42 protein-coding genes and 1 tRNA gene (1 of these 43 running past the window's edge) are annotated in these 57,671 nt (G+C 60.6%); 25 read left to right on the top strand and 18 right to left on the bottom strand.

Annotated elements, in window-relative coordinates; genetic code table 11:
- Nucleotides 1-1,219, top strand: partial view of a DUF2130 domain-containing protein gene (locus tag ACTNA2_RS02300; RefSeq protein ID WP_441048494.1) — the 3' portion only. It extends 539 nt beyond the left edge of the window; only the last 1,219 of its 1,758 coding nucleotides appear in the window; its start codon lies beyond the left edge, outside the window; it ends in the stop codon at nucleotides 1,217-1,219.
- Between the two features lie 79 nt (nucleotides 1,220-1,298).
- Here the strand turns inward: ACTNA2_RS02300 and ACTNA2_RS02295 are convergent, their stop codons facing one another.
- The 3 genes from ACTNA2_RS02295 to ACTNA2_RS02285 all read right to left on the bottom strand — a co-directional run bounded on the left by ACTNA2_RS02295 (nucleotide 1,299) and on the right by ACTNA2_RS02285 (nucleotide 6,120).
- Entirely contained in the window at nucleotides 1,299-3,980 is a 2,682-nt protein-coding gene (locus tag ACTNA2_RS02295; RefSeq protein WP_441048493.1) for a DEAD/DEAH box helicase, read from the bottom strand.
- 267 nt (nucleotides 3,981-4,247) lie between these two features.
- Nucleotides 4,248-5,129 carry a tRNA (guanine(46)-N(7))-methyltransferase TrmB gene (trmB, locus tag ACTNA2_RS02290; RefSeq protein ID WP_441048492.1) on the bottom strand — a complete coding sequence of 294 codons (882 nt, stop codon included), beginning with the start codon at nucleotides 5,127-5,129 and terminating at the stop codon, nucleotides 4,248-4,250.
- Between the two features lie 118 nt (nucleotides 5,130-5,247).
- Entirely contained in the window at nucleotides 5,248-6,120 is an 873-nt protein-coding gene (locus ACTNA2_RS02285; protein ID WP_441048491.1) for a class I SAM-dependent methyltransferase, read from the bottom strand.
- 267 nt (nucleotides 6,121-6,387) lie between these two features.
- On the opposite strand from ACTNA2_RS02285, the gene ACTNA2_RS02280 reads away from it, so the two are divergent.
- The 4 genes from ACTNA2_RS02280 to ACTNA2_RS02265 all read left to right on the top strand — a co-directional run bounded on the left by ACTNA2_RS02280 (nucleotide 6,388) and on the right by ACTNA2_RS02265 (nucleotide 10,881).
- Nucleotides 6,388-7,104 carry a helix-turn-helix domain-containing protein gene (locus ACTNA2_RS02280; RefSeq protein ID WP_441048490.1) on the top strand — a complete coding sequence of 239 codons (717 nt, stop codon included), beginning with the start codon at nucleotides 6,388-6,390 and terminating at the stop codon, nucleotides 7,102-7,104.
- A complete protein-coding gene (locus ACTNA2_RS02275; RefSeq protein ID WP_441048489.1) occupies nucleotides 7,104-8,000 on the top strand; it encodes a DUF4097 family beta strand repeat-containing protein in 897 nt (298 codons plus the stop codon). The genes ACTNA2_RS02280 and ACTNA2_RS02275 overlap by 1 nt, the downstream gene beginning before the upstream one ends.
- 97 nt (nucleotides 8,001-8,097) lie before the next feature.
- A complete protein-coding gene (locus tag ACTNA2_RS02270) occupies nucleotides 8,098-10,005 on the top strand; it encodes an elongator complex protein 3 (RefSeq protein ID WP_441048488.1) in 1,908 nt (635 codons plus the stop codon).
- Nucleotides 10,006-10,881 carry a spermidine synthase gene (locus ACTNA2_RS02265; protein ID WP_441048487.1) on the top strand — a complete coding sequence of 292 codons (876 nt, stop codon included), beginning with the start codon at nucleotides 10,006-10,008 and terminating at the stop codon, nucleotides 10,879-10,881. It begins immediately after the preceding gene.
- A gap of 203 nt (nucleotides 10,882-11,084) precedes the next feature.
- Here ACTNA2_RS02265 and ACTNA2_RS02260 read toward each other — a convergent pair whose 3' ends face one another.
- The 8 genes from ACTNA2_RS02260 to ACTNA2_RS02225 all read right to left on the bottom strand — a co-directional run bounded on the left by ACTNA2_RS02260 (nucleotide 11,085) and on the right by ACTNA2_RS02225 (nucleotide 20,754).
- Nucleotides 11,085-13,529: a DEAD/DEAH box helicase gene (locus ACTNA2_RS02260; RefSeq protein ID WP_441048486.1), complete on the bottom strand. Its 2,445-nt coding sequence runs from the start codon at nucleotides 13,527-13,529 to the stop codon at nucleotides 11,085-11,087.
- Nucleotides 13,530-13,645: 116 nt separating this feature from the next.
- A complete protein-coding gene (locus ACTNA2_RS02255) occupies nucleotides 13,646-14,944 on the bottom strand; it encodes an ATP-binding protein (protein ID WP_441048485.1) in 1,299 nt (432 codons plus the stop codon).
- Nucleotides 14,937-16,697 (bottom strand): TerB N-terminal domain-containing protein, encoded by a 1,761-nt coding sequence (locus ACTNA2_RS02250; RefSeq protein WP_441048484.1) that lies wholly within the window; start codon nucleotides 16,695-16,697, stop codon nucleotides 14,937-14,939. The genes ACTNA2_RS02255 and ACTNA2_RS02250 overlap by 8 nt, the downstream gene beginning before the upstream one ends.
- Before the next feature lie 88 nt (nucleotides 16,698-16,785).
- Nucleotides 16,786-17,502 (bottom strand): DUF554 domain-containing protein, encoded by a 717-nt coding sequence (locus tag ACTNA2_RS02245; protein ID WP_154517132.1) that lies wholly within the window; start codon nucleotides 17,500-17,502, stop codon nucleotides 16,786-16,788.
- 87 nt (nucleotides 17,503-17,589) lie between these two features.
- A complete protein-coding gene (locus ACTNA2_RS02240; protein ID WP_441048483.1) occupies nucleotides 17,590-18,981 on the bottom strand; it encodes a hypothetical protein in 1,392 nt (463 codons plus the stop codon).
- 280 nt (nucleotides 18,982-19,261) lie between these two features.
- Nucleotides 19,262-19,864 carry a hypothetical protein gene (locus ACTNA2_RS02235; protein WP_441048482.1) on the bottom strand — a complete coding sequence of 201 codons (603 nt, stop codon included), beginning with the start codon at nucleotides 19,862-19,864 and terminating at the stop codon, nucleotides 19,262-19,264.
- A gap of 87 nt (nucleotides 19,865-19,951) precedes the next feature.
- The gene (locus tag ACTNA2_RS02230) at nucleotides 19,952-20,461 is read right to left on the bottom strand and encodes a hypothetical protein (protein WP_427719604.1); all 510 of its coding nucleotides are present in this window, start codon (nucleotides 20,459-20,461) and stop codon (nucleotides 19,952-19,954) included.
- The gene (locus ACTNA2_RS02225; protein ID WP_154517147.1) at nucleotides 20,458-20,754 is read right to left on the bottom strand and encodes a hypothetical protein; all 297 of its coding nucleotides are present in this window, start codon (nucleotides 20,752-20,754) and stop codon (nucleotides 20,458-20,460) included. The genes ACTNA2_RS02230 and ACTNA2_RS02225 overlap by 4 nt, the downstream gene beginning before the upstream one ends.
- Before the next feature lie 344 nt (nucleotides 20,755-21,098).
- On the opposite strand from ACTNA2_RS02225, the gene ACTNA2_RS02220 reads away from it, so the two are divergent.
- The 3 genes from ACTNA2_RS02220 to ACTNA2_RS02210 are packed head-to-tail and all read left to right on the top strand — an operon-like array spanning nucleotide 21,099 to nucleotide 24,724.
- On the top strand, nucleotides 21,099-22,700 hold the full coding sequence (locus ACTNA2_RS02220; RefSeq protein ID WP_441048481.1) for an FAD-binding oxidoreductase: 1,602 nt from the start codon (nucleotides 21,099-21,101) through the stop codon (nucleotides 22,698-22,700).
- Nucleotides 22,701-22,702: 2 nt separating this feature from the next.
- The gene (locus tag ACTNA2_RS02215) at nucleotides 22,703-23,518 is read left to right on the top strand and encodes an electron transfer flavoprotein subunit beta/FixA family protein (RefSeq protein WP_441048480.1); all 816 of its coding nucleotides are present in this window, start codon (nucleotides 22,703-22,705) and stop codon (nucleotides 23,516-23,518) included.
- Nucleotides 23,519-24,724 carry an FAD-binding protein gene (locus ACTNA2_RS02210; protein WP_441048479.1) on the top strand — a complete coding sequence of 402 codons (1,206 nt, stop codon included), beginning with the start codon at nucleotides 23,519-23,521 and terminating at the stop codon, nucleotides 24,722-24,724.
- Here the strand turns inward: ACTNA2_RS02210 and ACTNA2_RS02205 are convergent.
- Nucleotides 24,721-25,533 carry an HD domain-containing protein gene (locus ACTNA2_RS02205; RefSeq protein WP_441048478.1) on the bottom strand — a complete coding sequence of 271 codons (813 nt, stop codon included), beginning with the start codon at nucleotides 25,531-25,533 and terminating at the stop codon, nucleotides 24,721-24,723. The two genes, ACTNA2_RS02210 and ACTNA2_RS02205, sit on opposite strands and share 4 nt — an antisense overlap.
- Before the next feature lie 514 nt (nucleotides 25,534-26,047).
- Between ACTNA2_RS02205 and ACTNA2_RS02200 the strand changes: the two genes are divergently transcribed.
- A complete protein-coding gene (locus ACTNA2_RS02200; protein ID WP_441048477.1) occupies nucleotides 26,048-27,070 on the top strand; it encodes a 2-keto-3-deoxygluconate permease in 1,023 nt (340 codons plus the stop codon).
- Between the two features lie 150 nt (nucleotides 27,071-27,220).
- The gene (locus ACTNA2_RS02195; RefSeq protein ID WP_441048476.1) at nucleotides 27,221-28,372 is read left to right on the top strand and encodes a diguanylate cyclase domain-containing protein; all 1,152 of its coding nucleotides are present in this window, start codon (nucleotides 27,221-27,223) and stop codon (nucleotides 28,370-28,372) included.
- Here ACTNA2_RS02195 and ACTNA2_RS02190 read toward each other — a convergent pair.
- From ACTNA2_RS02190 to ACTNA2_RS02180, 3 genes are all read right to left on the bottom strand, one after another.
- A complete protein-coding gene (locus ACTNA2_RS02190) occupies nucleotides 28,369-29,214 on the bottom strand; it encodes a hypothetical protein (RefSeq protein ID WP_441048475.1) in 846 nt (281 codons plus the stop codon). The genes ACTNA2_RS02195 and ACTNA2_RS02190 overlap by 4 nt on opposite strands.
- 135 nt (nucleotides 29,215-29,349) lie before the next feature.
- Nucleotides 29,350-30,285: a DMT family transporter gene (locus ACTNA2_RS02185; protein ID WP_427728283.1), complete on the bottom strand. Its 936-nt coding sequence runs from the start codon at nucleotides 30,283-30,285 to the stop codon at nucleotides 29,350-29,352.
- 100 nt (nucleotides 30,286-30,385) lie between these two features.
- Complete coding sequence (locus ACTNA2_RS02180; protein WP_427747911.1) at nucleotides 30,386-34,132, bottom strand: phosphoribosylformylglycinamidine synthase; 3,747 nt, start codon at nucleotides 34,130-34,132, stop codon at nucleotides 30,386-30,388.
- Between the two features lie 184 nt (nucleotides 34,133-34,316).
- Between ACTNA2_RS02180 and ACTNA2_RS02175 the strand changes: the two genes are divergently transcribed.
- Nucleotides 34,317-35,879 (top strand): cation:proton antiporter domain-containing protein, encoded by a 1,563-nt coding sequence (locus tag ACTNA2_RS02175; RefSeq protein WP_427719616.1) that lies wholly within the window; start codon nucleotides 34,317-34,319, stop codon nucleotides 35,877-35,879.
- Between the two features lie 408 nt (nucleotides 35,880-36,287).
- Here ACTNA2_RS02175 and ACTNA2_RS02170 read toward each other — a convergent pair whose 3' ends face one another.
- On the bottom strand, nucleotides 36,288-37,037 hold the full coding sequence (locus ACTNA2_RS02170; RefSeq protein ID WP_441048474.1) for an SDR family NAD(P)-dependent oxidoreductase: 750 nt from the start codon (nucleotides 37,035-37,037) through the stop codon (nucleotides 36,288-36,290).
- A 214-nt stretch (nucleotides 37,038-37,251) separates the two neighbouring features.
- Nucleotides 37,252-38,595, bottom strand: a complete 1,344-nt coding sequence (locus ACTNA2_RS02165) for a homoserine dehydrogenase (RefSeq protein WP_427794447.1) — start codon at nucleotides 38,593-38,595, stop codon at nucleotides 37,252-37,254.
- A gap of 250 nt (nucleotides 38,596-38,845) precedes the next feature.
- On the opposite strand from ACTNA2_RS02165, the gene ACTNA2_RS02160 reads away from it, so the two are divergent.
- From ACTNA2_RS02160 to ACTNA2_RS02125, 8 genes are all read left to right on the top strand, one after another.
- A complete protein-coding gene (locus tag ACTNA2_RS02160) occupies nucleotides 38,846-40,012 on the top strand; it encodes an ABC transporter substrate-binding protein (RefSeq protein ID WP_441048473.1) in 1,167 nt (388 codons plus the stop codon).
- A 270-nt stretch (nucleotides 40,013-40,282) separates the two neighbouring features.
- Nucleotides 40,283-41,470 (top strand): ABC transporter substrate-binding protein, encoded by a 1,188-nt coding sequence (locus ACTNA2_RS02155; protein WP_427719715.1) that lies wholly within the window; start codon nucleotides 40,283-40,285, stop codon nucleotides 41,468-41,470.
- 139 nt (nucleotides 41,471-41,609) lie between these two features.
- On the top strand, nucleotides 41,610-42,491 hold the full coding sequence (locus ACTNA2_RS02150; RefSeq protein ID WP_154517188.1) for a branched-chain amino acid ABC transporter permease: 882 nt from the start codon (nucleotides 41,610-41,612) through the stop codon (nucleotides 42,489-42,491).
- 9 nt (nucleotides 42,492-42,500) lie between these two features.
- Entirely contained in the window at nucleotides 42,501-43,580 is a 1,080-nt protein-coding gene (locus tag ACTNA2_RS02145; protein WP_427719716.1) for a branched-chain amino acid ABC transporter permease, read from the top strand.
- A complete protein-coding gene (locus ACTNA2_RS02140; RefSeq protein WP_427719717.1) occupies nucleotides 43,570-44,430 on the top strand; it encodes an ABC transporter ATP-binding protein in 861 nt (286 codons plus the stop codon). The genes ACTNA2_RS02145 and ACTNA2_RS02140 overlap by 11 nt, the downstream gene beginning before the upstream one ends.
- On the top strand, nucleotides 44,431-45,144 hold the full coding sequence (locus ACTNA2_RS02135) for an ABC transporter ATP-binding protein (protein WP_229770701.1): 714 nt from the start codon (nucleotides 44,431-44,433) through the stop codon (nucleotides 45,142-45,144). It begins immediately after the preceding gene.
- Nucleotides 45,145-45,268: 124 nt separating this feature from the next.
- Nucleotides 45,269-45,946: a copper homeostasis protein CutC gene (locus tag ACTNA2_RS02130; protein WP_427719718.1), complete on the top strand. Its 678-nt coding sequence runs from the start codon at nucleotides 45,269-45,271 to the stop codon at nucleotides 45,944-45,946.
- Between the two features lie 3 nt (nucleotides 45,947-45,949).
- The gene (locus tag ACTNA2_RS02125) at nucleotides 45,950-46,747 is read left to right on the top strand and encodes a DUF4931 domain-containing protein (RefSeq protein ID WP_441048472.1); all 798 of its coding nucleotides are present in this window, start codon (nucleotides 45,950-45,952) and stop codon (nucleotides 46,745-46,747) included.
- Between the two features lie 30 nt (nucleotides 46,748-46,777).
- Here ACTNA2_RS02125 and ACTNA2_RS02120 read toward each other — a convergent pair whose 3' ends face one another.
- The gene (locus tag ACTNA2_RS02120) at nucleotides 46,778-47,776 is read right to left on the bottom strand and encodes a bile acid:sodium symporter family protein (protein WP_441048471.1); all 999 of its coding nucleotides are present in this window, start codon (nucleotides 47,774-47,776) and stop codon (nucleotides 46,778-46,780) included.
- A gap of 275 nt (nucleotides 47,777-48,051) precedes the next feature.
- Between ACTNA2_RS02120 and recJ the strand changes: the two genes are divergently transcribed.
- From recJ to ACTNA2_RS02090, 6 genes are all read left to right on the top strand, one after another.
- A complete protein-coding gene (recJ, locus tag ACTNA2_RS02115; protein WP_427796207.1) occupies nucleotides 48,052-51,339 on the top strand; it encodes a single-stranded-DNA-specific exonuclease RecJ in 3,288 nt (1,095 codons plus the stop codon).
- A gap of 14 nt (nucleotides 51,340-51,353) precedes the next feature.
- Nucleotides 51,354-53,714 carry a RelA/SpoT family protein gene (locus tag ACTNA2_RS02110; protein ID WP_154517206.1) on the top strand — a complete coding sequence of 787 codons (2,361 nt, stop codon included), beginning with the start codon at nucleotides 51,354-51,356 and terminating at the stop codon, nucleotides 53,712-53,714.
- 86 nt (nucleotides 53,715-53,800) lie between these two features.
- Nucleotides 53,801-54,484: an MBL fold metallo-hydrolase gene (locus tag ACTNA2_RS02105; RefSeq protein ID WP_441017253.1), complete on the top strand. Its 684-nt coding sequence runs from the start codon at nucleotides 53,801-53,803 to the stop codon at nucleotides 54,482-54,484.
- Between the two features lie 194 nt (nucleotides 54,485-54,678).
- Nucleotides 54,679-55,545: a class II fructose-1,6-bisphosphate aldolase gene (gene fba / locus ACTNA2_RS02100; RefSeq protein ID WP_154517212.1), complete on the top strand. Its 867-nt coding sequence runs from the start codon at nucleotides 54,679-54,681 to the stop codon at nucleotides 55,543-55,545.
- 251 nt (nucleotides 55,546-55,796) lie between these two features.
- A complete protein-coding gene (locus tag ACTNA2_RS02095) occupies nucleotides 55,797-57,230 on the top strand; it encodes a transglutaminase-like domain-containing protein (RefSeq protein ID WP_441048470.1) in 1,434 nt (477 codons plus the stop codon).
- A gap of 39 nt (nucleotides 57,231-57,269) precedes the next feature.
- Nucleotides 57,270-57,356, top strand: a tRNA-Leu gene (locus ACTNA2_RS02090).
- The last annotated feature ends 315 nt before the right edge of the window (nucleotides 57,357-57,671 follow it).

Here is a 57,671-nt window from a genome sequence, read left to right as displayed (position 1 = left end):
GGCGGACAAGGCCCAGGAGATGGCGCTTGCCGCCGCCGCGGCCGAGTCGCAGCGTGAGCTCGATGCCGCTCGCGGCGAGGCCGAGCGCGCGCTTGCTGACTATCGCGTGAAGGTGCAAGAGAGGTTTTCTGCCGCAAAGGCACAGTCCGAGCAAGAGGCCGAGGGCCTGCGTGCCCAACTGCGCGAGCAGGAACTGATGGCAAAAATGAACCTGTCAGAGGCGGTCGCCGCGGCGGAGCGAGAGCGCGATGAGGCGCGTGCCAAACTGACGAGCGAGCTGGCGGTGCGCGATTCTCGCGAGGAACAGGCCAAGGCGGCACACGAGCTCGAGCTTGCGCAGGCCAAGCGCGCGAGCGATGACCTGATTCGCTACAAGGATGAAGAGATCGAGCGCCTTAAGGACATGAAGGTCCGTCTGTCCACCAAGATGGTGGGCGAGTCGCTCGAGCAGCACTGCGAGACCGAGTTTAACCGTCTGCGCATGACGGCATTTCCCAACGCGTACTTCGAGAAGGATAACGATGCGTCCGAGGGTACCAAGGGCGACTTTATCTTCCGCGAGTGCGACGCGAGCGGCAACGAGGTCATTTCGATTATGTTCGAGATGAAAAACGAGAACGACGAGACCGCGACCAAGCATAAAAACGAGGACTTCTTTAAGAAACTCGATCACGATCGTCGCCAGAAAGGCTGTGAGTACGCGGTGCTCTGCACGCTGCTCGAGCCCGAGAGCGAGCTCTATAACGTAGGGATAGTCGACGTGAGCTATCGCTACGAGAAGATGTACGTGATTCGCCCGCAGTTTTTCATTCCCATGATCACGCTCCTTCGCAACGCCGCCATGGGCTCACTGCGCTATAAGCAGGAGCTAGCGGAGTACAAACAGCAGAATATCGACGTCACGAACTTCGAAGCCAAGATGGAGAAGTTCAAGAATGATTTCGGTCGCAACTACGAGATCGCGAGCCGCAAGTTCCAAACGGCAATCGATGAGATCGACAAGACGATTAGCCATCTGCAGAAAACCAAGGAGGCATTGCTGTCCTCCGAGAACAATCTGCGCCTAGCCAACAAGAAGGCCGACGATCTTACCATTCGCAAGCTCACGTGGGGCAACAAGACCATGAAGGCGGCGTTTGACGAGGCGCGCGGGGCTGCGCCAGAGACAAACGATGAGTCAGCCGAGGCGGATTCGTATGAGGTCGAGGATACCGAGTAAGGCATAGCGTATAGTGCAAAAACGGGGCCGCTGGCGATATTGCCAACGGCCCCGCTTCGTTTCGTTCCAGTATGTTCGACTAGTCCTCGAGCAGGTCTTCGATAAAGCCGACGCGGTAGTTTTTGAAGATGACTTCACCGCCGTCTTGCGTGGCGTCCAGATCGACATCGCCCATGATGCCAAAGTCGTGGTCGCCGTCCTCGTCGGCAAAGATCTGGTGCACGTGCCATACGTGCGCGGTCTTCTCGTCGGACTCATCGATGGAAAACATCGCGGCGCTGCGGGCATCTCCGTCGGTGAGGATTTCCTCGTGCTGCTCATGGTAGGCATCGAGGGCCTTTTGCCAGCGGATCTCGCTCATGCCCCAGTCGTCGTCGAGCTCGCCCAGGTCGCGAACGTGCTCACGGGCGGCAAGGGTCACGCGGCGGAAGAGCGCATTGCGCACCAGCAGCGTGCAGCCGCGGCGGTCCGCCACGACCTCGTCGATGCCCTGTGGCGGCGCGGCATCGAGGGCTGCCGGGTTGCCGGCGTTCTCCCACTCGTCCACCAGGCTCGAGTCCACCGAGCGCACCACAAAGCCCAGCCACGAGATAATGTCGCGCAGGCGCTCGTCGCGCTTCTCGATGGGTACGGTGCGGTCGAGCGAACGGTAGGCCTCTGCCAGGTAGCGAAGCAAAATGCCCTCGGAGCGGGCGATGCCGAGCTTTTGAATGTAACCCTTAAAATCGCTCGCGCTTTCGAGCATATCGCGCAGGACACTCTTGGGAGAGAGCTGGTAGTCGTTTGCCCAGGGCACTTTCTGGCAGTACTTGTCAAAAGCGGCGTCGAGCAAATCCTCGAGCGGCTTTTCGTACGTGACGTCTTGAATGCGCTCCAAGCGTTCCTCATACTCGATGCCGTCGGCCTTCATCTCGGCCATAGCGCGATCGCGTGCGGCGCGCTCCTGTGCGCGCAATACCTGCTTGGGGTCCTCGAGCGTGGCCTCGACCATCGAAATGAGGTCCATGGTATAGGTCTCACTTTCGGGGTCGAGCAGCTCCAGCGCGGCAAGCAAAAACGGCGAGAGCGGCTGGTCGAGCGCAAAGTCCTCGGGCAGGTCGACCGTCAGCGCGTAGTCGATGTCCGGCGCGGCGTCAGCCGGAGCGTCGGGTGCGGGCGGCACCTCGGTGCGCACGACGACGCCGGAGTCGATGAGCGTGGCGAAGATCTCGTCGGCGCGAACCTCAAGCTTGGCCTTCTCTTCGGGGGTCTGCAGGCTTGTCTCGATGAGGTCATGTACGCGGGCTCGGGCATTGCCGCCCTGCTCGACCACACTAATCACCATAGAGTGCGTGATGCGCAGGCGTGGTTTGAGTGTTTCGGGTGGCGTCTCGATCAGGTGCTCAAAAGTTTGCTTGTTCCAGGAGACAAAGCCCTCGGGGGCCTTTTTCTTTTTAATCTTACGGAGTTTTTTGGGGTCGTCGCCCGCCTTGGCCATAAGCTTGGCATTCTCGATCTCGTGCTCAGGTGCCTCGGCGATTACCATGCCCTCGGTATCGAAGCCCGAGCGACCGGCGCGACCGGCAATTTGATGGAACTCGCGGGCGCGCAGGCGACGCATCTTGTAACCATCGAACTTGGTGAGCGCGGTGAGCACCACGGTATGGATGGGTACGTTGATGCCGACGCCGAGTGTGTCGGTGCCGCAAATGACGGGCAGTAGGCCCTGCTGCGCCAGGCGCTCGACCAGCAGGCGATAGCGCGGCAACATGCCAGCATGGTGCACGCCGACGCCGCATCCAAGCAGGCGTTTGAGAATCTTGCCAAAGGCCGTCGAGAAACTCGTTCCCTTTGCCGCTTCCTTAATGGCCTCGCGCTGCTCCTTGCTGGCGATGCCAAAATTGGCGAGCGACTGTGCCGTCGCAAGGGCGGCATCCTGGCTAAAGTGCACGATATAGAGCGGGGCCTCGCCACGGCGCATGGCGAGCTCGACCGTGCCCTCGAGGGAGGTCGTCACATAGTCGTAGCTCAGCGGAACAGGACGCGGGGCATCGACAACCAAGTCGCAAGCAGCGCCGGTGTGCTCCTCGAGCGAGGCGGCGATGGCGGTGACATCGCCGAGCGTGGCGCTCATGAGCATAAACTGCGTGTGGGGCAGGGTGAGCAGCGGTACCTGCCAGGCCCAACCGCGATCGGGGTCGGCAAAGTAGTGGAACTCGTCCATGGCCACGCAGCCCACGTCGGCGCCCTCGCCCTCGCGCAGCGCATCGTTGGCAAGGATTTCGGCCGTGCAGCAGATGACGGGCGCCTTGGTATTGATATGCGTATCGCCGGTGATCATGCCGACGTTATCGCGGCCGAGTACCTGTACCAGGTCGAAGAACTTTTCGCTGACCAGGGCTTTGATGGGGGCCGTGTAATAGCAGCGCTTGCCCTGAGCCATGCCCATAAAGAGCATGCCCAGCGCGACGAGCGATTTACCCGATCCGGTCGGTGTGCCTAAAATGACGTGATCGCCAGCGGCCAGGTCCATGAGGGCCTCTTCTTGGTGATCCCACAGCTCAATGCCACGGTCGCTCGTCCATTCAAAGAAGCGTTCGAAGGCCTGATCGGGCGTGAGCCATGGTTCGGGCTCGCTGCCGTCCTCGGGCTCCCACCAGGTGGGAGAGAGCGCGCCGAGCGAGCCAAACTCGGCTTCGGTTCCCGTGCCGCCCGAGAACGAGCTGGCGGCGCCGGCACCGGAGACGGTGCTGGCGGCGGTATCTGTCGTGGTCTGTGCCATGTGTTTGCTTTCTCTCGCGATTGTCCGCCAACTATTATGGCGTAGCGTCGCATCGATGCGTTCGCAGGCAAGAAAATGCAGGAAATGGGCGTTCTGCCCAGCTGTTTGGTGCAGTTGCCAGCTAAGTGAGTAGACTTTTTGCAATATTGCGAGCACATGGCTTTTGCGCAAAGGCTCTACCTGCGGTTTTAGTATTGGTTATGCGAGTTGTGCTTGGCTATTGCAAAAAAGTCTACTCACTTAGATTTGAGGGTCGTTTGCTGGCGCCTATTTGCGCTTGTTTGCCGAAGCCGCGACCATCAGAGGCCCCTGGGACTCCTGCGGTAAGCGCTTCTTGCCCTTGCGGGCGCGGTTTTTAAAGTTCTCGACGGCCTCTTCCATGCCGAGGGGCACGTAGGTGAGCTCATCGAGATTGTCGGGCAGGTAGCACGCAAGGCTTTGCTCCTGCGCGCGCCCCGCCGTGAGCTGTTCATCGCTGGGCAGCGCGTCGGGAGTGGCGCAAATGCCATAGACGGCGGCACCCATCTCGCGCGTGCGGCGCTCGTATTCGGTCTCGGGATACTCGGGATGGTCGTGGCGAACGTCGTCACTTACCCATAGTGTGTCGTAGCCGGCCGCGGCAAACTGCCCCAGGGCGTAGTCGCGCAATGGCTTGCTGTCGGTGCGCAGCGTGACGGTGGCGCCGGCTGAAAAAAGCGGGCGGTAGAGCATCAGATGGTCGACATGGACGAGTCGTTTTTTGGCGTACTTGGCCTTAGGCTGCGGCGTGGGAAAGTTGATGGTGATGGCATCAAGCTCGCCTGTGGCAAACAGCTGCGGCAACGATGCAGCGCCTCGGGGCAGGACGAGTGCGTTGGTCAGTTCCTGCTCGCAGATTTTCTGTGCGGCATAGGCGATGCAGATGGGCTCCTGGTCCATGCCGATAAAGAGCGTGTTTGGCTCGTGGGCCGCGCGCTCTACAAGGTACGTTCCCTTGCCGCAGCCAAGATCCAGGTGAAGGTGTTCGAAAGACTTGCTGCCTGCGGGCGCACAGGCCTCGCGCCAATCTCCGGCATAGATTTCAGGGTTCGTCTCAATCGCATCGGCGTAGCGCTCCAGGCGCTCTTCGAGCACAAAGTTCTTAGGCGTGCGAACGTGGACGGCTCCCATGAGGCTCCTTGGTCATAAGTATGGAACGCATAGCTGCGCGTTCCGTCAATGGGTTGAAAAAGGGTAGGCATAGCTTGCCCGAAAGATGCGGTGCGGCTCGACGGCGAGTCGTCGGTGCCTACAGGCGCTTGAGAATCACGTAGCGGTTGAGCTCGCCACTGCGACCGTCGGCATGGAAGCGCTCAAGCTCGCGTACGGGGACCTCGCCGCTCTTGTAGAACGTGCGCACGCCGCGCACCAAGTCGGTGATCTGCTGATCGTCAAAGTGGTGGCAATAGCGGTAGGCGTGGCGGTCGTTTTGCCAGCCAATGAGGTGGTCGCCGGCTTCAAACTGCGCTGAATCGTAACCCTCAAACGGCGGGGTGAGCTCGGCGCGGGCCTCGGCTCGAACGGCCTTGCGCGCCATGCGCTCGTCGTTCATAAACTCCCAAAAGCTAATGGCGATGATGCCGCCCGGGCGCGTCTGCCGCACCAGGGCGTCGAGCACGCGTACGCGGTACTCGCACGACGGCACGTGGTGCATAAAGCCAAAACAGACCGAGATGTCGGCGAGCGGGGCGTCGAAAAGCGCGTCAGGCGCCTCGGCGGGGTTGAGCTTCATGAGGGCATCGAGCACGTCGAGTTCCTGGAAGTGCAGGTTGGGAATGCGCAGGGCATGACCGCGTGCATCGATGGCCAGGTCTTGGCACGAGTCGACGCCATAGAACTCAAACGGGCAGCTGGCATCTGCCGAGGAGTTTGCGCCGTCGACGCCCTTGGCGGCAAGTGCGCCGCCGGCGGCAAAGTTCTCGAATCGCATATTGCCGCAGGCGAGATCGAAGACGCGGACGGGATGCTCGATCCTGGCGACGTCGAGCTGCCCGAGCGCGATGTCCATGGTGCGCACCCAGCCGGGCCACGGGGCCTGACGCGTATCGGAAAAGGAGGCGGAGTGCTCGCGATAGAACGTGTTGTTGAGCTGGATGAGCGATGAGGCGAAATCGCGGTTCACGGCGCGGGACCCCCTCCGTTGGCGGTGCGGAATTAACAGTACGACCATACTACCGTTAACGCCGCAACGGGGACAACCAAGCTACGTGTCATTGCTTTGTTTGGACACATTTCCGCAGCTCATATGCACCCGCAACCGCCGGTTGTCAAAAATCTCACTAGAATAGGTGGCATGCTTTTGGCGGTGGCGGATAGATTTTTAACTGTGCAAGGCGCCTTAAGAACAAAAACGGTCCGGCGGCACGGCTGGCATCACATAGGAGGAACCATGAATGTAGAAACTGCGCAGCGGCTCGCCGACCTTCGCCGCAGCAAAGGCTTTAGTCAAGAAGGGCTGGCGCGAAAGCTGGGGCTGTCGCGCCAGGCGGTCAGTAAATGGGAGCGCGCGGAGAGCGCGCCCGATACCGAGAACCTGATCTCGCTCGCCAAACTCTATGGCGTGAGCCTGGACGAGCTCCTCAATCCGAGCGATGAGATCGAGGACGATATCGAGTTTGAGAACGAGGACCGCGCCCGTCAGCGCGAGGCCGAGGCGGCAGAGCGCGCACGCACCCATGAGGCGGCGGCACGCGCCACCGAGGCGGCAACGCAGGCGAGTGATGCTGCGGCCAAGGCGGCACAAGCGGCAAGCTGGAGTGCGCAGGCCGCCAACGCTGCTACGGCGCAGGCGACGAGTGGCGGTGCAGTTGGCTCGACTCCGGTGAAGGGCCCGTTCCAGTCGTTCCCGTATTGGGCCGTGTGCTGGCTGCTGTTCTTTTTGCTGATGTTCCCGTTTGGTGCCGGCCCCTTTGCTGCGCTCATCTTCTTTACGATTCCAATCTATCACTGGGTGGCGCGTGCGCTCGATGGCGATTGGGCACGCGGGGATATTCAGGTTGGTCCGGCACCGGTGACAGCTAGGGCTCAGAATGTTTCCGCTGCGGTTGATGCTGACGTGGCTACCGCGACCACCGCTGAGCCGATTGCCAAAGAGGGTGATGAATGATGAAGCTTTCGCATGAATCCAAGGTACGCTTGGGCGTTGGCGTCGGAGCGTTTGTGCTTATCATTGGACTTGTCTTTGGCATTTCGCGGCTATTGGCTCATTCCGATATGGTGCGTACGACCGGTATTCTATCTGGCCATTTGTCTGATTTTGACGATATGTTTGACGAGGACGATTCCTTGAATAGCGGTAACTATTCCGCTCGGCCTCAGCAACTTTCGAGTGCGACTTTTGATGCCGATGAGTTCCGCTACCTCGATTTCGATATCAATGCGGCTTCGGTGGACGTCAAGGTTGTTGATGGCAACAAGGCTCGCGTTATAGAGCGGGGGCGCGTTGCCGAGGGTATGGATGCCTCCAAGGCCGCGACGCAAAACATCGCATCCGTCGAGGACTCGACGCTCAAGGTTTCCCAGTTTGGAAGTGATGACGGCAAGGCAATCGATCGCTCAGTTACGGTTGAGCTGCCACGCCGTGTTGCCGAACATCTGAAGGGAGTCAACGCGCACGTGGGCTCGGGTGATCTGCAGATTGCCGGTGTCATCTGTGATGGTTTCGATCTTGTCCTGGGTGCGGGAGATGTAGAGTTTTCGGGCAGCGTGACTGATGCGCTCAGCGCTGAAGTCGGTTCGGGCGATGCGACGTTCGAGCTTTACCAGGCCCCCGCGAAGTCGATGGACGTGAGCGTGGACTCGGGCGATGTGGAGATGACGGTTCCGAACTCGACGGGCTTTAAGGCGAGCGTCACCTTGGGCAGCGGCGACTTCGAAAGCGATTTCCTTCCGCTTGGCTACGACGGCGAGACCATTTTGAATCTTGAATTCGATAACGGTGACAAGTCTGCCACGTATCGTTTTAAGGTCGGTTCGGGCGACATGTCGTTTGATTCGGAGTGACATGCGGTTTTCGGAGATCGGTGCATACAGGCGTGCTCTTTGATGAAGGCGCCGGAGCTGCGACGGGCTTCGGCGCCTTTGCCTTTACAATGGGGGCATGGAACAGATTATCTTGAACATACTCGAGGCTCTGCGTCGCGGCGAGACCGTGGACGACAAAGCGCTCGTCAAACTGATACATGCCGAGGCGCGCCGTGAGGGTGCCGACAAACGCGATTTGGCCAAGCGCCGTCTGCTGCCGTTCTACCAGCGGGTTAAACGTGAGGATCCGGCTCGTTGGGCTGCGTGGAATGTCGATTCCGATCTGGAACGTCAACTGCTGCAGGTGCTACGCATGAAGCCGCGCCGCACGGCTTCGGGCGTAGCGACCATTACCGTCATCACCAAGCCGTGGCCGTGCTCGGGCGATTGCCTGTTTTGCCCCAACGACCTGCGTATGCCCAAAAGCTATTTGCATGCCGAGCCCGCGTGCGCCCGTGCGGAGCAAAATTGCTTCGATCCGTATCTGCAGGTGAGCGCTCGTCTGACCGCGCTTTCGCAGATGGGGCATGCGACCGATAAGATTGAGCTCATTGTGCTCGGTGGCACCTGGAGCGACTATCCGGAAGGCTATCAGACATGGTTTATGTCGGAGCTTTTCCGTGCGCTCAATGACGATGCCGTCGCCGGCGTGGCGGCCAACCCCATGTTGGCGCGTCCGGGCATCAGCCGTGCTGAGGCGGGGCGTCTGCTCGACGATGCACCCGCCGATGCGCTGCCGCCGGTGGTGTCGGAGCGCCGCGAGCGCTATCGGGCTGCCGGCATTGCGACAGACGAGGCTGAGCTCGCTGCCGGCGTTGCCGACGAGCAGGAGCGTGTGGATGCTGCCGTGGGCGGCTATAACCGTGCGGTGCGTCGTTTGTACGGCCCCGGTACGCCGTGGGGCGAGGTCACCGAGTGGCAGACGGCAACGATGGAGGAGCTCGAGCGTCAGCAGCGCATCAACGAGACGGCGAAGCATCGCGTGGTGGGACTCGTTATCGAGACGCGCCCCGATGCCGTAACGCCGCAGGCGCTTACGCTCATCCGCCGCCTGGGCTGCACCAAGATCCAGATGGGCATCCAGAGCCTCGACCAGTACCTGCTCGATATCAACGAGCGTCGCATTTCGGTGGGGCAAATCGAGCGGGCGTTTTCGCTTGCGCGCCTGTTTGGCTTTAAGATCCACGCGCATTTTATGCTCAACTTGCTGGGTGCCACACCCGAGGGGGACAAGCGCGACTACGAGCGCTTTATGACCGAGGGGGCCTTTATGCCCGACGAGGTCAAGGTCTACCCGTGCGCGCTCATCGAGGGCTCGCGTCTGGTGGGCTGTTACGAGCGCGGCGAGTGGCGCCCCTATACCGAGGAGGAGCTGCTCGACGTGCTAGCCGATGACATCGTGGTGACGCCGCCGTTCTGTCGCATCAGCCGCATGATCCGCGATTTTAGCTCCGACGACATTATGGTGGGCAACAAGAAGCCCAACCTGCGTCAGCTTGTCGAGAACCGCCTGGCTGCTCGGGGTGACGGTGCGACGGTGCGTGAGATTCGCTATCGCGAGATCAGCACGGCGGGTGCCGACTTGGATGAGCTGACCCTTGACGAGGATGTGGCGTACGAGACGCCGGTGACGCACGAGCGCTTTTTGCAGTGGGTGACGCCGCAGGGCAAGATTGCGGGCTTTTTGCGCCTGTCGCTGCCCGACCATTCGTTTGTTGCCGCGCATGCGGACGAGTTGCCGACGATGCCGGACGAGGCGATGATTCGCGAGGTGCACGTGTACGGCATGGCGGCGCGCGTGGGCGACCAGGGCCAGGCGGCGCAGCATCACGGGTTGGGGCGTTTGCTCGTAGAGCGTGCGTGCGAGATTGCCCGGGATGCGGGTTATGCGCGCATCAACGTGATTAGCGCGATTGGCACGCGCGAGTACTATCGCCATCTTGGATTTTATGACCATGGCCTTTATCTGCAAAAGGAGCTCTAGATGAACAAACCGAGTGTTTCTGCCGGCGTTGTTGCCGGCGTTGCTCTGGGAGCCGCGGCGCTTGGTGCGGCTGCCGTCGCTGTTCGTGCTGCCTGCCTGCAGGTTGCGCGAACCCGCAATGGGTTGGCGCGTGTGAAACGCGTGCACGATGAGGGCGGCGATGAAGTCCGCGTATTGGTGCAAGGCGGTGTCTACCAAAGCGCGAGTTACGTCGGCGAGCGCTGGGCGGAACCCGTCTTTGCGTACTATCGTGCGTTTGACGACGTGTTTGAGGCCGAGGATGCGATGCGTGACGTTTATGGTCACGGTATCAGCCGTATGCTTATGCTAGGTGGCGGCGGGTTTGCCTATCCCAAATTTGCGCTGATGTCGCACGAGGGCCTGCGCATGGACGTTATCGAGTATGACGGAGAGATTACGCGCCTGGCGCGCCGCTGGTTCTACCTAGACGAGCTAGAGCGCGCGGCAGGCGATCGCCTGCGGGTGATAACCGCTGAGGCTCGCTCGTATCTGGGTGTGACGAGTGTGGGCCATCGTCGCTACGACGTGGTCGTGAGCGATTGCTTTGGCGGTGCCGAGCCCGTACGCGAGCTGGCGACGGTTGAGGCGTTGCGTTTAGTGCGGGGCAGCCTGAACCCCGGGGGTATCTACGTTGCCAATATCGTGAGCGCAAACGAGGGGAGCGATGTAACGTTCCTGCGCGACTGCGCTGCCACGGCACTCGAGGTATTCGCCCACGCCTGGGTGGTCCCCTGTGGCGATACAGAGTTCGGCGGCGAGGAAAACTACCTGCTCATCGCCAGCGACGGGAACCATGCCTTTGCCGAAGCCGTGCCCCTTGACGCCGACTTCCTCGGCGCCGTCCTTCACGACTAGCGCGTCTTTCTGCGACCAGTCTTTCTGGGACGGGGGTTTTAGCTGCTTTCGGATGCCGGCTCGCTCCACATCGGGAGCAGTCAATTTGGGACGGGGCTATTTTAGCTATCCCTGCCACTAATCGGCCAAACCTTTCGCTTTACCTGCAAGGGCAGCTAAAATAGCCCCGTCCCAAATTGACTGCTCATATAGTCAGCCCCGTTTTATGCGTGGTCGCGCCAGCTGCGGACACGCTTCTTCATGCCATCTATGTCGAGCACGCCTTCGGCAAAGCCCTTACGCACGAGCTCTTCGGGAACGAACTCATCGTAACGATCAAAGTAAGGCACCTCGCCGGGATAGACGAGCTCGATGGGATCGAAGTCCTTCTCGGCCTCGGCGGCGAGTACCTCAAAGAACGTCTCTTCGTCGGCCTTCATCTTAAACTGCATAAAGTACGGGCGCGACGGGTCGAGTCCGCGAAGGCCCAGCTCCGCGGCACATTTAATCTTGAGCATGCGCTCGAGCGCCAAAAAGGCATAGCTGCCCAGCCAGGGGAAGAGCACCCAGGTGTCGCCGCCCAGGTTAATGAGCGGCCTAGTGCCCGCACCCGAAATCTCGGCCGTATGGCGAGCCTGCGCCAAGCGGGCCCGCGCGTTGCCCATAAGGTATGGATATGTCGCGTGCTCGTTGAGCGCTTTACGCATGCGCTCGAGTACATGCGTGTTGATGTCGCCGGGGCAGTCGCCAAAGTAAGCCGGCACACGGCCCTTGACCTGCGTGGCAAAGACGGTATGGCGCTTCCAGTCCACTTCCTCGACAATCCAGCAGTGCCCGGCGATGGCGATGCGTTCACCGGGCGGTGGGGGATTGACGATCGTGCCCAGTTCGGACGACTCGCTGCGGACGGTGAACTCCTCGTTTTCCTGGAACACGGCGTAGAACTTAAAATTGTTGATGATGCGCTCGCCCGCGAGGCCCACGATGAGTCCGCCGCCCTCGGTGACCTGGATATGGTCGATCTTAATGAGGTGACGCAGCAGCACGCGATAGTCATCGGCTGAGACGCGGTGGAAATAACTGAGCGTGAGCACGCGCTGGGCAAGTTCTGCCGGCGTGAGCTCTCCGGTGCTGGCAAGCGTCGACATAGTCTGGTGATAGAGCAGACTGTAGGGGAGTCGATCGAGCTCGGGCGGCTCGACCCACTTTTCCTCGCGATAGAGTTGTACGAGTGCGATGCCCTGCAGGAGCTTCCACGGAATGGTTTCGGGCATCATCGTGCGCGGCTCGGGCTCTTCCTCGCGCATGACAAACCACATCTCGGGTGGAAGGTCGCGGCGTCCCGTGCGGCCCATTCGCTGCAAAAAGGAACTGACGGTAAATGGCGCATCGATCTGAAATGCACGCTCCAGACGGCCGATATCGATGCCAAGCTCAAGCGTAGAGGTGGTGACGGTCGTCTGTGCCTGCTCCTCATCGCGCATGAGCTCTTCTGCCGTCTCGCGCAACGATGCCGAAAGATTGCCGTGATGGATGAGGAAACGGTCAGGCTCGTGTCGGCTCTCGCAGTAGCTGCGCAGCATGGAACATACGGCCTCTGCCTCCTCGCGCGAGTTGGCAAAGACCAGACACTTGCGCCCGCGGGTGTGTTCGAAGATATAGCCCATGCCGGGATCGGCGTTGTCGGGTGCGGTGTCGGTGGGGTTGAGGAGCGCTTGCTCGGCGGCCCGGGGGATGTCGACTTCGCCCTCGGGGGCCGAGGAAGTGCAGCGGTTCCCGGAGCTAGCCTTACCCTGTGCCCGTTTGCGACGTTGACGGCGCTTGTCCTGTGTGGGCTGTCCGCTGTGGCACGTGCCTTGGGTGTCGGCCGGCAGCGCCGTGGGTGCCGCTGCCTCAATGCGCTCGGAGGCAAGCACTTCGGCCTCTTGAGGACCCATGCTCTCGAATCCCCGCTGCTGTGCCTGGGGACCCGAGTTGTAGAAGTGCTCCATGGAGATGCGCCACACGCGGCGCGGTTCCTCAAAACGGGGGATAACGCAGTCACGTCCCGTTCCCTGTGAGAGAAAAGCGCCCGTGCGCTCAGGGTCGCCGATGGTGGCCGAAAGGCCAATGCGTCGAGGCTGCACGCCGGCCATGCGCGAGAGTCGCTCGATAAGGCAGAGCGTCTGCCCGCCACGGTCGCCGCGCATGAGCGAGTGGACCTCGTCGATGACCACATAGCGCAGGTCGCAAAACATGCGCGGGATCGCCATGTGCTTATGGATCAGGAGCGCCTCGAGTGACTCGGGCGTAATCTGCAAGATGCCGCTCGGCTTTTTGATGAGCTTAGCCTTGTGCGACTGTGAGACATCGCCATGCCAGTGCCAGACAGGGATATCGGCCTCTTCGCAGAGGTCGTTAAGGCGGACGAACTGATCATTGATGAGCGCCTTGAGGGGGCCGATGTAGAGGGCGCCCACGCTCGCGGGCGGCTTCTCCCAAAACTCGGTCAGGATGGGAAAGAAGGCCGCCTCGGTTTTGCCGGAAGCCGTGGATGCCGTCAGGAGCACATTGTCTTGTGTGTTAAAGATGGCATCTGCCGCCGCAACCTGAATGGAGCGCAGACTCTCCCAATCGTGGGAGTAGATGAAGTCTTGGATAAACGGGGCGTAGCGGTCAAAGGCGTTCACGGGGCCTCCTTTCAAAAGCGAATCTCTCAACGCGGCGGGCAGTGGCTTGCTGCATGACTGCTTCAATGTTTGCCCAGATAAAACCTGCCAAAATAAACCTGTCCCTTTTTGGCAGGTTAGATGGCGAATTCGGCGAAGTTGCGGTCGGCGCCTGCGGTGCCGGTGTCGTCTGTTGCGGCTGCTGGCGCGTCACCGCCGACGCTTTGCAGCAGCTCGGCCACGTTGGCGTTGGGGTTTTGGCATAGGATGTCGAGCAGCTCGATAAAGTCACGAATGACTTCGCGCGGCGTCAGATGCGTGTCGGCTCCCACGCGACCGAACTCAATCTTGAGGAAGTCCACCAGGTCGCTCTCGGTAAGCGTGGGCGTCCAGCCAAAGTAGCCGGCGTGAATTTGCATGAGTTTTTCGATCAGCACCAGCAACTCTTCGTAGGTGAGTGGCTGCAGACGGATGATGGGCGCGAGCATGTCCTTAAGGTCCTCGCGTGCAAAGCGGCCCTGAGCGAGTCGGCTGCGCAGGGCCTCGTAGGAGAACACGCCGCGGCGGCGGTCTTCGATGGAGGTTGGCGTGCCGCCCATGATCATGCCCAGGTACTGCGCCTTGCCCTGGAGCGTGTCGTTGTACATGGTCAGGATCTTCTCGTAGTTGTATTGGCGCGTGATCGCGTTGGGAATCTTATACAGATTCACGAGTTCGTCGATGAGCACCAGCATGCCCTTGTAGCCGCTGCAGACCAAAAAGCGCGCAATGAGTTTAACGTAGTCGTACCAGTCGTCATCGCTGATGATGGTCGAGGAACCCAGTTCGGCGCGAGCCTCGCTCTTGGTGCGGTATTCGCCGCGGATCCATTTGGTTACGCGGCTCATGGCCTCTTCATCGCCCTCGGATACGGCCGTGCGGTAGCGGCGGAGCATGCGGGCGAAGTCGAAGCCGTGGACCATCTCCTCGAGCGGGGCCAGTTGGGCATTGACGACCGACTCGTCGACGTCGGCACACGAGGCGACCCAGCGATCCAGAATAAGGTTGACCGCACCGCCCTCGGGGCGCGTCTTGGTCGATATGTTGCGGATGAGCTCACGGTAGGTGGCAAGGCCCTGCCCCTGACCGCCCTGCAGGCGGCGCTCGGGCGACAGGTCGGCATCGGCGACGACGAACCCCTCGCCCATGGCGTGCGTGCGGATGGTCTGGAGCAAAAAGCTCTTGCCTGCGCCGTAGCGACCGACCAGAAACCGGAAGCTCGCGCCACCGTCGGCGATGAGACTCAAATCGGTGAGCAGGGCGCGGATCTCGACCTCGCGCCCTACGGTGATATAGGGAAGGCCGATGCGCGGGACCACACCGCCCTTGAGTGAGTTGAGAATGACGGCAGCGACGCGCTTGGGCACGCGGGGTGCTGCGGATGCGGTATCACTCATGGTCTAGGTATCCTCTCACGTCTGCTTCGTAATCCTCGATAATTTGCGGTCCTGCCGCGCCGAACTCGATAACGGTGTCTCCCACCAGGTCAAAGAGCGTCTCGTTGATGCTGTCGACGAGCATATCCTCGCTCTGGCCCGACCTCTCCACTGCCGATGTCGCTTGCGCTGTGTTTTGCTCGAGGAGCGCGCGAAGAAAGGCATCTTCGGCGGGCGCGAGTTTGTTCGTAGCTTCGGCAGACGCGGGCGTTACGGGTGCGGGCGCAGACACGAGGAGCGGTGCCATGACGCCAAACTCTTCGGCGGAGACAGTCGGCTCGTCGGGTTCGTCTTGCTGAATGGTCATCTCGCCAGGTTCGGCAGTCATGCCGGGCGCAGGCTCGCGGCCCGGCTGCTCGATAAGCGTTGCCTCGGCTTCCACGGGCGTGCCGTCCTCGCGCTCCTCATCAATCAAAAGCGCTTCACGCGTTTGCGCGGCGGCGCTCCGAATGTGCCCCAGCTGGCTCAAATCGATATCGATCTTGACGGGCTGGTGTGCGGCATCCCACGAAAGCCATGCCACGATCTCGTCATCGATGATTTTGGCCAGATATTTGGGGACCTTCTCCTCCTTCAGGGGGTGGGCGGGGGCTAGGGCCAGGCGCAGACGTTGGTCGCAGGCGCGCATCATCTCACCAAGCTTGCTGCTCTTTTGCCTGCTGCCGTGAATTCGCATGCATTCCCAAAAACCGTTTTGGCAGCGGTAGATATGAATGGGGTCAAGACGGTATTCGCAGTCCTCGTGGCGCTCGGGCGCAAAGAACACGGCCGAGGCAAACATGGTATAGGGCATGGCCGTCTCCTCCCCAAACAAGCTCGCCACGATACCGGTCTTTCGATGCGTGTCATAGTAGCGCGCCATGCGGACGTACACGGCACATGCCACGTGGCGTAGGTCGCGATGGTGGCTGCGATCGAGTCTTGAGTTATCGAGGTTATACGTGGAGAGGGCGTTGATAGCGGCCATGAGTCGCTCCTCGCCCGCCTCGTCGGGCGGGAGGGGGAGCGTAGGCTCGGAGGTCTTGCGACGCGCAGGCGCCAGGTCCGACGGCGTCGGTGCAGGTGCAAGGTCTCGAGCCGCGCGCCGCAGCTCGATAAGGGCGTTATCGAACATGACGGTTTTAGAGTCGCGAAGCAGTTTGGGGTCGAGCCCGTGGAAAACGGCGTAATCTTGCAACCACACGCGTGCAAACCGGTCGATGCCGGGCTCGAAGGCACGATAGGCGTTCCAAAAGGCCTTGATCTTGCTAAAGCCATCGAGTGGGTCATCTACGCCAATGCCGCAGATCAGCTCATAGAGATACAGGAAGGCAAAGGACGTAGACGTTTCCTCGACAGTTCCGCGGCGCACTTGGGCACGCCAGGTAAAGTAGCCGCGCAACTGTCGATCGCTCATGGCATTGTAGGTGGGAAAGTACGACTTAAAGGTGCCGTTGTAGGGACAATCGTCCTCGAAGTCGGCCATCAGCAGGCCTTGGCGGTAAAAGAGCTCCGCCTCCGATAGCCAACGTCCCGCGCCGCCTTTGGGATCATCTTGCCAGCGCGATATCTCGCGCATCTTGCGGTACTGGTCGGGGAGGAAGTTCTGCATCTGTCGACCGGTCTTGAGAATCGGCTCGTCAGCATAGATTTCGTTTGAGAAGTGGGCGGACTGATGGGTCCGGGCCTCGGCCATAATGCGCTCGATGAGCATCTTGACGTCCTGGTCGGCCACCGCTTCTCCTCTCCTAACGCAGCTTCGGTGACCTCATATCATAGCACAGCATCAAACAGGTGTTCGAGAAACCGCTACGTAGATAGATTTAGAACAAGAGGGCGTAGATGACCGCCACGACGACGGAGGGGAGCATGTTGGCCGTGCGGAAGGTCTGAGGTCGAATAAGGTTAACCCCAACACAGAAGATGAGCATAGAGCCCACAAGCGAAAGGCTGTCGAGGGCTGCGGTGGTCATGATGGGGGAGAGTGCGCCGGCAAAAAGCGTGATCGTGCCCTGGAATACGGCAACGGGCAGGGCCGAGAAGATGCAGCCGCGGCCAAGCGAGGCCGTCATGGTGCAGACGATGATGCAGTCCAGCGCGCCCTTCAGGGCAAGCGTGGACCAGTCGCCGAGCAGACCGTCCTGAATCGATCCTACGATGGCCATGGCACCGATACACACGGTGAGCGATGCTGAGACAAAGGCGTTGGTAAACTCGTTGTCGCCTTCGCTGCCGGTTTTGCGCTTGAGCCATTCGCCGAGGTTCTCGATGGCGGCCTCCAGGTTGATGGCCTCGCCGATGAGCGAACCGAGGGCAAATGAGACGATAAGCATGGTGGTGCCGGTGGTCGCCAACGCCTCTCCATCGATAACGAGCATCTTTTGCATGGTGCCGCCCAGGCCGATAAACAGAACACACAACCCCGACGCCTTCATGAGCGTGTCTTGGATGCGAGGCGTAATGAAGCGCCCGCCCATAAGGCCAAGCAGACCGCCCGCGATCAAAAGCGCGACGTTGATGATCGTTCCTAAACCCGGCATGAACCCTCCTGTAATTGATGCCAACGCGGCAATCGTAGCAGAACGGGGAGGGGCGCTCAGTATCCGAGCCAAGCGACGGTTAGCGGTCTAGGACAGGATGGGGCTAAAGTCGAAGCGCAGCGTCATGAGGTGCTGTGGGGATTCGATGGCTGCGGCAATGATGTCGGCATCTCGTGCGCGATCGAACCCTTCAAGTTCCATTTGATAGGGGACGTCTTCTTGGATACCGATGCGACGAGGAACCAAAAGCTTGGTTCCGTCGAATTCTTCGGTTCGCGTTCCGTCTGCTGCAACGGAATAAAGGTGTAACTTGGCGGTCGTTGTGGCATCAAGTGCCGAGATAGCTTGGATATCGTTCGATGCGCTCTTTGCTCCCACTGCTGTAAGTGCCGTAGGCGCGACGACTTCGCCCGAAGGCAAAAAGACGAGCTCGACGGTGTTGGGGAATGCGATGAGGATATTTTTGCGGCGGGGCGCATTGGCAGCGACTGGCTCAATGCTTGCAGCATCGACGGTTTCCGTGTGGTCGAGCGCGACCATCATGCAACAGTTGCCTTCGTCGACACTTGGGGGAGCGGCAAAGTCCAGGCCGTCTTTCGGTTGGGAATCGCCTAGTTCGGTGGCGCTGCCGCTTGGCTTCTCGAGAGGAACCGCAGCGTTGTCTTCTGATGATGCATCGTCAACATGTGCCGGTGCGTCTGCGACCTCGTCTTTGGGGGATTTGTCATTATCGCTCGATATAGGAGCGGCAATCTCGACGGACCCCACTCCGTGCCATGTCATTTGGAGCAGCGCCGGATCGGCGAGAATGCGCTGCACGCCCGGCTCCTGGGCATCGATATTGATGGGGGCGGGTTCTGATCCGCGCGTGAGGTTAAGCGAGCCCTTCTGCCTGGTGCTTTGAGCCTTTTGGTCGTCCGCGTCGCCAGCGTAGAACAGCAAAGGCGCATCTCCCGTTGCGATGGCTTCGGTGTCCGCCTTGGTCAGCCGCAGCGACGCCGTAAAGGAGATGATGGGCTGCGCGCCATCGGCATTCGAGGGAACGCAGCCCAGGCATACACCCCCTTCTTCTTCATGGGCCGCGCTGTCGAAGACGACCTTTGCCCCGTTCGCCGAGTCATCGACCGAGGCAATATCGATGCGCAGCTCTAAGTCGCATGGGTCGCCATCGGCGTCGACTGCAGCCGATTTCCATGTGCAGATGGCGCAACCTGTCTGGGGGCCGTTCTCCTTGTCCGGTCGCTTGATATCCACGACTATCGAGTCGACCGCATTGCGGTGAAGGCATCCCGAGGTTCGGACCGTGGCATGTGCGAGCGAAAAACGTTGGCAGGCGACGATACCCGACGAATTCGCCGCGGGGTTCAGAGCTTGCGGTAAGGAGCTTGCCGTGGCGGGCGTCGCCCAAGCGGCGAGAGGCGTACCGCTCGCCAGTGCGCTGCAGAGCGCGGCAACGGGCAAAAGGTTTTTGGGTGCCATGGTTCTCCTATCTATTCCGCGTACTCCGGTCGTGCTTGGCTATTGGTTGCGTTTGATGTGCAGGCCAAGGCACGTCAGTCCTGCTCCCACCGTGGCGACGCCTACCGCAATGAGTTGCCGGGTGTCGCTCGTCTGGACGAGCGGCTCGTGACGGCTGCCGCGATTAAGGCCCGAAAGATCGACGGTCACTTCTGTGGCCGCTTGCGCTTGCTCTTGTTGAGCAAAGGCCATTGCGGGTGCGGACGCCAAGATGCCGACGATGGCGGCCAGTGCAATCGCCTTAGGACGTGGCGTGCGCACCGGGCTCGACCGTCCAGGTGATGCTTGCCACTTGATCTCCCGTACCGGTGGCGTGGTAGATGTCACGCGTGACGCGGGCGACGTGGCCACTCACATTGAGCCTAATTTTGTCCGTTCCGTCGGCAATGTCCTTGTACTTCATGTCGAAGCTTGCGTCTTGGGAAAGATCGAGGCCCGTAGTCTGAGTCGCCGAGCTGGCATCCTTTTCTGCCGTATCGGGGCCAACCTTAAAATCGATGGAGTTCTGGGCCGAGCCCGTCTTTGCGTCTGCAACGATTGTCCAGTCGTTCTTGGCCGTGACCTTCATGTTGGTGACGTGGATGCCATATGCCGAGAGGTTGTCGATGGTAATCGTATTGTCGGAGGGTCCTACAAGCGTTCCGTCGGCTTTGGCGGCAAAGGGGATGACCGTTGGCGCCTTAAACGAAACATTGCTAATGTCGGCCTTCACCGTCACATCGGTGGTTCCAACGCGCACCTCTGCCATGGCCGCCGTTGGCGCGGCGCCCATCGCAAGTGCGAGCGTAAGCCCTGCGCCCACGGCGAGTGCCCTGGCTCCGCTCAGGTTCATGGGTGTGTTCATAATCGATCCTTTCTGCTCGTCACGGACTGTTTCCGTGATGGTTGGACGAATGGGGACAGGGTGCTGCCCCTGCGAGCGCGTCGGCCACTAGCCTTCTGCCTGTGCCACCCGCACTTTGACGCGCGTCGGATTGCCGTGGGTGTCGTAGGTCTTGGCATCGAGTGCCTGAATCTCGATATATGCCTCGCCTTCTTGGATATCGCCGGCGGGGCAGGTCTCAACCGTCTTGCCGGCTTCGACCACACCGGACTCATAGATGGTCTCGTCGTTTTGAATCACGCGGAAGCGCTGGGGAAACTTGTTGTCTTGGACGTTTTGCACGTTGACGCGCAACTTGCCGCCTTCCTGCAACTGTGCGACCGGCGCGACCGAGATCGTCATCATGTTGTCGCGGACGATGGCGTCGAGCTCATCCTGGATTTCTTGGCGCGATTTACCTTCTGCCGTCGTGACTGAGGCGCCCGCTTCGGGCACGGGCTGCGACTGCCAGGCGTATAGCCCTACGGCGATGAGGGCGCAGACGACAGCCAGGCAGACAACGACGAGTTTCTTGCGACGCCCCAGTCCTGCAAGGCGGGGCGGCTTCTTCGCACTCATGCGGCGTCCTTGGTGGTGTAGACACGTGCGAACGTGGACGGGTCCGCTCCAAAGAGCATGTGAAGCATCAGGCGGCGCGAGTAGATGAGCTCGTCGAAGTCGTGAGGGAGCTCGATGTTGTGGATACGCGCGATGTGGTGGGCGAGCGCCGAGAACGACTCGGGGTCGCAGATCACATCGGTGGTGACGTGGTAGACCTCCGTACCTGGAAATGCATCTTCGTCGAAAGGCAAGAGATAGGGGTCGTCATCGACTTCGATGGCGAAACCGTATTGGGGCCAGTAATATGCCATGGAAACCTCCCTGCTCTGGGGCCAAAACTCCTATTGGTTTGGCTGTCGATGCCGACCGTATCAGCCGCAACTTGCCCAATAACTAACCAATTGCTTGACGAGCCGATATCCCCGCAGGTAAAAGCATGTGAAAAAAATCTCAACTATTTTTGACTGATAAATGCACATGTTGTGGCTGCGCGGCAACGTGTGGCAAAAGCATCGCTTGTCTCGAAAATTCCGCCGTTCGCCGAATTGCGCGAACGTTAAAAACGTCAATTATGGAGACGGTCTCGAACATGTCGGTGAAACGATGCGGTAACATTTCCCTGCAAACACTGTAGTTAGCTAAAGGGGGAGTTCGCGTGTCTGCAACCATCAAACCCTTCACCGACGAGTTCGAAGAGTATGGTCGCGATGAGTCTCGCACATCGGGCGAGGCCTCGAGCATCTCGTTTCCGACAACGGAGGACGAGGTCCGCGCCATTATGGAAAAGCTCCATGCCGAGCGTGTCCCGGTGACGGTTCAGGGCGCCCGGACCGGTCTTGCCGCCGGCGCCGTGCCTCATGGCGGTCACATTCTCAATACTTCCCGCATGAATCGCTACCTAGGCATTCGCCGCGATGAGCAGGGCCGCTTTCTTTTGCGCGTGGCGCCCGGCGTCGTGCTGTCTGAGCTGCGCAAGCAACTGGGCAAGAAAGTGCTGCCGACTGCCGGCTGGGACCAGGCATCGCTTGAGGCCTACGAGGAGTTCCAGGAAGCTCCCGAGCAATTCTTTCCTACCGATCCCACCGAGGCATCTGCCTGCCTGGGCGGTATGGCGGCATGCAACGCTTCCGGCGCCCGTAGCTACGCTTACGGCCCCATGCGCCCTCACGTCACGGGCCTTCATGTCGTGCTGACCGATGGCGACCTGCTCGAGCTTCACCGTGGCGAGGTTTTTGCACAGGGTCGTCGCCTTTCGCTCGTTACGGTGCAGGGCCGCACGCTCGAGCTCGACCTTCCCGACTACACCATGCCCAAGACCAAAAATGCTTCGGGCTATTTCGTTGCTGACGATATGGATGCCATCGATCTGTTTATCGGTGCGTGTGGAACACTCGGCGTCATCACCGAGCTCGAGATTGCCCTGCAGGCGGCGCCTACGGTCGTTTGGGGCGTGAGCTGCTTCTTTGACAGCGAAGACAAGGCCGTGTCCTTCACCGATTCTGTACGTCCCGTCCTGTCCCACGCGGCTGCCATCGAATATTTCGATGCGGGCGCCCTGGATATCCTGCGTCGTCAGCGTGAGCAGTCGACCGCGTTCGCCTCGCTGCCGGCGCTCGACAAAGACGCCAAGGTCTGTGTCTACGTGGAGCTCGACTGCGACGACGAAGCCCAGACGACTGAGGAGCTGTATCACTTGGGGTGGGTACTGGAGCTTGCGGGCGGCAGCGACGATGCGACATGGGTCGCGCGCACCGAGGTCGATCGCGAGTGTCAGCGATTCTTCCGCCATGCGGTGCCCGAGAGCGTCAACATGCTCATCGACGAGCGTCGCCGCACGGACCCCACCATTACCAAGCTGGGGTCGGATATGTCGGTGCCCAACGCACGTTTGGCCGATGTCATCGCCCTTTATCGCCGCACGTTGGCCGAAAGTGGGCTTGAATCTGCCGCCTGGGGGCACATCGGTAACAACCATCTGCATGTGAACATTCTGCCGCGCGATGCGCAGGATTACCGCCGCGGCGGAGAGCTCTTTGCCCAGTGGGCTTCCGAGGTCACGGCCATGGGCGGCGCCGTCTCCGCCGAACACGGCGTCGGCAAGATCAAGGCGGGCTTCTTGGAGACGATGTACGGTCACGAGGCCATGGTCGAGTCGGCGCGGCTCAAGCTCCAGCTCGATCCTGCCGGGCAGTTGGGCCGCGGTAACCTGTTTTCGGAGAAGCTCTTGGATGAGCTCGTCCAGAAAGGGGGCGCGTGAAGATGAGCGATTTCCATATGGTGGTGTGCGTCAAGGCGGTGCCGGGCAGCACCGAGGTCAAGATGGACCCCAAGACCAATACCATCGTGCGCGATGGCAAGCAGGCGGTCATTAATCCCTTTGACGCGAGCGCTTTGGAATGCGCGCTGGCGCTGAAGGACGACTTTATCGGCTTTGGCATGGACGTGCGCGTAACGGTGGTGTCGATGGGCATCCCCGCGACTGAATCGCTATTGCGCGACTGCATCGCCCGAGGCGCCGATGACGCACTGCTGCTAACCGATCGCGCCTTTGCAGGTGCCGATACCCTGGCAACCACCTATGCCCTCAAGTGCGGCATTGAGGCGCTCGACGAGGACTTCGACCTGCTCATCTGCGGCAAGATGGCGGTGGACGGCGATACGGCCCAGATTGGTCCCGAGCTTGCCGGTGCCTTCGAGATTCCCTGCGTGACCGACGTGAGCTGCGTGCAGAGCGCGGGCTTTACGACCTGTGGTTCACTGGCGCTTGTTCACGGCTGCGATGCCGGCGAGGAGACGGTCTATCTTGAGATGCCGTGCGCGATGACGACTGCCAAGGAGATTGGCCAACTGCGTATGCCGAGTATCGCCGGTATTCGTGCGGCCGAGGAGGCGGACGTGCGCGTGGTCAACGCTGCCGACGTGAACGCCGACCCCGCGCGCTGCGGTCTTGCCGGCTCGCCGACACAGGTCGTGCGATCGTTTGTGCCCGACCGCAACCAAACGTGCGAGGCCGTTGACGGAACGGCGTCCGAGCAGGCGGCGAAACTTGCCAAGATTATCGAGGGGATGGCATAGATGAGCGGACTGATTATCGATAGCGAAGCCTGTATCGGCTGTGGTCGCTGCGTTCGCGCCTGTGCCTCAGGCGGCATCGTAGTGGAAGGCGAGCGGCCCAACCGTTGCGCCCGCGTAACCGACGGCTGCATCCTATGCGGCGGGTGCGTCGACGCTTGCCCCATCAATGCCATTTCGATCGAGCGCGACGAGGCCGCCGGCGCGGTTGACCTCGATGCATATCGAGACATTTGGGTATTCGCGCAGACCGACGAGCACGATACGGTGGCTCCCGTTGCCTTCGAGCTCATGGGCAAGGGCCGCGAGCTTGCGGATGCACGCGGCTGTCGCCTGGTGGCGCTGGTCGGCATGGGCCCCGAGGGTTCTCTCGGTGACCTGGAGCATCTGGTTTGCGCCGGTGCAGACGAGGTCCTGATCTGTCGCGACGAGCGTCTGCGCCAGAACGATGTGGAGGTCTACGCTCGCCTCATCTGCGATTTGGTGGCAGAGCGCAAGCCCGAGGCCATTCTGTACGGAGCGACCGCCTTTGGCCGCGAACTGGCACCCGGCGTTGCCGTGCGTTTGCAGACGGGCCTTACGGCTGACTGTACCGTGCTTTCGATGGATACGGAGACGGGGCTGCTGCAACAGACGCGTCCGGCGTTTGGCGGCAACCTGATGGCCACCATCGTCTGCCCCAATCATCGTCCCCAGATGGCAACGGTGCGCCCCGGCATCTTTAAGGCGCCCGACTTTGACTACGGCTGCTCCGGCACGATCACCCAGATAGCACTTGCGGATGATGCTAAGGCTCGTGTCGAGATCTCGATTCCCGCCGAGGAGTGGGGACAGCAGGCTTCAATCGCCGATGCCGAGCGCCTGGTCGTGGTAGGTCGCGGCATTGGTTCCAAGAAAAACCTGCCGCTGATGCGAAGGCTCGCCGAGACTCTGGGAGCCGAGCTTGGCTGCACGCGACCCGTCGTGGAGGCCGGCTGGTTGGAGTATCGCCATCAGATTGGCCAGACGGGCGTATCGGTTTCGCCCAAGATGCTTGTGAGTATCGGTGTTTCGGGCGCCATCCAGCATCTTGCCGGCATCGGTGGGGCGGAATGCATTATCGCCATCAACGAGGACCCGGATGCCCCCATCTTTGGTGCTGCCCAGTACAAGGTTGTCGGTGATGCCGTCGAGGTCGTCGAGGAGCTGCTAGCCCAGCTTGAGCGCTAGGCGCGCGCCAGCCAGTCGCGCATCTCTTCCCTAAGACGGCTCCAGGCTGCCTGTGTGGCGGGGTCGGTAAAGGGCTGCGTAATACCAAAGGGCGCGTCGAGCAGGCGGTAGATATCGCCCTGCTCGCGCGCCAGCGCGCGGCTCGCCGGATAGACGAGCTCAAACATAAAGCAGATGAGTCCTACCAGGTAGTCCGCGGGCTCGTCGCGTTCATCACGTGCGACGCAGCGGTGCTCGTCAAAGGCGGCCAACGTCGGCGCCGAGAAGTGGCTGGCGAGAAATGCGTCCTCATCCACCTTGAGGATGGTGTCGACGGTGCTGTCGGCGATGGTGCGCATAATGTCGATTTTGTCGCCATCGCGCACGATATCGCAGAAGCACCGTGTACGCTCGTCGAGTTGTGCCGGCAGGCGAAAGTCACTGTGATAGGCGATGCTCGCGCGGATGAGCTCGTCTTCTGCCGGGCTGTCGATAAAGTCGCGGATACTTGTTGCCGCGGGCGCGTCTGCAGGGTTTTTGCCAAAGAGGACCTCGAGGCCCAACTTCGCATGGCTCATGCTCTCGGCATCCCTAAACGTGTCCCAGCGTCGCAGCTGCTCAAAGCGGCCCATATCGTGCAACAGCCCACAAAGCCACGCCAGGTCAATGTCCTGCGGTGCCCAGTCCTGCTTGCGTGCCACGGCATCGCATGCCTCGGCAACGTGGTACGTATGCTCGATTTTGAGCGCGATACGCGGATTGGCGGCATCGTAGGCATCGGTGTAGGTCCTGAAGGCCGCGATTGCCCCCGTTCGATCGATAGCTGTCATAATGACTTCCTAAAAAGCTGTGTCTTTCTGTGTCTTTCGATCCGGTGGCAATTGTAGGTGAACTCGGTTGCCGCCGGGCGATGATTCTGCCATGTCGTCGAATGCGGCTCGGAAAGCTTGTCGGGACGAGGAACGCCATGGTGCTCAAAATCGTTAAAACCGTCTGGCCGGTGATGCTTCCCAATGTTGCGATAGGTGCGCCGTTGTCGATATTCCCACCGCTATTGCGGGTTTTGTCTGCACATCGCTCTTTATTTGCCTGCTCTTTTCGCAGCGGCTGTCGGCGTCGTTGCGGTGGCAATCAAGACAAAGTCGATGTTGTGGTGCTGCGTCTCGGGTATCGGGCTCTATATCGTTTTGAGCCTCGTATAGGAGTGGGGTGCGTTTAGCGTCCGGGCCCCACGAATCGGATTTCTCACCGAGCCGGTCTGCTTCTTCTGGTACCATGGTCAAACTTTACTGTAGCAAAGCATGACGTGGGCTTTTGTCCTGCGTCGGCGGAAATGGGGGTTTCATGGCACAGGAAGCGATCGCCAACGAGCAAAAGAAATTCAAAGTACCGCGCATTCCGGGTGACATCATGATCTACCCGATGATCGTCGGCCTTTTGCTCAATACCTTCTGCCCGCAGGTCTTCGAGATCGGCGGCTTCTTTACCGCCGCCTGCCGCGGCGGTTCCAATACCATCGTCGCCGCGATCCTGTTGTTCGTGGGTGCCGGCATCAGCTTTAAGTCCACGCCGGGTGCCATCAAGACCGGCATCGTCGTACTGATTCCTAAGCTTGTGGTGGCAGCCGTGCTGGGCTTGAGCGTTGCGTATTTCTTTAATGACAACTTTTTGGGCCTGAGCTCGGTTTCCATCATCGGCGGCATTACGTTTTGCAACATGGCGCTCTACACGGGCATCATGGGCGAGTTTGGCGACGAGTCCGAGCAGGGCGCCGTGGGCATCCCGTTCTTCACGGCGGGCCCTGCGGTTACCATGATCATTCTTGGTGTCTCTGGTCTTGCCAACATTCCCGTTGGCACCATCATCGGTTCCATCCTGCCGCTCGTGATTGGCATGGTTTTGGGCAACCTCTTCCCGTTCATCAAGAACCTGCTGGTTCCCGGCACCAATCCTGCGATCGCCGTCATCGGATTTCAGCTCGGTGCGTCTATGAGCCTGTCGAGCTTTATCACCGGCGGCATTTCCGGCATCTTGCTGGGCCTTGTCACGTTGTTTGTCGTCGGTCCCATCACCTTTGCGTTCGAGCGCCTGTGCGGCGGTAACGGCAAAGCCGCCGTGGCTTGTTCCACCATCGCCGGCACGGCTATGACCACGCCGGTTGCTCTTGCCGAGGTCGCGCCGCGCTATGCCGATCTTGCGCCCACCGCATACGCTCAGATCGCCACCGCCGTCATCATCACGGCAATCATGGCTCCGATTCTGACCGGTTGGGTCGATAAGAAGTTCTGCCAGGGCAAGGAAGACCTGTCGCCCGCCGGTGTCGAGGCCATCGAGGAAGCCGTCGCGGCCGACATCGATGGCGAGTAGCCATCGGCGCCCATCAATGATGCTGGCGTGCAACTCGCGCCGTGAGAGCGCCCGGGCGCTCTGGTATTATTCCCTCATTCCCCTCTGGATTGGGGGAGTTATGGTGATGCGTGCGGCTCGGAGAAGCGCTGTCGGTTTGATGATGGGGAGATGGGCCTGGTGGTTAAGGCGCTCAAGATTGAGATATTCCTGCTAAGCATGATTGTTCTTATCGGGCTTGCCGTGCGGAGCCGTCGCTCCTTGTTCTCGAGCACCCAGCAGCTATTGTTTAGCATGCTTGGCTACACCTCTGCCGCGTACATATTCTTCGATATGATCTGGGTGCTATTGGATGGTGTGGACGGCACGTTGGGCATTGCTGTCAACTGGATTTCCAACGCGGTTTCGTTTTCGCTCTTTGCCATCGTGTGTCTCATTTGGTTTATCTATTCCGAGACGGTGCAGGGTTCTCGCCTTTTGGCCTCGCGCTATAGGGTGGTGCTTGTAGCGTCGCCTACGGTTCTGGTGGTCGTGCTGGCGTTTACCAGTTACTGGACGCACGCCCTGTTCTATATCGATTCGCAGGGCGTGTATAGTCGCGGCTCTGCTTATATGATCCAGCCCATTGTCAGCTACTGTTACGTTATACATACGTCCCTACATGCGTTTGTGCAGTCTCGCAGGGTCGAGAGCCTGCAGACGAAGACCATCTATCGAACCTTGGCATTTTTCGCCATTCCGGCCCTGGTGGGCGGTACCTTTCAGGTTGTATACTCGTTGCCCGGTCTTTGTGTCGGCATAATGATTAGCATATTGCTGCTCTACATTGTCTTCCAGGAGCAGCTCATCTCGACCGACCCGTTGACTGGCCTCAACAATCGCAACCGTTTTGAGACCTATATACTGTCGCTCTTCTCAAATGTGGATCAGGCCGAAGACGTTTATCTGCTTGTGATGGACGCCGACGGCTTTAAGCAGATTAACGACCGCTATGGACATGTGGAGGGCGACCATGCTCTTCAGGTCATATCCGCTGCGCTCAAAGAAGTCTGCTCGGCGTCTGGTAGCTTTATCGCGCGTTATGGCGGCGATGAGTTCGTGGTGCTTCAAAAGGCGATAGCGGAGCAGGATATCTTGCATCTGTGCGCGGCAATCAACGACGAGCTCGCGCGCGCCGAGGTTCCGTATCTGTTGCGGATGTCCATCGGCTACGCACGGGTTGGTGATGGCGTCGATACCTGGCAAGACTTGCTCCGTGCTGCCGACGCGGAGCTCTACCGCGTAAAGCGCGAGAAGAAGAAAGTCGGCGTCCAGATACGCTAAAAAAGGGGGGCGCACGACCGTTGCGATGGTCGTGCGCCCCTTCTGCGCTTTCGGGGACTAGTATCGGCTGTCGAAGATGCGCCTCGTCTTTTTCTCGGAGCGCGGCAGCTCACCAGGCGCGGCGTGGCATCGCCATGGTTTTCGATGGGGTTAAACGCGTCTGCGGCCTTGCCGCTGGAGTAGGCGTCTGCAATCTGCGGCAGGCGCTCGTTAACCTCGCCATGGGCGGCAAACGAACGGCGCGGGAAGATAACCCATTTGGGATCCTTCTCAAAGGTGCCAGCGGGATGTGCGACGGTATGCTCGGGTACCTCCAAATAGGTTGAGGCGTGACATACGCGGGTGGTGGGGCGCACGATAACGGGCGTATGGTAGCGCTCCGAGATTTCAAATGCCTCTTGCATCATCGCGTAACCCTGCTCCAGATTTTGCGGATCGAGCACGGGGATCTTCGCAAATGCGGCAAAGCGGCGCGTATCCTGCTCGGTTTGAGAGGAGATGGGGCCGGGATCATCGGCAACAAACAGCACCAGACCGCCCTTGATGCCCACGTAGTTGAGGCTCATGAGCGGGTCGGAGGCAACGTTTAGTCCAACTTGTTTGCAGGTAAAAAGGCAGCGCGCTCCTGCATACGATGCACCTGCCAGCACCTCGAGCGCGGCTTTTTCGTTGGTCGACCACTCGACGTGGACACCCTCGGCACTACCTTGGGCCTTGAGTTTGGCAACTGTCTCGACAAGTTCCGTCGACGGCGTGCCCGGGTAGCCGGCGACCACGCGAACGCCCGCCGCAAGCGCGGCATACGCAAAGGCCTGGTTTCCCATAACCAGTTTCTTATGCATCTGCATCCCCTCGATGTCGCCGGCGCGTTACGGCAAGGCGGCGTTTGCCGCCGCGACTCGGTACGAAATCAACGAGATACAGTGTGCTCCATTAAGCTAAAGTGAGAGCTGCCCTTTTCAAAACGGGGTGGTTTGTTAGGCCTTTTTAGGTTTGTTGACAATGATGATGCCACTGCAGACCAAGAGCAGGGCCACAATTACGGTAACGGGGCTCGTGCCAGCGCCCTCTCCGAGCAACAACGCGCTCAACAGCACGCCAAAGACCGGGTTCATAAAGCCAAAGACCGAAACGCGGCTAACGGGGTTGACGGCGAGTAGGCGGGACCACAGCGAGTACGCGACGGCGGAAATGAGCGCCATATAAATGATGAGCGCGATGGCGGGGGCGATTTCGGTGGGGAATAGCGCGCCGCCCATCAAAAACCCGATGGCGGTAAGGACCAAACCGCCGACCAAAAACTGCCAGCCGGCGAGCAAGACGCCGTCATGCTCGCGCGAGAAGATGCCAATGAGGCAGGTCGACAGGGCGCCCGCAATAGTGGAAGCCAATATAAATCCCTCGCCGTCGAGTGTAAAGCCAAAGGTGCCGTCCGCACCCGAAAGGTTGACGAATGCGACGCCGGCAAAGCCCAGTACGCAGCCGAGTACCTTGGTCGCATCGAGCTTTTCGGTGCGAAACGCCAGAGCGGCAAAGAGGATGGCGAGGAAGTTGGCGCTGGCCTCGATGATGGAACTCGACATGGCGCTGGCGCGCGAGAGTCCCAGGTAGAAAAAGAAGTACTGCCCGATAGTCTGGAAGAGCGACAAGATGCAGATGGGCTTAATGTCGCGAGCCTGTGGAACGAGTGGGCAGCGCTGGGCCGCGCTCATCCCAACGATAACCAGGGCGCCGGCAAGCGTGAAGCGCAAGCCCGCAAAGAGCAGCTGCGAGGCGCTATCGTGCGCGGGGATGCCAAAGAGCTCATAGCCGATCTTGATGCAGGGGAAAGCCGACCCCCAGAGTGCGCAGCAGACGAGGCAGCCCAGGATGAGTCCGGGCAGGGTGGCGAGATACGGCTTGCGGCTTTCCATGATGTCCTTCCTGTATGCGCGAAGTAAAAAAGAACCCGCCACCGGGTGTGCCGGTGGCGGGTGTTGTTACCCGAGGGGATTGTACCCGATGGGAACGTATTTAAGCGAAGTAGGCTACGCCGCTCTCAAAGATCGGCATGAACTTATCGCCGGGGACATGCTCGGGCACGTTGCGGTACAGGTTGTCGCCGCGACGCTCGGCATGGCCCATCTTGCCCAGGACGCGGCCGTCGGGGCTCGTGATGCCCTCGATGGCGAGCGCGGAGCCGTTGGGGTTGACGGAGAGATCCATGCTGGGCTTGCCATCCTCGCCCACGTACTGCGTGGCGACCTGGCCGTTGGCGATCAGCTGGGCGAGCACTTCATCGTTGGCGACAAAGCGGCCCTCGCCGTGGCTGATGGCGACGGTGTAGGGGTCGTCCAGACTGCACTGCGACAGCCACGGGGACAGGTTGGACGAGATGCGGGTGCGCACCAGACGGCTCTGATGGCGACCGATGGTGTTGAAGGTCAGCGTGGGCGCATCGGGCGTGGCGTCGACGATGTCGCCGTAGGGCACCAGGCCGAGCTTGATCAGGGCCTGGAAGCCGTTGCAGATGCCCAGCATCAGGCCGTCGCGGGCCTTGAGCAGGTCGCGGACTGCCTCGGTGACCTCGGGAGCGCGGAAGAACGCCGTGATGAACTTGGCGGAGCCGTCGGGCTCGTCGCCGCCCGAGAAGCCGCCGGGAATCATGACGATCTGGCTTGCACGGATGCGGCGGGCGAGCTCGTGGGTGCTCTCGGCGACGGCCTCGGGCGTGAGGTTGTTGATCACGAAGGTGTCGGCCTCGGCGCCGGCGGCGCGGAAGGCGCGGGCGCTATCGTACTCGCAGTTGTTGCCGGGGAACACAGGGATGATCACGCGCGGGCGGGCGATCTTGGCGCCGCCGTACACGTGGATATCCTTGGCGCGGAAGTCGATGGCCTCGACCTCGGGGGTCTCGCCGGCGCTGCGGTAGGCGAAGACGCCTTCGATACCGCTCTCCCAGGCCTCCTGGAGCTCGGCGAGCTCGATGACTTCGGAGCCGGTGTCGATGACATAGCCCTCGACGGTGGTACCCAGGGGCTCGACGACAACGCCGTCGGCGACCTCGGGCAGCTCGGCGTCCTCGGCGAGCTCGACGATAAAGCTGCCGTAGAGCGGGGTGAAGAGGCTCTCCACGTCCACATCTTCGGCAAGCTCGATACCGATCTGGTTGCCGACGCACATCTTAAAGAGGCTCTCGGCGCCGCAGCCGTAGCCGGGCGTGGAGACGGCCAGGGCGTCGCCGGTAGCGGTGAGCGCCTCGACGGCGTCAAACGCGGCGAGCAGCTGCTGGGCATCGGGGCGGTAGTCCTCGCCATAGGTGGCGGGGGCGATGCGAACGACGCGGTGCGTGAGGCCCTTAAACTCGGGGGAGACGGCGCGGGCGGCACGGCCCACGGCGACAGCGAAGCTGATCAGGGTCGGCGGAACGTTGAGCTCGCCGGCCTCGTCCTCAAACGAGCCGCTCATGGAATCCTTGCCGCCGATGGCGCCGGCACCCAGGTCGACCTGGGCCATAAGGGCGCCCAGGACGGCTGCCATGGGCTTGCCCCAACGTTCGGGCTCGGTGCGCAGGCGCTCAAAGTACTCCTGGAAGGAGAGGTAGGCGCGCTTGTGCTCAAAGCCGGCGGCAACGAGCTTGGCGATGGACTCGACCACGGACAGGTAGGCGCCTGCAAACTGGTCGGCCTCCATCAGGTAGGGGTTGAAGCCCCATGCCATAGCGCTCGCCGTGGTGGTCTCGCCGTCCACGGGGAACTTGGCGACCATGGCAGAGCTCGGGGTGAGCTGCGTCTTGCCGCCAAAGGGCATGAGCACGGTAGCGGCACCGATGGTGGAGTCGAAGCGCTCGGAAAGGCCCTTGTTGGAGGCGACGTTGAGATCGGTGACAAGCGAGGTCATGCGCTCGGCAAGCGTGGTGCCGGCCCAGCTGGGTTGCCACACGCTACGGGCACACACGTGGGCGACCTGGTGCTTGGGTGCGCCGTTGGAGTTGAGGAACTCGCGGGACAGATCGACGATGGCGACGCCGTTCCAGGCCATACGCATGCGCGGTTCGGCGGTAACCTCGGCGATGACGGTCGCCTCCAGGTTCTCCTCGGCGGCATAACCCATGAACTCCTCGACGTCACCGTCGGCGACGGCGCAGGCCATGCGCTCCTGGGACTCGGAGATAGCGAGCTCGGTTCCGTCCAGGCCGTCGTACTTCTTGGTCACGGTGTCCAGGTCGACATACAGGCCGTCGGCAAGCTCGCCCACGGCGACCGAGACGCCGCCGGCGCCAAAGTCGTTGCAGCGCTTGATCAGGCGGCAGGCGTCGCCGCGGCGGAACAGACGCTGCAGCTTGCGCTCGACCGGGGCGTTGCCCTTCTGGACCTCGGCACCCGAGGTTTCGATGGAATCGGTGTTCTGGGTCTTGGAGGAGCCGGTGGCACCGCCGATGCCGTCACGGCCGGTGCGGCCGCCCAGCAGGATGATCTTGTCGGTGGGGGCGGGGCACTCGCGACGCACGTGGTTTGCCGGGGTGGCGCCCACGACGGCGCCGACCTCCATGCGCTTGGCCACGTAGCCGGGGTGATAGAGTTCGTTGACCTGACCGGTGGCAAGGCCGATCTGGTTGCCGTAGCTGGAGTAGCCGGCGGCAGCGGTGGTCACGAGCTTGCGCTGCGGCAGCTTGCCCTCGAGCGTCTCGGAGACCGGGACGGTGGGGTCGCCGGCGCCGGTGACGCGCATGGCCTGGTACACATAGCTGCGGCCAGAGAGCGGGTCGCGGATGGCGCCGCCCACGCAGGTGGCGGCACCGCCGAAGGGCTCGATCTCGGTCGGGTGGTTGTGGGTCTCGTTCTTAAACAGGAACAGCCAGTCCTGGTCCTCGCCGTCGACATCGACCTTCACCTTGACGGTGCAGGCGTTGATCTCCTCGGACTCGTCGACATCGGTCATGACGCCGGTCTTCTTAAGGTACTTGGCACCGATGGTGCCCATGTCCATGAGGCAGACGGGCTTGGCGTCGCGACCGAGCTCGTGGCGCATCTCCATATAGCGGTCGAAGGCCTGCTGTACCACGGCGTCATCGATTGTCACGTCGTCCAGGACGGTACCGAAGGTGGTGTGGCGGCAGTGGTCGGACCAATAGGTGTCGATCACGCGGATCTCGGTGATGGTGGGGTCGCGGTCCTCATCGCGGAAGTACTGCTGGCAGAAGGCGATGTCCGCCTCGTCCATGGCAAGGCCGCGCTCGGAGATAAAGGCGGCAAGGCCGGCCTCGTCGAGTTCGCGGAAGCCGTCGAGCACCTCGACGGGCTGGGGCTCGGGGGTTTCCATGTACAGCGTCTCGGGTAGGTCGAGCGAGGCGATGCGGGCCTCGACGGGATTCACCACGTAGTGCTTGATGGCCTCGATGGCGGCTTCGTCCAGAGCGCCCGAGATCATATAGACCTTGGCGGAGCGCACGGCGGGGCGCTCGCCCTGGCTGATGAGCTGCACGCACTCGCTGGCGGAGTCGGCGCGCTGGTCAAACTGGCCAGGCAGGAATTCGACGGCAAAGACGGCGCCATCGCTTGCGGGGAGTTCGTCGTAGGTCACATCGACCTGGGGCTCGCTAAAGACGGTCGGCACGCAGGAGCGGAAAAGCTCCTCGTCGATGCCCTCGACGTCGTAGCGGTTGATGATCCTCAGGGCCTCGATGCCCTTGATGCCGAGAATTTCGGTCAGCTCGCCCTTGAGCTGCTGAGCCTCGACGTCGAACCCGGGTTTCTTCTCCACGTAAATACGAGAGACCATTGGTTCCTGCCTTCCTGATCGGTTGGGCGTACGGTGCGGTATGCGGCAGCGGTCGGTTTGCGGGACAAGCCTCGCGGTCGCCTTGAGCCACATGTTTGTAAACGTCACTATGATACGACAGCTCATGGCGTATTGAGGACGGCGAGGGTGCTACAGTGAAGCGCAAACAAGAGAAAGGCATCACATGGCATTCGTTTCGCTCGCCATCATCGCGCTTGTGGCTTTCGCAAGCCCCTTTATCGCATCGGCGATTCCCGGAAAGCCCGTTCCCGAGACGGTTTTTTTGCTCGTGTTCGGCGCGGTGCTGGGACCTCACATGCTCGGCGTCATCCATGTAGATGCCGAGGTCTCGCTTGTGTCCGAGCTCGGTCTGGCCTTTTTGTTCCTGCTTGCCGGCTTTGAGATCGACCCCAAGAACATCACGGGCGTCGAGGGACGCTACGGTATGGCGACGTGGGTCGTCACGTTTGGCATCGCCTGGCTTGCCGTGCGCTTTACCCCGTGGTTCTCGGTCAGCCATTTCGACGGTATCGCCGTGACGCTGGCGCTCACTTCGACGGCGCTCGGCACGCTCGTGCCCATCATGCGTGAGCGTTCGCTGACCGGCACGCGCGTGGGCGACTCCATCCTTGCCTATGGCACGTGGGGAGAGCTCGGTCCCGTGCTTGCCATGTCGGTGCTGCTCTCCGCTCGTACTGGTATCCAGACGCTCGTGATCCTTGGCTTGTTTGCACTGGTCTGTGTGCTGTTGGCCGTGGTTCCGAGCCGCTCCAAGCGCGTCGGCAGCCGCTTCTTTGCGTTTGTCGAGGAACGGGCCGACACGACGTCGCAGACATTCGTGCGCCTGACGGTGCTCATTCTGGTCACACTCGTGGCATTTTCCGCCATCTTTGACCTCGACATCGTGTTGGGCTCTTTTGCCGCCGGCTTTGTCCTGCGCTACATCATCCCCGAGGGCAACCATACGCTCGAGACCAAGCTCGATGGCCTGGCCTATGGCTTTTTGATTCCGGTGTTCTTTACCGTGTCGGGCGCAAAGATTGACCTGACGGCCGTGGCGTCGCGCCCGGGTCTGCTCGTGGGCTTTATCGCGGCGTTGCTGATCATTCGCGCCGTGCCGATCCTTGTCTCTATGAGCATTTGTCCCGCGACACGTGACGTTTCGGCGTATGGCCGCATTACCGTGGCTCTGTACTGCACTACGGCCCTGCCGATCATCGTTGCCGTGACGAGTGTGGCCGTCAACGCAGGCGCTCTGTCGCAAGACGTCGCCTCGGTTATGGTAGCCGCCGGTGCCATCACGGTGTTCTTGATGCCGCTGCTCGCGCAGCTCTTCTATCGCGTGGTCGATGCCGCGCCGGCCACTGCCGTGGCAGAGGTCGCCGAGCACCCTGCCGACGCACTCGATATCCTGCGCGCTCACCACGACCTAGCGAGCCTGCTCGCGCGCGAGCATGAGCTTTTGACCTCGCATGGCCATGGGCGTTCGCTCGACGGCATACCTACCCTTGATTCCATTGCTGACCGCCTCTCGATCGAGGCGGCGAGCGGCCACATCGATGCCCGCATCGTGGACGCCGCTCATTTGCTGGCTGAGAAGACCTATGGCGACGAGATCGACCCGTCCAAGCTGACTCCGCGTGAGCGCCGCCGCCTGGAGCGCGCCAAGCTCGCCGTGCGCGAATACCGCCGCCGCATGCTGGAGCTCTACGCACGCGATGAAGCCCAGGACGACGACGGCAAATAACGAGATGCTTCCCTAGGGGAAGCCGCGTCCCGCTTTAAAGACCCGAAACGGGACGCAGTTTCCGCATCGGCCCCCATCGGGAAGTCACATCCCAGAATGGACGCCCGGAGTGGGATGCGGTTTCCGCTTTGGACTCCTGCCGGAAAGCGCGTCCCAGTCTGAAGGTTCAAAATGGGACGCGCTTTCCGAATCAAAGGCCTTGCGGAAAGCGCGTCCCAGAATCCGCGCCCAGAATGGGACATAGTTTCCGAAAGAAGGTCCTGAGGGAAGCTGTGTCCCGTTCGGAGCTGAAATACCGGGACGCAGTTTCCCTTACAAACAGAAGAAGGCGCGCTGCCTGCGGTTGATGCAGGCAGCGCGCCTTTTGCGTTGGGCCTCGTTGAGGTTCGAAGTCGTGGCTTGCGACCTTTAGGAGCGGGCGGCTCCGTCGACGGGGAGCACGGCGCCCGTGACGTAGGAGGACATGTCGCTCGCCAGGAAAACAAAGGCGTTGGCGACATCCTCGGGCTCGCCCATGCGACCCAGCGGAATGGTGGCGATGATGGGCTTGATGACCTCTTCGGGCAGGTTGGCGACCATATCGGTCTTGGTTACGCCGGGTGCGACGGCATTGACGCGAATGCCCATGGGGGCGAGCTCGCGCGAGAGCGACTGGACCATGCCGTTGACGGCAAACTTGGACGTGGGGTAACCGACGCCGGAGGGCTGACCGTACTTGGCGACCATCGAGCTCGTGGTGGTGATGGTGCCGCCGTGGCCGGCCTCGGTCATAATCTTGGCGGCCGCCTGGTGACCGTTAAAGACAGCGACGACGTTAAGGTCCATGACCGTTGCGAACTCCTCGGCTGTGTAGTCCAAAAGCGGCGAGCGCTGGGAGATGCCGGCGTTGTTGACGACCGTGTCCAAGCCGCCCATGTCGGTTGCAGCCTGGGTAAAAGCCTCGGTCACGGCCTCGAGTGAGGTGAGGTCGCAGGAGCGGCCCCAGACCTTGGCGTCGGGATAGGCGGCCGCCAGCTTCTCAACGGCCGCGTCGGCAGTCTCCTGGCGCGAGCCAAAGACGGTGACTGCGGCGCCCTCTTCGATAAAACGGCAGGCGATGGCATAGCCGATACCGCGCGTGCCTCCGGTGACGATTGCTTTCTTGCCCTCGAGCAACATAGTGCTTCCTCTCATCGCGGGCGGACACTCTCAGCACAGCGTAGCGATAGCCGGAATCGACCGCGTTTGCATATCGGTGAACGGTAGCGCGCGTTACCGATGAGCGGCTCGCGCAAATGTGCTCTGCCGTTGTGCTTAGGGCAGGAGGCAAAAGGGCTCCCGTCCCACATCGGACGGGAGCCCTCAAAGCGCGTATTGCTGGGCGAGCGTTGGGTTAGTTGGCCATGACGCCTTCGGTCCAGGCCTCGACGTTCTCGATGCGCAGGACGTTGGCGACCTCGGCCACGCAGTCGACGCTGGCAAGCTCGGCCGCGGCAGCCTGGACGTCCTTCTCGAGCGCGCGGTGCGTCAGGAAGATGACCGAGCAGGTATCGCTGGCGCCCGACTTGCCGTCCTCGACCTGGTTGATGAGCGAGATCGAGATGTTGTGCTTGGCAAAGATGTCGACCGTCTCGGACAGGGCGCCCACGCGGTCGGCGACCTTCAGGCGCACATAGTACTTGGTCTGGAGCTCGTCCATGGGCTTAAAGGCGAGGTTGTGGCCATAGGGCTCAATCTCGGGCAGCGGAGCCACGCCGCGGCTGATCTGCTCGGAGAGCGACAGGATATCGCCCACGACGGCGCTCGCGGTGGGGAAGGAGCCTGCGCCGGCACCGTAGAACATGGTCTCGCCCACGGCGTCGCCTACCACGTAGACAGCGTTCATGGCGCCGTTGACCTTGGCAAGCATGTGGTCGGCGGGGATCAGCGTGGGATGCACGCGGACGTCGACGCCGGCGTCGGTGTTGCGGGCGATGCCGAGCAGCTTAATGGTGTAGCCGAGCTCGCGGGCCTGGGCGATGTCCTCGGCGCCGATGGTACGGATACCCTGCTGGTACACATCATCGGTGGTCACGCGGGTGCCAAAGCCGATGGAGGCGAGGATCGCCGTCTTGCTGGCGGCGTCGAAGCCGTCGACGTCGGCGGACGGGTCGGCCTCGGCATAGCCCTTGGCCTGCGCGTCGGCGAGCACGTCGGCGTAATCGGCGCCCTCGGCGTCCATGCGCGACAGGATATAGTTGGTGGTACCGTTGAGAATGCCGGCGATGGTCAGGATCTTGTTGCCCACCAGGTCGTGCTCGAGCGTGCTCACGATGGGGATGCCGCCGCCGCAGCTGGCCTCGCACTTAATCTGCACGCCGCACGCGCGCGCCTTCTCGGCAAGCGTCTCGACGTGGCGGCCCAACAGGGCCTTGTTGGCAGAGACGACGTGCTTGCCGTGCTCAAAGGCGGTGGTGAAGATCTCGGTCGCGGGATGCTCGCCGCCGATCAGCTCGACGACGATATCGACGGCTGGGTCGGTAACGACGTCATGCCAGTCACTCGTAAAGGCCTCGCGCTCAATGCCTGCCGCCTCGGCCTGCTCCCAGGCAAGCGCGCAGGCGCGGGTCAGCTTAAGGTCGATGCCGTAGGCGGCCAGGTACTCATCGTGGTGGCTCTTGATCAGACGGGCCACGCCGCCGCCGACGGTTCCCAGACCGATCAGACCGACGTTCACGGTGCGCAGGGGTTCGCTCATAGATAGCTCCTTCGTGCATCTTATAGATTGATTGATCAAGTAATGTTGAGTGCATTCTAGCGTGAACCGAGAGCGCGTGCTCGCCAGGCAACAGGAGTCGCACAAAACGGCACCCCCGAAACGCTGCGGAAACATTGGAAACATGCTCGCTACAAACGAACTTCCGTAACAAACTGTCAACGTTTGCGCCATAAGGTTTGCCCCGTACCGCAAGACGGCCGCACCGCGGCCAGCGAAAAAGGGGGACATCATGTTCAACATCAACAGCACGCTCAGCCGTAGGAACTTTCTCGCCGGCGCCGCGGCGCTCGGCAGCGCTGCCGCACTCGCTGGTTGCTCGTCGGGTGGCTCGGACGGCGGCTCCGCCGATGACGGTAAGACCTTCAAGATCGGTGTCATCGGCCCTCTGACCGGTGCCGCGGCAACCTATGGCGTTTCGGCCGAAAAAGGTGCCAAGCTCGCCGCCAGGGATTTCTCGACCAAGGATCTCAAACTCTCGCTTAAGTCCGAGGATGACGTCGCCGACGGCGAGAAGGCCATCAACGCCTTCAATACCTTGTGCGACTGGGGCATGCAGGCGCTCGTCGGCCCCGTCACGACTGGTGCCGCCGTCGCCGTCTCGGGCGAGATCGCCGACGATATGCTCATGGTCACGCCTTCGGCCTCGTCGCTCGACGTCACCAAGGATAAGACCACGGTCTTTCAGGTTTGCTTCACCGATCCCACCATGGGCGCCAGCGCCGCGAAGTTCCTGGCCGAGAAGTATGCAGACGCCAAGATCGCCCTGTTCTACAACTCCGGCGATACGTATAGCTCGGGCGTTGCCGACGCTTTTGCCGAGCAGGCCAAGGCGTCCAAGCTCGATATCGTCGATACCGAGACCTTTAAGGACGACTCTTCCACGAGCTTTACCAACCAGCTCACCAAGGCCAAGGAGGCCGGCGCCACGCTTATCTTTGCCCCGATCTATTACACGCCGGCGTCCGTCCTGCTCAAGAACGCCAAGGACATGGGCTACGAACTGACCCTCATGGGCACCGACGGCATGGACGGCCTGCTCTCCGTTGAGGGCTTCGACACCTCTCTTGCCGAGGGCGTGCTGCTCATGACCCCGTTCTCTGCCGACGATGAGAAGAACGCCGACTTCGTCAAGGCATATAAGGACGCCTACAACGAGACGCCCAACCAGTTTGCCGCCGATGCTTATGACTGCATCCACGCGATTGTCGAGGCAATCGATGAGGCGGACATCGACATTACGGTCGACGGCGCCGACATTGCCGGCGACCTTGCCAAGGCTATGCGCAAGATCAAGATTGAGGGCCTGACAGGCGAGCTCACGTGGAACGACGAGGGCCAAGTCGAGAAGCCCGCTACGGCCTATGTGATTCAGGACGGCAAGTACATCGCCGCCTAAGTGCATATAACGAGACCGGTGGGGCCATGTTATTCAGGGCAGGAAAGCTTGTAACAGAACGGAAACATTACTTTCACACAATAAAGTCGCTAAACTGTATAAACCGACAGAAATACGCATAATTATGGATAAATGGATAAGGCAAAAGAAAAGTTCAAAATAATCGCCACTTTTCTCAACTAAAGCGTCTACTATTTTGCGAACGCCGAAGACGGCGGAGGATGGCCTGTCGGGTAACCGAAACCCGACGAGATTTGAGAGGAGAGCCGCATGTCGAGCCTCACCGGTAAGTCATTGAACCCTGTTATGAATCGCAGGAGCGTTATCGCGAGCGCAGCAGGTCTGGGGGCGATGTCCATTCTAGCTGGCTGCTCCTCCAACGGCGGCGACAGCGGTTCCGCTTCGAGCGACGCTTCGTTTAAGATCGGCACCATTGGCCCGCTGACCGGTGCCGCCGCGTCTTACGGCAAGTCCGTTACCCAGGGCGTCGAGCTTGGCTGCAAGGACTTCTCCACCAAGGAGCTGCCGCTTGCCAGCAAGGCCGAGGACGACCAGGCCGACGGCGAGAAGGCCGTCAACGCCTTTAATAACCTGCTCGACTGGGGCATGCAGGCCCTCGTCGGCCCGACCACCACGGGTGCGTCGGTTGCCGTTGCCGCAGAGTGCAGTAACGACCCCAAGACATTCATGATCACCCCGTCCGCGTCCTCCGAGGACGTCACCGACGGAAAGGATTGCGTCTTCCAGGTTTGCTTTACCGACCCCAACCAGGGCGTCAACGCTGCCAAGTTCCTGGCAGAGAAGTATGCGGACGAGAAGTTCGTGCTGTTCTATAACTCCGGCGACGCTTATTCTTCGGGCATTGCAGATTCCTTTAAGGCCCAGGCCGCTGAGTCTAAGCTCGAGATTGTTGACGAGGAGACCTTTAAGGACGACTCCGCTACGAGCTTTACCAACCAGCTGACCAAGGCCAAGCAGGCCGGCGCCACCATGATCTTTGCGCCGATCTACTACACGCCGGCGTCCGTCCTGCTCAAGAACGCCAAGGACATGGGCTACGACGTCAAGATGATGGGATGCGACGGCATGGACGGCATCCTGGGCGTCGAGGGCTTCGACACCTCTCTTGCCGAGGGTCTGCTGCTCATGACCCCGTTCTCCGCCGACGACGAGAAGAACGCCGACTTCGTCAACGCTTACAAGGATAAGTACGGCGATACCCCCGACCAGTTTGCCGCCGATGCCTACGACGGCGTGCACGCGGTGGCCGAGGCCCTCAAGGAGGCCGGTCTTGGTGTCGACGCCGACCCGACCGAGGTCGCCGAGAAGCTGCCCAAGGCTATGCTCAAGATTACCGTTGACGGTCTGACCGGCAAGCTCTCCTGGAACGACAAGGGCCAGGTCCAGAAGGATCCTACGGCGTATGTCATCACCGACGGCAAGTACGTACTGGCCTAATAGGCCGCCTTACATAGAGCGGTTTTGATCCCAAGCAGGGGAGGTTTTCGCCTTCCCTGCTTGCTTGGTATCTGGGGACAACGTAACGTCCCTGTTTCATACATCAACTGGAAACCTATTCGAAAGGGGGATGTGGAACATGACGGTCTTTATCCAATACCTGGTCAACGGCCTGTCCATGGGCAGCGTCTACGCCATCATCGCGTTGGGCTACACCATGGTCTACGGTATCGCCAAGATGCTCAACTTCGCTCACGGCGATGTCATCATGGTCGGTGCCTATGTCTCGTTCTGCGCCACGTCGTATCTCGGCCTCCCGGGCTGGGCATCTGTAGTTCTCTCTTGTGTGGTCTGCACGGTTCTCGGTGTTCTCATTGAGGGTCTGGCCTATAGGCCGCTGCGCCAAGCAGGCCCGCTGGCCGTTCTGATCACGGCCATCGGTGTGTCCTACTTCCTGCAGAATGCCGCGCAGCTTCTGTGGGGCGCCACGCCCAAGAACTTCACTTCGCTCGTCACCTTCCCGGTGCCGGAGTTCTTGGCCAAGTTCAACGTAAGTGCCGTCTCGCTCGTCACCATCGTCGCCTGCCTGGTTATCATGGCCGGTCTGATGATCTTTACAGGTAAGACCAAGATGGGCAAGGCCATGCGCGCCGTGTCCGAGGACAAGGCCGCCGCTCAGCTCATGGGCATCAACGTCAACCGCACCATCTCGATGACGTTCGCCATCGGCTCCGCCCTTGCCGCCATCGCCGGTGTGCTCCTGTGCTCCTACTCGCCGGTTCTGCAGCCCACCACGGGCGCCATGCCTGGCATCAAGGCCTTCGACGCTGCCGTTTTCGGCGGCATCGGCTCCATCCCCGGTGCCTTTGTCGGCGGCATTCTCATCGGCATCATCGAGGCGATGGCGCAGGCTTACATTTCCACGAGCCTTGCCAACTCCATCGTCTTTGGCGTTTTGATCATCGTCCTGCTCGTCAAGCCTGCCGGCCTCTTGGGCAAGTACGTACCCGAGAAGGTGTAGGTGAGCGTTATGAAGTTTCTTACAGACAAGCAGACGCGTCACGACTTTGTCACGTACGCCATGTGCGTTGTGGCGTTCGCCATCGTGTTCTTTATGCAGTCTAACCACATGATTCCGCGCATGATTGTCGGTCAGCTGGTTCCCATCACGGCCTATATCGTCATGGCCATCTCGCTCAACCTCGTCGTCGGCATCGCGGGTGACTTGTCGCTGGGCCACGCGGGTTTTATGAGCGTCGGCGCCTATACGGGAATCGTCACCGCCGTCGCGCTGGAGAGCGCCGTTCCGTCTGACCCGGTGCGTCTGATCATCAGCATTGTGGTCGGCGCTATCGCCGCTGCCATTCTGGGCTTCCTGATCGGTATTCCGGTTCTTCGCCTGAGCGGTGACTACCTGGCCATCGTAACCTTGGCCTTTGGCGAGATTATCAAAGAGATTGTTACCTGCCTCATTGTGGGCGTCGATTCCCGCGGCCTGCACGTGATCTTTAACATCACGGGCAATTCCACGATCGACGACCTACACCTGCTCGAAGACGGCACCGCTATCATCAAGGGTGCCCAGGGCGCATCTGGTGTTTCGACCTACTCGACGTTCCTTGCTGGCGCCATCCTGGTTATGGTTGCGCTCGTGATTGTGCTCAACTTGGTCCGCAGCCGTACCGGTCGTGCCATCATGGCCGTGCGCGATAACAAGATCGCTGCCGAGTCCGTGGGTATCTCCGTCACCCAGTACCGCATGATCGCCTTCGTGGTCTCCGCCGCTCTCGCCGGTGCTGCCGGAGCCCTCTTCGGCGGTAACTTCTCGCAGCTCTCCGCCACCAAGTTCGACTTCAACACGTCGATTCTCATTCTGGTGTTCGTGGTCCTGGGCGGTCTGGGCAACATGCGCGGTTCCGTCATCGCGGCGGCGCTGCTCACGGTGCTCCCCGAGCTGCTCCGTCAGTTCTCGGACTACCGCATGCTCATCTACGCCATCGTGTTGATTCTGGTCATGGTCTTTACTAACAACCCGCAGCTCAAGGCGTTCTTCGCGCGCATTAAGGACCGCTTTGCTTCCAAGAAGGAGGTGGCAACCGATGCCCAGTAAGTTTGAGTTCAACAAGGGCAAGATGGTCCCGTATCCTTCTGGCGCCATCGTTCCCGACCGCGACCTGGGCGAGCGCCCGGCGCTCGAGTGCATCCACCTGGGCATTGAGTTCGGCGGCCTTAAGGCGGTCGACGACTTTAGCCTGACCATCGGTAAGACCGAGATCGCCGGTCTCATCGGCCCCAACGGCGCCGGCAAGACCACGGTCTTCAACCTGCTCACCAAGGTGTACCAGCCCACGCACGGCACCATCCTGCTCGACGGTGAGGACACCTCGGGCAAGTCCGTCTACCAGGTCAACCGCATGGGTATCGCTCGTACCTTCCAAAACATCCGCCTGTTCAACACCATGACGGTGGAGGACAACGTAAAGGTCGGCCTGCACAACCAGGAGCGCTACTCCGGCTTTGAGGGCGTGCTGCGCCTGCCGACGTATTGGAAGCACGAGAAGGCCGCCCATGAGCGCGCCATGGAGCTTCTGTCCATCTTTGATATGGAACATCTGGCAAACGAGCAGGCCGGCTCGCTGCCTTACGGCGCTCAGCGTCGTTTGGAGATCGTCCGCGCGCTTGCCACCAATCCCAAGCTACTACTGCTCGACGAGCCTGCCGCCGGCATGAACCCGTCCGAGACTGCGGAGCTCATGGCGAACATCGTCAAGATTCGCGACACCTTTGGCATTGCCATCATGCTCATCGAGCACGACATGTCGCTCGTCATGAATATTTGCGAGGGTATCTGCGTGCTTAACTTTGGCAAGGTCATCGCCAAGGGCACGGCCGAGGAAATCCAGAACAACGAAGCCGTTATTGAGGCTTATCTGGGCAAGCAGGATAAGGGGGAGAACTAAATGGCAGAGCCGATGCTTTCCGTCTACAACATCAACGTCTGGTACGGCGCCATCCACGCCATTAAGGACATCTCCTTTAACGTTAACGAGGGCGAGATCGTTGCCCTGATTGGCGCGAACGGCGCCGGCAAGTCCACGACGCTCAAGACTGTCTCGGGCCTGCTGCGCTCCAAGACCGGCTCCATCAAGTTTATGGGCGAGGACATTATCCATACGCCCGCCGACAAGCTGGTTGGCAAGGGCCTGTCTCAGGTACCCGAGGGGCGTCGTGCCTTTTTGCAGATGACGGTCGAGGAGAACCTGGAGATGGGTGCCTATACACAGCCCAAGTCCACGGTTGCCCCGGGCCTCGAACGTGTTTACGAGCAGTTCCCGCGCCTGAAGGAACGCCGTCGCCAGGTGGCCGGCACCCTTTCGGGCGGCGAGCAGCAGATGCTCGTTATGGGTCGTGCCCTTATGAGTAACCCCAAGCTGCTCATGCTCGACGAACCCTCCATGGGTCTGGCGCCGATCCTGATCGAGCAGATCTTCCAGATTGTCGAGGATTTGCACAAGGCCGGCACCACGGTGCTCCTGGTCGAGCAGAACGCGCAGATGGCGCTTTCCATCGCCACACGCGGCTACGTGCTCGAGACCGGCAAGATCACCATGACCGGCACCGGCCAAGAGCTGCTGCACGACGACAACGTCCGCAAAGCTTATCTTGGTGGTTAATCCATCCAGTAATAGGGGCGCTGACCAACTCGGTCAGCGCCCCTTTTGAAATGATCCGTTGGCTTGGTATTTAAAGTGCGACAATGCCGTGTGGAAATAGAAGTGTCATCTGGGGGGTCTATCTATGCTGTACGAGTTTTGTGCCGAGAACTTTGAGCGGGTGCCGGCGGCCATTGCGGCCGGTGCGGGACGCATTGAGCTGTGCGACAACCTTGCGGTTGGTGGCACCACGCCCTCGGCCGGCGTTATCAGCGCTACGACCAGCTATGCTCGCGAGCACGATGCACGGGTGATGTGCATGATCCGTCCGCGTGGCGGCGACTTTCACTACAACCAGGACGAGCTGCGCATGATGGAGATGGACTTGGGCCTTGCCGTAAGCGCCGGAGTCGATGGCTTGGTCTTTGGTTGCTGCAAGCCTTGTGCCGGCGGATGGGCGCTCGATGAACTTGCGTTGGGCGCCCTTGTGATGGCTGCGGGCTGCGCGACCGAGGAGTGCAAGCGCGAGCCCATCGACATCACCTTTCACATGGCGTTTGACCAGCTCTCGCCCGAGGCTCAGCTCGACGCGATTGACACGCTCGCCGACTGCGGCATAACGCGCATCCTGACGCATGGCGGTGCCGCCGGCACGCCGATTGAGGACAACCTGGAGCATCTGTCGCACCTTATCGACTACGCGGACGATCGCCTGACCATCCTTCCCGGCGGCGGCATTTCCGCGGCCAACCGCGATACCGTGGCTGCGGCACTGGGCGTCTCCGAGCTCCATGGCACCAAGATCGTGCCGCTGGAGGTATAACCCGTGCCCCTGGTATTTGACGTTCAGCAGGCGAGCGGGAAGCCCGACGACAACCGGCGCCCTGGCACCGCGTGCCCCTTTTGCGATACCGAGGAACTCGCCAATATCATCCGGCGCGACGGTGACTGTATCTGGCTCGAGAATAAGTTCAAGACCCTGCGCGCCACCCGTCAAACCGTGCTGATCGAGTCGGCCGACCACGACGCAGATCTGGTGACCTATGCGCCGGACGAGCTGCATCATGTGATGCGGTTTGCCCTGGGTTGCTGGCAGCAGATGATCGATTCACAGCAGTATCGAAGCGTGCTCATGTACAAGAACAAGGGTCCGCTCTCGGGCGGTAGTCTCGTTCATCCGCACATGCAGATTGTGGGTTTGGAGCAGGAAGACGGCTATGCTTCGCTGACTTCCGCCAATTTCGATGGCATCAATGTCTGGCAACAGGGGAGAATCGCGGTCAACATCTCAACCGAACCGATTATGGGGTTCTTTGAGGTCAACGTTTCAGCTCCGCGGGGAATCGACGCCAGCGATGACACGCGGGACCAAGCCGAGGCGGATCTCTTCGCCGATGCGATCCAGGTAGCTCTGCGTTATATCCTAAACGAGCACCACGGTGGCCGTGCAGAGTCGTACAACTTGTTCTTCTATCACCTGGGCGGTCGGACCATTGCCAAGGCGCTGCCGCGTTGGGTGGTTTCGCCCTACTTTGTCGGCTATCGTTTGGCCCAGGTCAATGCCGAGACGACGCTCGATATCGATGCTGAGCGCCTGCGCGCGCATCTGGAAACGCTCGTATAGCAAGACTAACGCCCGCGTAATGCGGACAGCCTAGCGTGCCATGGCGTTGCGGCCGGCCTCGACGCGCTTGCGCTGGGCAGCGCGCTCCTCGCCGGTTAGACGCTCAAAGAGATGCCCGATAAGCGAGGCAAGTACCTGCTGAAACAGCGTTCCGCACATGACGGGAAATACGACTTCGCCCGGAAAGTATTGCGTGGCGATGACGGCGCCCGAAGAGATGTTGCGCATGCCGCAGGTAAAGCACATGGTAGTCGTTTCGCTATACGGCAGATGCAGTGCGCGGGCGACCAGAATACCGACGACAAAGCCGCTGATGGCGAAGATCAAAATAAAGAGGGCGACTTCCAAGCGCACCGCGTTCATGTGCAGCACGTACTCGCTCATGGCGGTGGAGTTCGACGCGATAACACCCATCATCATGAACTTGCAGGCGGGCGAGAGCGCAGGGGAGAGCTTCTCGTGTCCCCATCCGCACGTGAGTTCGTTAATCACGATGCCGAGCAGGGCGGGGATAGCGATCATGAAGGCCATGTTCTGCATCATGCCCGGCACGTCGATCGAGACGGTGGCGCCCAGCAAGAGCTTAAGCGTGAACGGAATCGTAACGGGTGAGATAACCGAGGACGTCAGGATGATGGTGAGCGCGAGCGGGCCGTTGCCGCCGAACATGCTAATCCACATAAAGGCAGTGACAGCCACAGGTACGCTGTACTCGAGCACGATACCGCAGACTAGGTTGGGGTTGGAGCCAAAGAACAGCGACCCCATGGCATAGGCTGTTATGGGAATAAGCGCCGCCGAGACCAGCAGCGCCAAAATCAGGTGCAGCGGACGGCGGAATACTTCGGCTACCTGATGGAAGGTGTTGCTGAGGGCACCTTGGAACGTCATAAAGGCAAACAGGGTGGGGACGATGGGCTTGAGTACGCCGATCTGCTGGGGAAAGAGTACGCCGAGCGTCACGCAAATCGGAACGATGATCTGCATATGCTCCGCGAGGAACTTACCCAGTCCAACCCATTGCTTCATATGCGCTTGTGACTCCCTTTGCTCGTGAATCCGTTTTGAATGGATATGCTAGACGCTCGCATGCGTCCGTGTGGCTGAAACGCTCGATTATTTCGAGGCTATTACCGCCCTCGTTTATCGAAACCACGGCGTGCTGGACGTTGTGCGTCCGCGCCGCACGGTATAATAAATCCGTTCAACAGATCTGCCTGCCGAAGCGGGCATACACAGAGGACTCATCGCTATGAACCGTGAGAGGTATCGCGGCGACCTGCCCCTATCGGGGGTGGGCGCCTATGTCATCGCTTAAGACAACGCATCGCTGGGCGGTCGCTCAGCAAAACCCCGAGCTCGAAAAGGAGCTTTCGGCTGGCCTGGGCATACCCGGGCTGGTGGCGCGCATTATGGTTGCGCACGGCATTACATCCATCGAGGAAGGCCAGCTTTTTTTGACGCCTTCGCTCGATCGCGACTGGGCGGACCCGCTCGTTATTCCGGGTATGGCGGTCGTCGTCGACCGCGTTGAGCGTGCTATTCGCAGCCACGAGCGCATCGCCGTCTTTGGCGATTTTGACGTCGACGGCATTACGTCGACTTGTCTGTTGACCGAGGCGCTGCGTTCGTTTGGCGCCAACGTCACGCCGTTTATTCCGCATCGTTTTGACGAGGGCTACGGCCTGTCGCGTGCGGCGCTCGACCGCGTTAACGAGCTCGCTCGACCCCAGCTGATCGTGACCGTCGATAACGGCATTGCCGCCAAGGAAGAGGCCTCCTATCTGGAGAGCCTGGGGATCGATTTGGTGGTCACGGACCATCACGAGCCGTCCGACCAGGTGCCGCAGGGCGTGCCCCTGACCGACCCCAAGCTCGAGGACAAGGGTCCCTCGCGCGAGCTTGCCGGTGCCGGCGTGGCACTCAAGCTGGTGCAGGTCCTGGGCGAGCGTTTGGGCAAGCCGTCGTATTGGCGTTCGCTGATAGAGGTCGCGGCGCTGGGCACTGTGTCCGACATGATGCCGCTTACGCCCGAGAATCGCGCACTGGTCGCCGAGGGCATCCAGCAGATGCGCGTGACGGCCCGTCCCGGCTATATCGCGCTTGCCGCACTTGCCAAGGCCGACCTTTCTACCATTACGGCCGACGGCCTGTCGTTTTCGCTCATCCCTCGTCTGAATGCTGCCGGCCGCATGGCCGATCCCAAGCTGGCGCTCGACCTGCTGCTTGCCCGCGACCCCATCGAAGCGAGCGCGCTTGCCGCCGAGCTCGAGGAAATCAATCGCCAACGCCGCGAGATCGAGGCCGAGCTTACGCGCGATGCCATGGCGAAGGTCGAGGAGACTTATGACGGCGGGCGCGCAATCGTCGTGGGCGGCGAGGGCTGGCACGAGGGCGTCAAGGGCATCGTGGCGAGCCGCTTGACCAATCGCTATCACGTGCCGGCGCTGCTCTTCTCGATCGAGGACGGCGTTGCGCGCGGATCGGGCCGCTCGGTGGGCAAGATCAACCTGTTCGATGCCGTCGAGCGTTGCTCCGACCTGCTGATTCGTCGCGGCGGGCATGCCGGTGCGGTGGGTGTGACCATCGAGGCATCCAAGCTCGATGAGTTCCGCCGTCGCCTTTCGGCCGTGCTATCGGAGCTTCCCGCCGAGGACTTTGAGGACACTGACGAGGTTGCCGCCACCGTTGATCTCTCCGAGCTAAATATCGAGACCATCGAGCAAATTTCCCGTCTTGAGCCGTTTGGCCAGGGCAATAAGGTGCCGCTTCTGGCCGCCGAGGGCGTGACGATGTGCGATCGCGCCGTGGTGGGCAAAACCGGCGAGCACATGCGCTTTGTGGCGACCGATGGTGCCGCGAGTGTGCCGGCCATCATGTTCCGCGTGCCGCAGATCGATAGGCTCATCAATTGCGACAGCGCCGTCGACTTGGTGTTCGAGGCCGTGGCCGAGCATTGGCAGGGACGTGTGAAGCCCAAGCTCATGATCAAAGATGTCTTGGTGCGCGATACCGCGGCGCCCAATATCGACGATCCGGCATGTGAGCTTCGCCGCGGCGTGCAACCGGCGGATTCTGGTCTGCGCCTGGAGTCGCGTAAACGCGAGACGCTCGCCCAGCTTTCTTATACCGAGCTCACGCGCTCGCTTATCCATAGCTTTATCGGCTCGAACCAGCCGCATCGCGCGCAGGTCGAGGCACTCGACGCGCTTGCCGACCATCAGAGCGTTTTGGCCGTTATGGGGACGGGGCGTGGCAAGTCTCTGATTTTCCATGTGCATGCCGCGCGCGAGGCGGTTCTTCGCGGGCGTGCGAGCATTTTTGTCTATCCTCTGCGTTCGCTCGTTGCCGATCAGGCCTATCACCTTTCCTCGACGATGGCCGCGCTCGGCATTGGTGTCGGCGTGCTGACTGGCGAGACCGTGGAGGCCGTACGTGATGACGTATTCGCCGGCCTTGCTTCGGGTCGCACCGGTATCGTTCTCACGACGCCCGAGTTCTTGTCTATCCACCGCGATCGATTTGCGCGTTCTGGACGTATTGGCTTCGTTGTTATCGATGAGGCGCACCATGCCGGTCTTGCTAAGGGTGGTGACCGGAGTGCATACCTCGATATGCCCGATATTCTTAAAGCCCTGGGCGACCCCGTTGTCATGGCGGCAACGGCCACCGCGACGGCTCCAGTTGTGGCAGAGCTTGCTCGCGTACTGCCGATTACCAGCACGGTGGTCGACGAGACCGTTCGCGAGAATCTACAACTCGAGGACGATCGTGACCTTGCGAGCCGTGAAAATCGCCTGGTTTCGATCGTTGCGACGGGGGAGAAGACCGTCATCTACGTGAACTCGCGCGACCAGTCCGTGGCGCTTGCCAAGACGTTGCGCAAACGTGTGCCCGACTGCGCGACCCATATCGCGTTCTATAACGCCGGGCTTGCGCGTTCCGATCGCCGACGCGTCGAGGAGGCGTTTCGAGATGGCAGCCTGAGCTGCATCGTTTCAACCTCGGCCTTCGGTGAGGGCGTCAACCTGCCCGATATCCGCCATGTCGTGCTCTACCACATGCCGTTTGGCGCGATTGAGTTTAACCAGATGAGTGGCCGTGCCGGCCGCGATGGGCAGCCTGCCGTGATTCACCTGCTTTATTCGTCTCGTGACGCTCGTATTAATGAGCGCCTGCTCGATTGTTACGCGCCCGAGCGCGATGAGCTTGTCACGCTCTATCGGGCGCTGCAGACCATGTGGCGCTCCAATCGTGGCAAGACGGGGGACGATTCATTCTGCGCAAGCGATATCGACATTGCGCAGATGTGCCTTGCAATCGACGCGCGCACGCCGGTCGATGAGCGTTCGGTGGCAAGCGGCTTGGGAATCTTCGAAGAGCTCGGTTTCTGTCACGTTTCGGGGTTTGACGATACCCGTCGCATCGCGATGACCGAAAACCCCGGGCGCGTGCAGTTGAGCAGGTCGATCCGCTATTTGGAGGGCTTGCGCTCGCGCATGGAGTTCTCGGCTTTCCGGAGTTGGGCACTCGATTCGTGCGCTTCTGATATGCTTACCAAAATTAACCGCCCGATCGTACCGCGGGCCTAGGGAAGGGGACCTCGATGGATGCCGCAGCCCGTACCGCCCATGATTCCGCCCTCCAGCCCTTTTCGGAGATGGAGCACTATACGCATGCCGATGATCTGCCGCCCGAGATTATGGCGGACAGCTACGACAAGCTGGAGCGCCTGTGCCTTAAATATATGAGTGAGGATGACTTCTCCAAGGTGGAGCAGGCCTACTGCTTTGCTGCCGAGAAGCACTGCAACCAAAAGCGGCGCTCGGGTGAGATGTACATTAACCATCCCGTCGAGGTGGCTATCATTTTGGCCGACCTTAAGATGGACTGCGATGTGGTGTGCGCTGCATTGCTGCACGATACCGTCGAGGATACCGATACCTCGCTTGCCGATGTTTCGGGTCTGTTTGGCGAAACCGTGGCAGAGCTCGTCGACGGCGTGACCAAGCTCACCAACATCGAAGTCGACAACATGGACGAAAAGCAGGCGCTTACGCTGCGCAAGATGTTCCTCGCCATGTCCAAGGACATTCGCGTCATCATCGTCAAACTCGCCGACCGCCTGCATAATATGCGCACGCTTGCCGCCCTGCGCGAGGACCGCCGCCTGTTTAAGGCGCGCGAGACCATGGATGTGTATGCGCCCCTGGCCGACCGCCTGGGCATGAGCTCTATCAAGTGGGAACTCGAGGATCTGTCCTTCTTCTACCTTGAACCCGACGCTTACCAGCGCATCGCCCGCATGGTGGCAGAGTCACGCGAGGTTCGCGAACGCTTTCTGGCCGAGACTATCAAGACGCTTACCGATGAGCTCGACCGCATTGGCCTTGAGGGTTTTCAGATCAACGGTCGTTCCAAGCACTATTGGTCCATCTATCAAAAGATGAAGCGCAAGGGCAAGGAGTTCTCCGAGATTTATGATCTGGTGGCGCTGCGCGTCATCACCCATTCGGTGCGCGATTGCTATTCCACGCTTGGTGCCGTGCATACTTTGTGGCATCCCATGCCCGGTCGTTTTAAAGACTATATCGCTATGCCCAAGGTCAATAACTACCAATCGCTCCATACGACGGTTATCGGCCCCACGGCCCGTCCGCTCGAGATTCAGATTCGAACCTACGAGATGCACGAGCAGGCCGAGTACGGCATCGCCGCCCACTGGCTATATAAGAAATCGGGCGGATCGTCTGCCTCCAAGACCAACGACGCACAGCGTCTGGACGATCAGATTAACTGGCTCAAGCACTCGCTCGATTGGGCAGCCTCTGACGAGATCACCGATGCCAAAGAATATCTGCACTCACTGAAGGTCGACCTGTTTGACCAGGAGATTTTTGTCTTTACGCCCAAGGGTGAGGTCATGGCGCTTCGTGCGGGCTCTACACCGCTCGACTTTGCCTACGCTGTTCATACCGAGGTCGGCAACCACTGCGTCGGCGCCAAAATCAACGGTGCGGTGGCTCCGCTCACGCACGAAATCAAGACGGGTGACCGTGTCGAGATCCTGACTAACAAGAGCTCCAAGCCGTCGCGCGATTGGCTCAAGATCGTCAAGACGCCTTCGGCCAAGTCAAAGATTCGCCGTTACTTCGCCGCTGCGACCAAAGACGATGACGCTGCTGCCGGTCGCGATATGCTGGCCAAGGACCTGCGCAAGCGCGGGTACGGCATCTCTACGCCGCGATCCACGCGTGCACTCAATGCCGTGGCGGAGCAGTTTAACTTCAAGCAACTCGAGGACCTGTTCGCAGCCGTTGGCGCGGGCAAGGTCGCCCCGCGTGCTGTGGGCAATAAGGTCGAGCAAATCTTGGATCCCAAGCCCGAGGAGCAGCTTACCAAGGCCGAAGCCATCGCTGAGGTCGTCAAGCAGCCTGCCCGCGGTTCCAACCGCAAACCGCAAAAGCGTGGCAAGAGTGCAAGTAACGGCATTATCGTCAAGGGCGAGAGCAACAGCGGCCTGCTGGTTCGTCTGGCGCATTGCTGCAATCCGGTGACGGGCGACGACATCGTGGGCTTTATCACGCGCGGTCGAGGCGTCTCGGTGCATCGTGCCAACTGCCCCAACGTCAAGGGTCTCATGGAACACCCCGAGCGCATGATTGACGTGGAGTGGGATGGTGCTGCCGATACGCTTTTCCAGGTCGAGATCGTGGTCGAGTGCTTGGATCGTATGGGCTTGCTCAAGGATGTCACCATCGCCATTGGCGATGCAGGCGGAAATATCCTTTCCGCCGCTACCTCGACCAACCGCGAGGGCATTGCGACCCTGCGCTTTATGGTCGAGATTTCGGACGCGAGCGGTCTGGATCCGCTGCTGGCATCCATCAGCAGTGTCGACTCGGTCTATGACGCACGCCGTCTGATGCCTGGCGAGGGTGGGGCTCAGCTTAAGCGTCGCGTATAGGCGTGACGAACGCACAACGGTAATGATATTGGCTACGTTCGAGGCATCGTTTGATGCCTCGACGCTTGTAGAAGGAGGACGTGCTCATGGTCACTGCAGCTTTGGACTTAACCCCTCGGGGTACGGCTTCGATTGAGGCGCTTGTAAACGGCCCCATTCAGACCAACAGTTACGCCGTAATCTCGAGCGGCGAATGCCTGATTATCGATCCGGCCTGGGAAGGTGAGCGTCTTGTGGAACATATCTATGCCAAGCATCCTGACGCGCACGTGCTAGGCGCTGTCTGCACCCATGGCCATGCCGATCACGTAGGTGGCGTTGCCGGAGCGCGAGCCGCCGTCGGTAAGGGTTTCCTATATGAGTTAGGTGCGAAGGACGTGTTGGTATCTCGTGAGAATATCGAGGAGCAGCGAGCGATGTGGGGCATCGATACGCCCGATCCGGGCGAGCCGACGCGATTGCTTGCTGAGGGCGATACGATTGAATTGGGTGATATCTGCCTGCAGGTGATCGAGACGCCCGGTCACACACCGGGTGGCATTGTCTTGTTCGCCGCCACCGAGCAGGGAAGCATCGCCTTTGTTGGCGACACCCTGTTCCCGGGCAGCCACGGCCGCACCGATCTCGCCGGTGGAGACGAGGCGGCGATTCTGCGCTCGCTCTCCAAGCTCGCCCAGCTGCTTCCAGCCGATACCGTTTGTTTAACGGGGCATGGTGATTCGACCACTATGGCGCGCGAGCTCATGCAGAACCCTTTCATGCAGATGTAGCTTTGTAGTCAGCTGCTTAAGCACGAGAAGTGTCCAAACGTCAAGATATTTTCCCCAACGGGCCGATTCCGTAGGGCAAACGGTCAAAAAAAGTCTGTTTGGACGATATTCGTGAACAAACGAACGTTTACGCTCGGGTACGCCGTGGTAAAATCTCATGCGTTATCGGAGCAACCTTACAGGAGGTTTCTTTTATGCTCGTCAACGCAGCAGACATGCTCAAGAAGGCCGAGGCCGGCAAGTATGCTCTCGGTGCCTTCAACACCAACAACCTCGAGTGGACTCTGGCTATTCTCCAGGCCGCCGAGGAGGCCAAGTCTCCGCTGATCCTTCAGTGCACCGCTGGTGCCGCTAAGTGGATGGGCGGTTTCAAGGTCTGCGCCGACATGGTCAAGGCTGCCGTCGAGGCCACGGGTGTTACCGTTCCCGTCGCCCTTCACCTCGATCACGGTTCTTACGAGGACTGCTTCAAGTGCATCGAGGCCGGCTTCACGTCCATCATGTATGACGGCTCTCACGAGGAAACCTTCCAGCTTAACCTCGATCGCACCAAGGAGCTCGTTGAGCTTGCCCATTCCAAGGGCATGTCCATCGAGGCCGAGGTCGGCGGCATCGGCGGCACCGAGGACGGCGTGACTTCCAACGGTGAGCTCGCTGACCCCGCTGAGTGCAAGCAGATTGCTGACCTGGGCGTCGACTTCCTCGCCTGCGGCATCGGCAACATCCACGGCGTGTATCCCGCCGACTGGGCCGGTCTTTCCTTCGAGCGTCTGAGCGAGATCAAGGCTCAGACCGGCGACCTGCCCCTCGTTCTGCACGGTGGTACCGGCATCCCCGAGGATCAGATCAAGAAGGCCATCTCCCTGGGCATCTCCAAGATCAACGTCAACACCGACCTGCAGCTTGTCTTCGCTGCCGCCACGCGTGAGTACGTTGAGGCTGGCAAGGATCAGCAGGGCAAGGGCTATGACCCCCGCAAGCTCCTGAAGCCCGGTCGCGAGGCCATCGTTGCCCGCACCAAGGAGCTCATGGAGGAGTTTGGCTCCGTCAACAAGGCGTAAGCGTCGCTAAACTACCCGCCGGAAGCCCCGTCCCCCTACACTGTTTCCTTTGCGCTCACCTGGCTTCGCCAGAAGTCGCGCCAAGGAAACAGTTCCGGGGGACGGGGCTTCCTTTGTTTAACGCCGCAGGGTTACTGGGCTGAATTATTTATTTGACTACCGTTCGGCGGTGTTGATGGCTCCTTTGTTGGGGCTTTCTTTTTATCTCGGTACAATGGGCTTCAAGGGTTCTAGTGACTTGGAGTTTTGGTATGGCTGTAATTAACGTGTCGCCTGCTGATGGGAAGGTTATTGCCGAGGGGCCGGTTGGGTGCTTGGTTGATGTTTGCTGTGATGACTTTCGCCATCTCGATATTGGACTGCCGCCCGAGATCCTGCGTTTAAAGGATGCAGGGTATCTTTCGCAGGCTATTGAGGCTTGCGATCGCCTGCTTGCCCAAGATCTTGATTCCTCGCTTGCTGCCTGCGTTCGTGCCGAGCGGTATCGCATGATCGAGACGTCGTTTCATTTTTCGGTGTCGCGCGATCAGGCTATTGCGATGATCCGCGAGGAGTGGCCGGAGTTTACCGAGGATCAGTTTGACGACCTGATCGATCGCAAGCGCATCGACTGGCGCTTTATCGATGGTGAACTGTTCGTTCTCGACAACTTCCTTGATTCTTTGCGTGTGTATCCCAAGGAGGTTCCGGGCCTGCGTCCCGATTCTACGGATGGAACTGCGCTGCGCAACCAGATGCTTAAGAAGATGGAATCACAGGGCGGGCTGTCTCGTGCCATTACGCTTAAAGCGTCCGTGTCTGTTCCCGGTGCTCTGGAGGGGGAGGCCGTTCGCGCGTGGCTTCCCGTTGCCGCAGCCTGCCGCCAGCAGTCTCATATCGAGATTCTCGATATGACGCCGGAGGGGGTCCTTGCTCCCGCGAACGCTTTGGCGCGTACCGCCTCGTGGGTTTCCTCGGCTGATCGATCGTTCTCAGTGACCTATCGTTATCTGATTGATGCTGCTTATTGCGATATCTACGGGGGAGCGCTTCCGGCGCATCCGTGTATGGACGCGCCGCTGCCCAAGGATATTTCCGAGGACCGACCGCATATTGCATTCACGCCGTATCTGCAGCAGCTGACCGAACATGTTATCGATGGTCTCGAGGATCAGCTCGACCGCGCTCGGGCTATCTATGATTATTTGACGCATCATATCGACTATCGATACCAGCCACCGTATCTGCTTCTGGGCTCTATCGCCGATGACTGCGCGCATTCGCTTCGCGGTGACTGCGGTGTTATGGCACTCACGTTTATCACCATGTGCCGCATCGCCGGCGTGCCCGCACGTTGGCAGAGCGGCCTGTACGTTGCGCCCGACTCGGTAGGCTCGCATGACTGGGCGGAGTTCTATACACCGCAGACGGGTTGGCTTAACGCCGATGTCTCGTTTGGATCCTCGGCACGCAGGATGGGGGAGGAATGGCGCCGCCGCCACTACTTTGGCAACCTCGATCCATGGCGCATGGTGGCAAACTGTCGGTTCCAGGCAGAGTTTGAACCCGTCTTTGACGGTATGCGTGAGGACCCCTACGATAACCAGATGGGCGAGGCCTCGGTCGACGGTCGCGGATGCCGCCAGCGCGAGATGCTCCGCACGGTCGAACTCATCGAAATGCTCGAAGTTCCATTTTCGGACTAATCTACGGAAAGCTGTGATAAACTAACTCACGCAATACGTGCCCGAGTGGCGGAATTGGCAGACGCAGTGGACTCAAAATCCACCGTTGGCAACAACGTGCGAGTTCGAGTCTCGCCTCGGGCACCATACATGCAAAAGAGCGTTCAAGGGGGTTAAGGCCCCCTTTTTCGTGCCGAACTCGCGTGAGCGCGCGGAGCGTTAAGCAAACAGGCCTGTGGCCTGTTTGTAGCGGAGCGTGGCGAGGGCGCCATGCGCCCGAAGCCCGGGGCTTCGCGAAGCGAAGGCCCTTCGAGTCTCGCCTCGGGCTCCATACATGCAAAAGAGCGTTCGAGGGGGTTAAGGCCCCCTTTTTCGTGCCGAACTCGCGTGAGCGCGCGGAGCGTTAAGCAAACAGGCCTGTGGCCTGTTTGTAGCGGAGCGTGGCGAGGGCGCCATGCGCCC

Origin of the sequence: Collinsella sp. HCP28S3_E9, assembly GCF_052065455.1 — a bacterium.
Classification (GTDB): Bacteria; Actinomycetota; Coriobacteriia; order Coriobacteriales; family Coriobacteriaceae; genus Collinsella.
This window is presented reverse-complemented; position numbering and strand designations above follow the sequence as displayed.

What these genes read in the sequence shown, in the direction of transcription:
- ACTNA2_RS02295 (WP_441048493.1), bottom strand. Translation starts at nt 3,980, where the DNA reads ATGGCACAGACCACGACAGATACCGCCGCCAGCACCGTCTCCGGTGCC.
- trmB (WP_441048492.1), bottom strand. Translation starts at nt 5,129, where the DNA reads ATGGGAGCCGTCCACGTTCGCACGCCTAAGAACTTTGTGCTCGAAGAG.
- ACTNA2_RS02280 (WP_441048490.1), top strand. Translation starts at nt 6,388, where the DNA reads ATGAATGTAGAAACTGCGCAGCGGCTCGCCGACCTTCGCCGCAGCAAA.
- ACTNA2_RS02275 (WP_441048489.1), top strand. Translation starts at nt 7,104, where the DNA reads ATGAAGCTTTCGCATGAATCCAAGGTACGCTTGGGCGTTGGCGTCGGA.
- ACTNA2_RS02270 (WP_441048488.1), top strand. Translation starts at nt 8,098, where the DNA reads ATGGAACAGATTATCTTGAACATACTCGAGGCTCTGCGTCGCGGCGAG.
- ACTNA2_RS02265 (WP_441048487.1), top strand. Translation starts at nt 10,006, where the DNA reads ATGAACAAACCGAGTGTTTCTGCCGGCGTTGTTGCCGGCGTTGCTCTG.
- ACTNA2_RS02255 (WP_441048485.1), bottom strand. Translation starts at nt 14,944, where the DNA reads ATGAGTGATACCGCATCCGCAGCACCCCGCGTGCCCAAGCGCGTCGCT.
- ACTNA2_RS02245 (WP_154517132.1), bottom strand. Translation starts at nt 17,502, where the DNA reads ATGCCGGGTTTAGGAACGATCATCAACGTCGCGCTTTTGATCGCGGGC.
- ACTNA2_RS02240 (WP_441048483.1), bottom strand. Translation starts at nt 18,981, where the DNA reads ATGGCACCCAAAAACCTTTTGCCCGTTGCCGCGCTCTGCAGCGCACTG.
- ACTNA2_RS02235 (WP_441048482.1), bottom strand. Translation starts at nt 19,864, where the DNA reads ATGAACACACCCATGAACCTGAGCGGAGCCAGGGCACTCGCCGTGGGC.
- ACTNA2_RS02230 (WP_427719604.1), bottom strand. Translation starts at nt 20,461, where the DNA reads ATGAGTGCGAAGAAGCCGCCCCGCCTTGCAGGACTGGGGCGTCGCAAG.
- ACTNA2_RS02225 (WP_154517147.1), bottom strand. Translation starts at nt 20,754, where the DNA reads ATGGCATATTACTGGCCCCAATACGGTTTCGCCATCGAAGTCGATGAC.
- ACTNA2_RS02215 (WP_441048480.1), top strand. Translation starts at nt 22,703, where the DNA reads ATGAGCGATTTCCATATGGTGGTGTGCGTCAAGGCGGTGCCGGGCAGC.
- ACTNA2_RS02210 (WP_441048479.1), top strand. Translation starts at nt 23,519, where the DNA reads ATGAGCGGACTGATTATCGATAGCGAAGCCTGTATCGGCTGTGGTCGC.
- ACTNA2_RS02205 (WP_441048478.1), bottom strand. Translation starts at nt 25,533, where the DNA reads ATGACAGCTATCGATCGAACGGGGGCAATCGCGGCCTTCAGGACCTAC.
- ACTNA2_RS02200 (WP_441048477.1), top strand. Translation starts at nt 26,048, where the DNA reads ATGGCACAGGAAGCGATCGCCAACGAGCAAAAGAAATTCAAAGTACCG.
- ACTNA2_RS02195 (WP_441048476.1), top strand. Translation starts at nt 27,221, where the DNA reads ATGGGCCTGGTGGTTAAGGCGCTCAAGATTGAGATATTCCTGCTAAGC.
- ACTNA2_RS02190 (WP_441048475.1), bottom strand. Translation starts at nt 29,214, where the DNA reads ATGCATAAGAAACTGGTTATGGGAAACCAGGCCTTTGCGTATGCCGCG.
- ACTNA2_RS02185 (WP_427728283.1), bottom strand. Translation starts at nt 30,285, where the DNA reads ATGGAAAGCCGCAAGCCGTATCTCGCCACCCTGCCCGGACTCATCCTG.
- ACTNA2_RS02180 (WP_427747911.1), bottom strand. Translation starts at nt 34,132, where the DNA reads ATGGTCTCTCGTATTTACGTGGAGAAGAAACCCGGGTTCGACGTCGAG.
- ACTNA2_RS02175 (WP_427719616.1), top strand. Translation starts at nt 34,317, where the DNA reads ATGGCATTCGTTTCGCTCGCCATCATCGCGCTTGTGGCTTTCGCAAGC.
- ACTNA2_RS02170 (WP_441048474.1), bottom strand. Translation starts at nt 37,037, where the DNA reads ATGTTGCTCGAGGGCAAGAAAGCAATCGTCACCGGAGGCACGCGCGGT.
- ACTNA2_RS02165 (WP_427794447.1), bottom strand. Translation starts at nt 38,595, where the DNA reads ATGAGCGAACCCCTGCGCACCGTGAACGTCGGTCTGATCGGTCTGGGA.
- ACTNA2_RS02160 (WP_441048473.1), top strand. Translation starts at nt 38,846, where the DNA reads ATGTTCAACATCAACAGCACGCTCAGCCGTAGGAACTTTCTCGCCGGC.
- ACTNA2_RS02155 (WP_427719715.1), top strand. Translation starts at nt 40,283, where the DNA reads ATGTCGAGCCTCACCGGTAAGTCATTGAACCCTGTTATGAATCGCAGG.
- ACTNA2_RS02150 (WP_154517188.1), top strand. Translation starts at nt 41,610, where the DNA reads ATGACGGTCTTTATCCAATACCTGGTCAACGGCCTGTCCATGGGCAGC.
- ACTNA2_RS02145 (WP_427719716.1), top strand. Translation starts at nt 42,501, where the DNA reads ATGAAGTTTCTTACAGACAAGCAGACGCGTCACGACTTTGTCACGTAC.
- ACTNA2_RS02140 (WP_427719717.1), top strand. Translation starts at nt 43,570, where the DNA reads ATGCCCAGTAAGTTTGAGTTCAACAAGGGCAAGATGGTCCCGTATCCT.
- ACTNA2_RS02135 (WP_229770701.1), top strand. Translation starts at nt 44,431, where the DNA reads ATGGCAGAGCCGATGCTTTCCGTCTACAACATCAACGTCTGGTACGGC.
- ACTNA2_RS02130 (WP_427719718.1), top strand. Translation starts at nt 45,269, where the DNA reads ATGCTGTACGAGTTTTGTGCCGAGAACTTTGAGCGGGTGCCGGCGGCC.
- ACTNA2_RS02120 (WP_441048471.1), bottom strand. Translation starts at nt 47,776, where the DNA reads ATGAAGCAATGGGTTGGACTGGGTAAGTTCCTCGCGGAGCATATGCAG.
- recJ (WP_427796207.1), top strand. Translation starts at nt 48,052, where the DNA reads ATGTCATCGCTTAAGACAACGCATCGCTGGGCGGTCGCTCAGCAAAAC.
- ACTNA2_RS02110 (WP_154517206.1), top strand. Translation starts at nt 51,354, where the DNA reads ATGGATGCCGCAGCCCGTACCGCCCATGATTCCGCCCTCCAGCCCTTT.
- ACTNA2_RS02105 (WP_441017253.1), top strand. Translation starts at nt 53,801, where the DNA reads ATGGTCACTGCAGCTTTGGACTTAACCCCTCGGGGTACGGCTTCGATT.
- fba (WP_154517212.1), top strand. Translation starts at nt 54,679, where the DNA reads ATGCTCGTCAACGCAGCAGACATGCTCAAGAAGGCCGAGGCCGGCAAG.
- ACTNA2_RS02095 (WP_441048470.1), top strand. Translation starts at nt 55,797, where the DNA reads ATGGCTGTAATTAACGTGTCGCCTGCTGATGGGAAGGTTATTGCCGAG.